Source organism: Congregibacter sp. (assembly GCF_965662665.1).
In the GTDB taxonomy this organism is placed as follows: domain Bacteria; phylum Pseudomonadota; class Gammaproteobacteria; order Pseudomonadales; family Halieaceae; genus Congregibacter.
Genome location: NZ_CBFIIF010000008.1, coordinates 1 through 55887 on the forward strand (window position 1 = coordinate 1; position 55887 = coordinate 55887).

General features: G+C 56.5%; 60 protein-coding genes (1 of these 60 only partly in view). 33 read left to right on the forward strand and 27 right to left on the reverse strand.

What is annotated here, in order from left to right; all coding sequences use genetic code 11:
* Positions 1-132: 132 nt before the first annotated feature.
* From ACTG39_RS05025 to tkt, 3 genes are read right to left on the reverse strand one after another with little or no spacing between them, the layout of a single operon-like run.
* Positions 133-1305, reverse strand: coding sequence for a phosphoglycerate kinase (locus ACTG39_RS05025; RefSeq protein ID WP_439106445.1), 1173 nt, complete (start codon positions 1303-1305; stop codon positions 133-135).
* A complete protein-coding gene (gene gap / locus ACTG39_RS05030; RefSeq protein ID WP_439106446.1) occupies positions 1302-2333 on the reverse strand; it encodes a type I glyceraldehyde-3-phosphate dehydrogenase in 1032 nt (343 codons plus the stop codon). Before gap ends, ACTG39_RS05025 begins: the two co-directional genes overlap by 4 nt.
* A gap of 4 nt (positions 2334-2337) precedes the next feature.
* Entirely contained in the window at positions 2338-4335 is a 1998-nt protein-coding gene (gene tkt / locus ACTG39_RS05035; protein WP_439106447.1) for a transketolase, read from the reverse strand.
* Positions 4336-4486: 151 nt separating this feature from the next.
* Here tkt and ACTG39_RS05040 point away from each other — a divergent pair, with 151 nt between their 5' ends.
* Together ACTG39_RS05040 and metK are read left to right on the forward strand one after the other, a co-directional pair.
* Positions 4487-5488, forward strand: a complete 1002-nt coding sequence (locus ACTG39_RS05040; RefSeq protein WP_439106448.1) for an ArsR/SmtB family transcription factor — start codon at positions 4487-4489, stop codon at positions 5486-5488.
* 19 nt (positions 5489-5507) lie between these two features.
* Positions 5508-6662, forward strand: coding sequence for a methionine adenosyltransferase (gene metK, locus ACTG39_RS05045; RefSeq protein ID WP_439106449.1), 1155 nt, complete (start codon positions 5508-5510; stop codon positions 6660-6662).
* Positions 6663-6665: 3 nt separating this feature from the next.
* Here the strand turns inward: metK and ACTG39_RS05050 are convergent, their stop codons facing one another.
* Positions 6666-6920, reverse strand: coding sequence for a hypothetical protein (locus ACTG39_RS05050; RefSeq protein ID WP_439106450.1), 255 nt, complete (start codon positions 6918-6920; stop codon positions 6666-6668).
* 3 nt (positions 6921-6923) lie between these two features.
* On the opposite strand from ACTG39_RS05050, the gene ahcY reads away from it, so the two are divergent.
* The 5 genes from ahcY to ACTG39_RS05075 all read left to right on the forward strand — a co-directional run bounded on the left by ahcY (position 6924) and on the right by ACTG39_RS05075 (position 11785).
* Positions 6924-8315: an adenosylhomocysteinase gene (gene ahcY, locus ACTG39_RS05055; protein WP_439106451.1), complete on the forward strand. Its 1392-nt coding sequence runs from the start codon at positions 6924-6926 to the stop codon at positions 8313-8315.
* Positions 8316-8322: 7 nt separating this feature from the next.
* Positions 8323-9159, forward strand: a complete 837-nt coding sequence (gene metF, locus ACTG39_RS05060; protein ID WP_439106452.1) for a methylenetetrahydrofolate reductase [NAD(P)H] — start codon at positions 8323-8325, stop codon at positions 9157-9159.
* 9 nt (positions 9160-9168) lie between these two features.
* Positions 9169-9906 (forward strand): 16S rRNA (uracil(1498)-N(3))-methyltransferase, encoded by a 738-nt coding sequence (locus tag ACTG39_RS05065; protein WP_439106453.1) that lies wholly within the window; start codon positions 9169-9171, stop codon positions 9904-9906.
* 73 nt (positions 9907-9979) lie between these two features.
* Positions 9980-10936, forward strand: coding sequence for a glutathione synthase (gene gshB, locus ACTG39_RS05070; RefSeq protein WP_439106454.1), 957 nt, complete (start codon positions 9980-9982; stop codon positions 10934-10936).
* Positions 10937-10939: 3 nt separating this feature from the next.
* Positions 10940-11785, forward strand: coding sequence for a TonB family protein (locus tag ACTG39_RS05075; protein WP_439106455.1), 846 nt, complete (start codon positions 10940-10942; stop codon positions 11783-11785).
* 25 nt (positions 11786-11810) lie between these two features.
* Here ACTG39_RS05075 and ACTG39_RS05080 read toward each other — a convergent pair whose 3' ends face one another.
* Both ACTG39_RS05080 and ACTG39_RS05085 read right to left on the reverse strand, forming a co-directional pair.
* Positions 11811-13430 (reverse strand): DUF7507 domain-containing protein, encoded by a 1620-nt coding sequence (locus ACTG39_RS05080; protein ID WP_439106456.1) that lies wholly within the window; start codon positions 13428-13430, stop codon positions 11811-11813.
* An 83-nt stretch (positions 13431-13513) separates the two neighbouring features.
* Positions 13514-14308 carry a hypothetical protein gene (locus ACTG39_RS05085; RefSeq protein WP_439106457.1) on the reverse strand — a complete coding sequence of 265 codons (795 nt, stop codon included), beginning with the start codon at positions 14306-14308 and terminating at the stop codon, positions 13514-13516.
* Between the two features lie 325 nt (positions 14309-14633).
* On the opposite strand from ACTG39_RS05085, the gene ACTG39_RS05090 reads away from it, so the two are divergent.
* Positions 14634-15203, forward strand: a complete 570-nt coding sequence (locus tag ACTG39_RS05090; protein ID WP_439106458.1) for a YqgE/AlgH family protein — start codon at positions 14634-14636, stop codon at positions 15201-15203.
* A gap of 1 nt (position 15204) precedes the next feature.
* Entirely contained in the window at positions 15205-15633 is a 429-nt protein-coding gene (gene ruvX / locus ACTG39_RS05095) for a Holliday junction resolvase RuvX (RefSeq protein ID WP_439106459.1), read from the forward strand.
* A gap of 1 nt (position 15634) precedes the next feature.
* On the opposite strand, the gene ACTG39_RS05100 is transcribed toward ruvX, so the two are convergent.
* Both ACTG39_RS05100 and ACTG39_RS05105 read right to left on the reverse strand, forming a co-directional pair.
* Positions 15635-16744: a PilT/PilU family type 4a pilus ATPase gene (locus ACTG39_RS05100; RefSeq protein WP_439106460.1), complete on the reverse strand. Its 1110-nt coding sequence runs from the start codon at positions 16742-16744 to the stop codon at positions 15635-15637.
* 55 nt (positions 16745-16799) lie between these two features.
* A complete protein-coding gene (locus tag ACTG39_RS05105) occupies positions 16800-17834 on the reverse strand; it encodes a type IV pilus twitching motility protein PilT (protein ID WP_439106461.1) in 1035 nt (344 codons plus the stop codon).
* Positions 17835-17970: 136 nt separating this feature from the next.
* Between ACTG39_RS05105 and ACTG39_RS05110 the strand changes: the two genes are divergently transcribed.
* From ACTG39_RS05110 to hemW, 8 genes are all read left to right on the forward strand, one after another.
* Entirely contained in the window at positions 17971-18663 is a 693-nt protein-coding gene (locus ACTG39_RS05110; RefSeq protein WP_439106462.1) for a YggS family pyridoxal phosphate-dependent enzyme, read from the forward strand.
* A complete protein-coding gene (gene proC, locus ACTG39_RS05115) occupies positions 18647-19543 on the forward strand; it encodes a pyrroline-5-carboxylate reductase (protein WP_439106463.1) in 897 nt (298 codons plus the stop codon). Before ACTG39_RS05110 ends, proC begins: the two co-directional genes overlap by 17 nt.
* 65 nt (positions 19544-19608) lie before the next feature.
* Positions 19609-20196, forward strand: a complete 588-nt coding sequence (locus ACTG39_RS05120) for a YggT family protein (protein WP_439106464.1) — start codon at positions 19609-19611, stop codon at positions 20194-20196.
* A 15-nt stretch (positions 20197-20211) separates the two neighbouring features.
* Entirely contained in the window at positions 20212-21342 is a 1131-nt protein-coding gene (gene metX / locus ACTG39_RS05125) for a homoserine O-succinyltransferase MetX (protein ID WP_439106465.1), read from the forward strand.
* A complete protein-coding gene (metW, locus tag ACTG39_RS05130; protein WP_439106466.1) occupies positions 21342-21932 on the forward strand; it encodes a methionine biosynthesis protein MetW in 591 nt (196 codons plus the stop codon). Before metX ends, metW begins: the two co-directional genes overlap by 1 nt.
* A gap of 5 nt (positions 21933-21937) precedes the next feature.
* Positions 21938-22417 carry a DUF4426 domain-containing protein gene (locus ACTG39_RS05135; protein WP_439106467.1) on the forward strand — a complete coding sequence of 160 codons (480 nt, stop codon included), beginning with the start codon at positions 21938-21940 and terminating at the stop codon, positions 22415-22417.
* Complete coding sequence (gene rdgB, locus ACTG39_RS05140) at positions 22410-23039, forward strand: RdgB/HAM1 family non-canonical purine NTP pyrophosphatase (RefSeq protein ID WP_439106468.1); 630 nt, start codon at positions 22410-22412, stop codon at positions 23037-23039. Before ACTG39_RS05135 ends, rdgB begins: the two co-directional genes overlap by 8 nt.
* Positions 23040-23053: 14 nt before the next feature.
* Entirely contained in the window at positions 23054-24193 is a 1140-nt protein-coding gene (gene hemW / locus ACTG39_RS05145; protein ID WP_439106469.1) for a radical SAM family heme chaperone HemW, read from the forward strand.
* A gap of 3 nt (positions 24194-24196) precedes the next feature.
* Here the strand turns inward: hemW and trmB are convergent, their stop codons facing one another.
* From trmB to ftsY, 6 genes are all read right to left on the reverse strand, one after another.
* Positions 24197-24835: a tRNA (guanosine(46)-N7)-methyltransferase TrmB gene (trmB, locus tag ACTG39_RS05150; protein WP_439106538.1), complete on the reverse strand. Its 639-nt coding sequence runs from the start codon at positions 24833-24835 to the stop codon at positions 24197-24199.
* Between the two features lie 67 nt (positions 24836-24902).
* Complete coding sequence (locus ACTG39_RS05155; RefSeq protein ID WP_439106470.1) at positions 24903-25283, reverse strand: DUF423 domain-containing protein; 381 nt, start codon at positions 25281-25283, stop codon at positions 24903-24905.
* A gap of 43 nt (positions 25284-25326) precedes the next feature.
* Positions 25327-26193 (reverse strand): RNA polymerase sigma factor RpoH, encoded by an 867-nt coding sequence (gene rpoH, locus ACTG39_RS05160; RefSeq protein ID WP_439106539.1) that lies wholly within the window; start codon positions 26191-26193, stop codon positions 25327-25329.
* A gap of 177 nt (positions 26194-26370) precedes the next feature.
* On the reverse strand, positions 26371-27348 hold the full coding sequence (gene ftsX, locus ACTG39_RS05165; RefSeq protein ID WP_439106471.1) for a permease-like cell division protein FtsX: 978 nt from the start codon (positions 27346-27348) through the stop codon (positions 26371-26373).
* On the reverse strand, positions 27338-28015 hold the full coding sequence (ftsE, locus tag ACTG39_RS05170; protein ID WP_439106472.1) for a cell division ATP-binding protein FtsE: 678 nt from the start codon (positions 28013-28015) through the stop codon (positions 27338-27340). The genes ftsX and ftsE overlap by 11 nt, the downstream gene beginning before the upstream one ends.
* Before the next feature lie 7 nt (positions 28016-28022).
* On the reverse strand, positions 28023-29057 hold the full coding sequence (gene ftsY / locus ACTG39_RS05175) for a signal recognition particle-docking protein FtsY (protein WP_439106473.1): 1035 nt from the start codon (positions 29055-29057) through the stop codon (positions 28023-28025).
* An 86-nt stretch (positions 29058-29143) separates the two neighbouring features.
* Here ftsY and rsmD point away from each other — a divergent pair, with 86 nt between their 5' ends.
* Positions 29144-29719, forward strand: a complete 576-nt coding sequence (rsmD, locus tag ACTG39_RS05180; RefSeq protein ID WP_439106474.1) for a 16S rRNA (guanine(966)-N(2))-methyltransferase RsmD — start codon at positions 29144-29146, stop codon at positions 29717-29719.
* Positions 29720-29777: 58 nt separating this feature from the next.
* A complete protein-coding gene (gene coaD, locus ACTG39_RS05185; protein ID WP_439106475.1) occupies positions 29778-30269 on the forward strand; it encodes a pantetheine-phosphate adenylyltransferase in 492 nt (163 codons plus the stop codon).
* Between the two features lie 48 nt (positions 30270-30317).
* Here the strand turns inward: coaD and ACTG39_RS05190 are convergent, their stop codons facing one another.
* The 5 genes from ACTG39_RS05190 to radC form a co-directional block, all read right to left on the reverse strand.
* The gene (locus ACTG39_RS05190; RefSeq protein WP_439106476.1) at positions 30318-30698 is read right to left on the reverse strand and encodes a hypothetical protein; all 381 of its coding nucleotides are present in this window, start codon (positions 30696-30698) and stop codon (positions 30318-30320) included.
* Positions 30699-30750: 52 nt separating this feature from the next.
* On the reverse strand, positions 30751-31563 hold the full coding sequence (mutM, locus tag ACTG39_RS05195) for a bifunctional DNA-formamidopyrimidine glycosylase/DNA-(apurinic or apyrimidinic site) lyase (RefSeq protein ID WP_439106477.1): 813 nt from the start codon (positions 31561-31563) through the stop codon (positions 30751-30753).
* Between the two features lie 147 nt (positions 31564-31710).
* Complete coding sequence (rpmG, locus tag ACTG39_RS05200) at positions 31711-31866, reverse strand: 50S ribosomal protein L33 (RefSeq protein ID WP_439106478.1); 156 nt, start codon at positions 31864-31866, stop codon at positions 31711-31713.
* Positions 31867-31910: 44 nt separating this feature from the next.
* The gene (gene rpmB / locus ACTG39_RS05205; protein WP_405273720.1) at positions 31911-32147 is read right to left on the reverse strand and encodes a 50S ribosomal protein L28; all 237 of its coding nucleotides are present in this window, start codon (positions 32145-32147) and stop codon (positions 31911-31913) included.
* A 185-nt stretch (positions 32148-32332) separates the two neighbouring features.
* Positions 32333-33007, reverse strand: coding sequence for a RadC family protein (gene radC, locus ACTG39_RS05210; RefSeq protein WP_439106479.1), 675 nt, complete (start codon positions 33005-33007; stop codon positions 32333-32335).
* Between the two features lie 104 nt (positions 33008-33111).
* Between radC and coaBC the strand changes: the two genes are divergently transcribed.
* The 4 genes from coaBC (at position 33112) to slmA (ending at position 38703) form a co-directional block, all read left to right on the forward strand.
* The gene (coaBC, locus tag ACTG39_RS05215; RefSeq protein WP_439106480.1) at positions 33112-34338 is read left to right on the forward strand and encodes a bifunctional phosphopantothenoylcysteine decarboxylase/phosphopantothenate--cysteine ligase CoaBC; all 1227 of its coding nucleotides are present in this window, start codon (positions 33112-33114) and stop codon (positions 34336-34338) included.
* Positions 34339-34439: 101 nt separating this feature from the next.
* A complete protein-coding gene (locus ACTG39_RS05220; protein ID WP_439106481.1) occupies positions 34440-36953 on the forward strand; it encodes a phosphomannomutase/phosphoglucomutase in 2514 nt (837 codons plus the stop codon).
* Positions 36954-36987: 34 nt separating this feature from the next.
* Positions 36988-37893: an acetylglutamate kinase gene (gene argB, locus ACTG39_RS05225; protein WP_439106482.1), complete on the forward strand. Its 906-nt coding sequence runs from the start codon at positions 36988-36990 to the stop codon at positions 37891-37893.
* Between the two features lie 90 nt (positions 37894-37983).
* Positions 37984-38703 carry a nucleoid occlusion factor SlmA gene (gene slmA, locus ACTG39_RS05230; protein ID WP_439106483.1) on the forward strand — a complete coding sequence of 240 codons (720 nt, stop codon included), beginning with the start codon at positions 37984-37986 and terminating at the stop codon, positions 38701-38703.
* Here slmA and ACTG39_RS05235 read toward each other — a convergent pair.
* Both ACTG39_RS05235 and pyrE read right to left on the reverse strand, forming a co-directional pair.
* Entirely contained in the window at positions 38700-39311 is a 612-nt protein-coding gene (locus tag ACTG39_RS05235) for a hypothetical protein (protein WP_439106484.1), read from the reverse strand. The genes slmA and ACTG39_RS05235 overlap by 4 nt on opposite strands.
* 96 nt (positions 39312-39407) lie before the next feature.
* Entirely contained in the window at positions 39408-40064 is a 657-nt protein-coding gene (gene pyrE, locus ACTG39_RS05240) for an orotate phosphoribosyltransferase (protein ID WP_439106485.1), read from the reverse strand.
* A 96-nt stretch (positions 40065-40160) separates the two neighbouring features.
* On the opposite strand from pyrE, the gene ACTG39_RS05245 reads away from it, so the two are divergent.
* Positions 40161-40922 (forward strand): exodeoxyribonuclease III, encoded by a 762-nt coding sequence (locus ACTG39_RS05245; RefSeq protein WP_439106486.1) that lies wholly within the window; start codon positions 40161-40163, stop codon positions 40920-40922.
* Between the two features lie 21 nt (positions 40923-40943).
* Here the strand turns inward: ACTG39_RS05245 and rph are convergent, their stop codons facing one another.
* Positions 40944-41666, reverse strand: coding sequence for a ribonuclease PH (gene rph, locus ACTG39_RS05250; RefSeq protein ID WP_439106487.1), 723 nt, complete (start codon positions 41664-41666; stop codon positions 40944-40946).
* 78 nt (positions 41667-41744) lie between these two features.
* Between rph and ACTG39_RS05255 the strand changes: the two genes are divergently transcribed.
* The 5 genes from ACTG39_RS05255 (at position 41745) to ACTG39_RS05275 (ending at position 46593) form a co-directional block, all read left to right on the forward strand.
* Complete coding sequence (locus tag ACTG39_RS05255) at positions 41745-42608, forward strand: YicC/YloC family endoribonuclease (RefSeq protein ID WP_439106488.1); 864 nt, start codon at positions 41745-41747, stop codon at positions 42606-42608.
* A 101-nt stretch (positions 42609-42709) separates the two neighbouring features.
* The gene (gmk, locus tag ACTG39_RS05260) at positions 42710-43330 is read left to right on the forward strand and encodes a guanylate kinase (RefSeq protein ID WP_439106489.1); all 621 of its coding nucleotides are present in this window, start codon (positions 42710-42712) and stop codon (positions 43328-43330) included.
* 268 nt (positions 43331-43598) lie between these two features.
* Complete coding sequence (gene rpoZ / locus ACTG39_RS05265; protein WP_439106490.1) at positions 43599-43859, forward strand: DNA-directed RNA polymerase subunit omega; 261 nt, start codon at positions 43599-43601, stop codon at positions 43857-43859.
* A 191-nt stretch (positions 43860-44050) separates the two neighbouring features.
* Entirely contained in the window at positions 44051-46168 is a 2118-nt protein-coding gene (locus ACTG39_RS05270; RefSeq protein WP_439106491.1) for a RelA/SpoT family protein, read from the forward strand.
* A 41-nt stretch (positions 46169-46209) separates the two neighbouring features.
* Positions 46210-46593, forward strand: a complete 384-nt coding sequence (locus ACTG39_RS05275; protein WP_439106492.1) for a RidA family protein — start codon at positions 46210-46212, stop codon at positions 46591-46593.
* Here ACTG39_RS05275 and ACTG39_RS05280 read toward each other — a convergent pair.
* Positions 46561-47448 carry an epimerase gene (locus tag ACTG39_RS05280; protein ID WP_439106493.1) on the reverse strand — a complete coding sequence of 296 codons (888 nt, stop codon included), beginning with the start codon at positions 47446-47448 and terminating at the stop codon, positions 46561-46563. The two genes, ACTG39_RS05275 and ACTG39_RS05280, sit on opposite strands and share 33 nt — an antisense overlap.
* Before the next feature lie 59 nt (positions 47449-47507).
* On the opposite strand from ACTG39_RS05280, the gene recG reads away from it, so the two are divergent.
* Positions 47508-49568 carry an ATP-dependent DNA helicase RecG gene (recG, locus tag ACTG39_RS05285; protein WP_439106494.1) on the forward strand — a complete coding sequence of 687 codons (2061 nt, stop codon included), beginning with the start codon at positions 47508-47510 and terminating at the stop codon, positions 49566-49568.
* 30 nt (positions 49569-49598) lie between these two features.
* Here the strand turns inward: recG and ACTG39_RS05290 are convergent, their stop codons facing one another.
* Complete coding sequence (locus ACTG39_RS05290; protein ID WP_439106495.1) at positions 49599-50975, reverse strand: FAD-dependent oxidoreductase; 1377 nt, start codon at positions 50973-50975, stop codon at positions 49599-49601.
* Between the two features lie 146 nt (positions 50976-51121).
* Between ACTG39_RS05290 and ACTG39_RS05295 the strand changes: the two genes are divergently transcribed.
* Genes ACTG39_RS05295 through ACTG39_RS05305 form a run of 3 tightly spaced genes read left to right on the forward strand, consistent with a single transcriptional unit; the run spans position 51122 to position 53837 of the window.
* Positions 51122-51739 carry a chorismate--pyruvate lyase family protein gene (locus ACTG39_RS05295; RefSeq protein WP_439106496.1) on the forward strand — a complete coding sequence of 206 codons (618 nt, stop codon included), beginning with the start codon at positions 51122-51124 and terminating at the stop codon, positions 51737-51739.
* Positions 51740-51772: 33 nt separating this feature from the next.
* Entirely contained in the window at positions 51773-52663 is an 891-nt protein-coding gene (gene ubiA, locus ACTG39_RS05300) for a 4-hydroxybenzoate octaprenyltransferase (protein ID WP_439106497.1), read from the forward strand.
* A gap of 16 nt (positions 52664-52679) precedes the next feature.
* Positions 52680-53837 carry a GNAT family N-acetyltransferase gene (locus ACTG39_RS05305; protein WP_439106498.1) on the forward strand — a complete coding sequence of 386 codons (1158 nt, stop codon included), beginning with the start codon at positions 52680-52682 and terminating at the stop codon, positions 53835-53837.
* Between the two features lie 66 nt (positions 53838-53903).
* On the opposite strand, the gene ACTG39_RS05310 is transcribed toward ACTG39_RS05305, so the two are convergent.
* The 3 genes in view from ACTG39_RS05310 to ACTG39_RS05320 are tightly spaced (at most 60 nt apart) and all read right to left on the reverse strand, a layout consistent with a single transcriptional unit that may run on beyond the window.
* Positions 53904-54899, reverse strand: a complete 996-nt coding sequence (locus ACTG39_RS05310) for an HAD family hydrolase (RefSeq protein ID WP_439106499.1) — start codon at positions 54897-54899, stop codon at positions 53904-53906.
* Positions 54900-54959: 60 nt separating this feature from the next.
* Positions 54960-55562: a DUF938 domain-containing protein gene (locus ACTG39_RS05315; RefSeq protein WP_439106500.1), complete on the reverse strand. Its 603-nt coding sequence runs from the start codon at positions 55560-55562 to the stop codon at positions 54960-54962.
* Between the two features lie 2 nt (positions 55563-55564).
* Positions 55565-55887: the 3' portion of a flavin-containing monooxygenase gene (locus ACTG39_RS05320; protein WP_439106501.1), read on the reverse strand. Its footprint extends 1150 nt past the window's final position; only the last 323 of its 1473 coding nucleotides appear in the window; its start codon lies off the right edge, out of view; the stop codon is at positions 55565-55567.

The following is a 55887-nucleotide window of genomic DNA, read 5'->3' on the forward strand; positions in this document are numbered from 1 at the left end:
GGAACTCCGTAATCATGTTCTGCTGCATGGTCCAGCAGTTGGCGCAGGCTGATCAAAGCCATGTGTGCTCTCCCTGAATAATCAAAACGATGGGGTTGGGCGATGGGCGCTGCCCTTGGGGGCCGAAGAGGCTCATTGCTCGAGCGCTCGCTCCTCAAGGACCGCCACCGCCGGCAGCACTTTGCCCTCGACATACTCGAGAAAGGCGCCGCCACCCGTGGATATGTAAGAGACCTTATCGGCAATGGCAAACTTGTCAATCGCTGCGAGGGTATCGCCGCCGCCAGCCAGGGAAAATGCGACGCTGTCCGCAATTGCTTTGGCCAAAATCTCCGTGCCCCTGGCGAAACTGTCAAACTCAAAAACCCCGACAGGACCATTCCAGAGAATCGTTCCTGCGTCTTGCAACAAAGTCGCCATCGCCGCAGCCGACTCTGGCCCGATATCCAGAATCATCTCGCCGTCGCCCACGGCATCTACCGAGCACGTCCTTGCCGGCGCATCTTCCACAAACTCACTGCCAGTCACCACATCGGTGGGCAGCGGTATATGTGTTTTGGCCCCGATCCGTCGGGCTTCATCCAATAGCTCGTGCTCGCAAAGGGACTTACCCACAGGGTGTCCCGCTGCAGCAAGAAAGGTATTCGCAATGCCGCCACCCACAATCAGCTGGTCCACTTTCTCGGACAAAGCGTCGAGCACCTCAAGCTTGGTCGACACTTTTGACCCTCCAACAATGGCGACCATAGGTCTAGCCGGGTTCGCGAGGGCCTTATCCAGCGCCTCCAGCTCGCCAGCCAACAGCGGACCGGCACAAGCCTGCGGGGCAAAGCGCGCAACCCCGTGAGTCGATGCCTGGGCGCGATGCGCGGTGCCAAAGGCGTCCATCACAAAGACATCACAGAGCGCGGCATAAGCTTTGGCTAAATCATCGTTGTTTTTCTTTTCACCCGGGTTAAAACGCACGTTTTCGAGAAGGACGACTTCACCGTCCGAAACGTCGACACCGTCCTGCCAATCCTTCACGAGTCGCACCGGCAAATTGAGTAAGGCACTCAAATGCGTGGCTACAGGCTCCAGGGAGAACTGCACATCAAACTCTCCTTCTACAGGCCGGCCAAGGTGCGACATCAGCATTACCTGGGCACCGGCATCCAACGCCTGTCGAATCGTCGGTAGCGCCGCGCGAATTCGCGCATCAGAAGTCACCGCGCCGTCCTTTATGGGGACATTGAGATCTTCACGAATGAGCACCCGTCGCCCCGCGAGTGAAAGCTCGTCCATACGCTGCACTTTTAAGCTCATGCGCTTGCCTCCTTGGCAGTAAGATCGGACCAGTAACGCGCTACATCCAGCATTCTATTGGCGTAGCCCCATTCGTTGTCGAACCAGGTCAGGACTTTAACCAGACGTGTTCCACTGACCCGCGTTTGGCAGGCATCGATAATACTGGAACGACTATCGCGGTTAAAATCACAGGAGGCGAGGGGCTCTTCAGTGTAACCAAGGACGCCCTTAAAACCCGTCGCGGCGGCCGCCGACAGTGCGCGATTGACGTCCTCGACACTGACGTCACGTTCCGTGACCAGCGTGAGGTCCATAGCTGACACATTCAGTGTGGGCACGCGCAGCGCCTGGGCGGTAAATCGTCCCGCCAGTGCGGGAAGGATCCGCTCCACGCCAAGTGCCAGACCCGTGTCCACAGGAATAATGGACTGTCCTGCGGCGCGGGTCTTGCGAAGATCCGTGTTGTGATAAGCATCCAATACCGGCTGGTCATTCATCGCCGAGTGAATCGTGGTGATAGTGCCGTACTCAATACCGAACGCCGCATCCAGAGCAGCGATGACAGGCACGATGCCGTTCGTGGTGCACGAGGCCGCGGAGACAACACGGTGCGCTGCACTCAGGCTCTCGTGATTGACGCCATACACTACCGTGGCATCAACATCGGGCTCCGCCGGTTGCGAAAACAACACGCGTTCTACACCGGCGCGCAGATGCTGCTCTGCGGTTATCCGGTCCGAGAACGCTCCCGAACACTCCAACAACATATCAACGCCGATAGAGGACCAATCCAACTTGCCGACGTCTTCCTCGCGAAGGAGTATCTTTTCCTGGCCATTGATCCGCAGGCGGTCTTCCAGCAACTCCACCGTTCCGGGAAAGCGTCCATGGGTAGAGTCATAGCGAGTTAGGTGCGCAACGGTGGGCGCATCCGCCAGTTCGTTGATCGCCACCACCTGTACCGCATCTCGATGAGGACTCTCCTGCAACGCTCTTAACAAGGTGCGGCCAATCCTCCCGTAGCCATTGATGGCGACTCTCAGCATGGCTTTAGATGGACTCCAGAACCTCGGTAACCACCGCCGTAACGTTGTCGACGGTAAACCCGAACTGCTCAAAAAGCTCCTTAGCCGGCGCAGATTCGCCAAAGGTGCTCATGCCCACAATGCGTCCATCCAGGCCCACATACTTATGCCAGTAATCCACATGGGCTGCCTCCACGGCCACGCGTGCCAAACAATCACTGGGTAGTACGGACTCGCGGTAGCCCGCGTCCTGCTGCTCAAAAACCTCGGGGCAGGGCATAGAAACCACTCGAATAGCCCGATCAGCGAGAGACTCCGCAGCCTCCATAGCCAGGCTTACCTCGGAACCTGTGGCGATGATGATTGCATCGGGAGCGCCGTCGCAGTCGCGAAGCACGTAGCCGCCTTTTGCCACATTCGCCAGCTGCTCAGCGTCCCGGTCCTGATGCGGCAAGCCCTGACGCGAGAAAACCAAGGCGCTGGGACCGTCATCACGCTCCACGGCTGTCTTCCAGCTCACGGCCGATTCCACTGCGTCACAGGGACGCCAGGTTTGCAGGCCGGGAGTCGCGCGCAGTGCCGTCAGTTGCTCTACAGGTTGGTGGGTCGGGCCGTCTTCGCCAAGACCGATAGAGTCATGGGTGTAAACAAAAATACAGCGCTGGCGCATAAGTGCCGCCATACGCACTGCGTTGCGTGCGTATTCCATAAAGATCAGGAAAGTCGCGCCGTAGGGGATAAAGCCACCGTGCAGCGCGATACCATTCATGATCGCTGACATACCAAATTCGCGCACACCGTAATAAATGTAGTTACCTGCCGCATCGTCAGCACTCACGGCCTGCGAGCCAGACCAAAGAGTCAAATTGGAACCCGCCAAGTCTGCGGACCCGCCCATGAACTCAGGGAGCATAGGGCCGAGGGCATTAATGGCATTTTGAGAGGCCTTTCTGGAGGCGATGGTCTCGCCGGCCGCCTGGCATTGCTCCACATACGCCTGAGCCTGCGCTGAAAAGTCTGCGGGCAGCTCCCCGGACAGGCGCCGAACAAGTTCTGCCGCTAATTCGGGGTGCGCCTCACGATAACTATCCATCGCAGCATTCCACTCCGCCTCAAGCTGAGCGCCGGCATCCTTGCCGTCCCAGGCTGCGTAGATATCTTCCGGGATGGTGAATGCCTCGTGCTCCCAGCCAATAGCCGCGCGGGTTGCAGCGATTTCGTCTGCACCCAGGGGCGCTCCGTGGGTGGAGGCCGTGCCCTGCTTATTGGGAGAACCCTTGCCGATTACCGTCCGGCAACATATAAGTGTCGGTCTGGAACTATCTGCTTGCGCGGCCTCAGTCGCAGCCTTGATTGCCGCAGGATCATGGCCATCGACACCGGCAATAACTTGCCAACCGTAAGCCTCAAATCGCTTTGGCGTGTCATCGCTGAACCAGGCATCAACCTCACCATCAATGGAGATGCCGTTGTCGTCGTAGTACGCGATCAGTTTTCCAAGTCCCAGCGTGCCGGCGAGAGAGCACACTTCGTGAGAAATGCCCTCCATCAAGCAGCCATCTCCCACGAACGCGTAGGTAAAATGATCGATAATCTCATGATCGCCACGATTAAACTGCGCGGCCAGGGCTTTCTCGGCGATAGCCATGCCCACGGCATTACTGATGCCCTGTCCCAGTGGACCCGTTGTGGTCTCAATGCCCGGTGCGTAACCGTATTCGGGGTGACCTGGGGTCTTGCTATGTAACTGACGGAAGTTTTTCAGCTCTTCCATGGGCAGATCGTAGCCGGTCAAGTGCAGCAGGGAGTAAATGAGCATGGAGCCGTGCCCGTTAGAGAGCACAAAGCGATCGCGGTTAGGCCAGTCAGGGTTCTGCGGGTTGTGACGCAAAAATCCATTCCAGAGTACCTCAGCGATATCCGCCATGCCCATGGGCGCACCGGGGTGGCCGCTATTGGCCTGCTGGACGGCATCCATGGAAAGGGCGCGGATGGCGTTCGCTAAATCTGTTTGGCTGGTCATGCTGCTTCCTGAGGACTAAACGCGGGGCGCGCATTATCGGGCAAGCGGGGCTGGGGGTAAACATACACCGTTAGGCACTTCTCACGGTCTTCGAAAATCTATATCAAAATTCCTTGATATAGATTGATTTGCTGCTAAACTCCGCGCCCTAATGAACTCCGTCGCCTCCCATCACCTGGCTTTGGCCGAAACGCCCAAAGCTGACAATGCACTCGCCAGCCTGTGTAAAGCGGCCGCTGATGCTCTGCGTTTGCGCATTTTGCGGGTGCTTAAGCATGACGCAATGGATGTTTCAGAGCTTTGCGCGGTGCTGGATGTCCGTCAGCCCGCGTTGAGTCACCACCTCAAATTGATGAGTGCGGCGGGGCTTCTTTGCAGCCAGCGCGATGGCAACCATATTTTCTATCGACGCCGCGAGTTCGCTGGCGATGAACCCTTTGCAGCGCTGCAGCAGGCTCTGCTCAACGCTGCAGACACCGTGGCGCTGGACGATGAGGAGGAGTCCCGTCGCGAGGAGCTGCAGCGAAATCGCGAAAAGAACTCTTTGGACTTTTTTACCGTTAATGCTTCGCGCTTTCGCGAACAACAGGATCTCATTGCCGCGCCCGAGCGTTACGCAGGCGCCGTCGACAACCTGTTGGATGCGCTTCCCATCTCGGAATTCAACACCGCGTTGGAAGTCGGACCGGGAGAAGGTTGGCTGCTACCCAGGCTGAGTCAGCAATTTGCCCGCGTCATCGCGCTGGACAACGCGCCAGCCATGCTGGAGAGCGCACGCAAAGCGGCGGCCAGGCTTGGCAATGTTGAGTTTCTCCTTGGTGACACCCGTCATGTAGGTCTGAAGTCCCTCCAAGCGAATTTAGTGGTCATCAATATGGTGCTTCATCACACGCCGGATCCGGCCGCGACCCTGCAGGAGGCCGCCGCTGCACTGGCACCAGGAGGCGCACTGCTAGTTACCGAGCTCTGCGAACACCGGCAGGGATGGACGCGGGAAAACTGCGGTGACCTCTGGCTGGGTTTTGCGCCAGAGTTGATTCAGGACTGGGCCGCAGCAGCAGGTCTGACAGAACTGACCAGCAGCTATCTCGGCCAAAGAAACGGATTCAAGCTTCAGCTACACCTCTTCGGTGCAGCAAAAATTACATCTTAGATTGATATAAGGAACAAACATGAGCGAATACGGCATCTTCACCTCGGAGTCAGTCTCCGAAGGCCATCCGGACAAAATGGCCGACCAGATCTCGGATGCAGTTCTGGACCACATTCTGAGTGATGATCGTGATGCACGGGTCGCTGTAGAAACGATGGTCAAGACTGGCATGGTTGTCGTCGCCGGGGAAGTCACCACCAGCACGTACGTAGACCTTGAAGAGATCGTTCGCGACGTAGTTTTGGACATTGGCTACAACAGCTCTGAAGTCGGCTTTGATGGCGCATCCTGTGCGGTACTCAATGCCATCGGCAAGCAGTCCCATGACATTGCCATGGGCGTTGACGAAGGTGAGAGCAAAGAGCAGGGCGCTGGCGATCAGGGCCTGATGTTTGGCTACGCAAGTAATGAAACTGACGTACTCATGCCCGCGCCGATTTACTACTCACACCGTTTGGTGGAGCGTCAGGCACAACTGCGGAAAGACGGCAGCCTGTCCTGGCTGCGCCCCGACGCCAAGAGCCAGGTCACGCTGCGCTACGACAACGGCAAGCCTGTTGCCGTAGACGCTGTGGTGCTCTCCACGCAACACGATGCCGAAGTATCCCAGGCAGACATTCGCGAAGCGGTTATGGAAATGATCGTTAAAGACGTGTTGCCCGCTGAGTGGCTTCACGCTGATACGCAGTACCACATCAACCCTACGGGCCAATTCATCATTGGCGGTCCCGTTGGCGATTGTGGGCTTACCGGGCGCAAGATCATCGTCGACACCTATGGCGGCATGGCCCGCCATGGCGGCGGTGCCTTCTCCGGAAAAGACCCGTCAAAAGTAGACCGCTCAGCTGCTTACGCTGGACGCTACGTTGCCAAGAACATCGTTGCTGCGGGACTCGCAGACCGCTGCGAGATCCAGGTCTCTTACGCCATCGGCGTCGCTGAGCCTACCTCTATCGCCGTAAACAGCTTTGGCACCGGCAAGATCGATGACATGCGCATCGTGGAGCTGGTTCGCGAGCACTTCGACCTGCGGCCCAAGGGCTTGATTGAAATGCTGGACCTCAAGCGACCGATCTACCGTGCAACCGCGGCTTACGGACACTTTGGTCGCGATGAGCCGAACTTTACCTGGGAGCGTACAGACAAGGCAGACGCTTTGAAGGCCGCGATTTAACACTTAGGTAAAAAATTCTGCCGATACGAGATTTTGATCATTTGCTGCGCCAATGGGTGGCATGGCGATCTCGGCTAGCGCGGCAGAGTGTTTTTGGGAGACGCTAAAAGACGTCATGCCCAAAAAGAGGGGCAGACCCTCCATGACGGGCTCGGCAATCGCCTTCCATGGCGATTGACGCTCCCAAAAACACTCTGCCGCGCCAGCCCAGATTAACAATACAACCGAATACACTTTTAAAGAAGTAATCAGGAGCACAACATGAGCACCGTAACCAAGCTAGACAACACGCCCGACTACCGCGTCGCTGACATCAGTCTTGCCGACTGGGGTCGCCGGGAACTTGAGATTGCCGAAGGCGAAATGCCGGCATTGATGGCCCTGCGCGAGCAGTACGGCGATTCCAAGCCGCTGGCTGGCGCTAAGATTCTGGGTTGCATTCACATGACTATCCAGACGGGCGTATTGATCGAAACCCTGAACCACCTGGGTGCAGAAGTGCGCTGGTCTTCCTGCAACATCTTTTCTACGCAGGATCACGCGGCAGCGGCAATCGCAGCGGCGGGCGTACCGGTCTTTGCCTGGAAGGGTGAGACAGAAGAGGAGTACGAGTGGTGCATCGAGCAAACCATCCTCAAGGATGGGCAGCCCTGGGACGCTAATATGGTTCTGGATGATGGCGGTGACCTTACCGCAATCCTCCACGACAAGTATCCACAAATGCTGGAAACTATCCACGGCATTACCGAAGAAACCACTACCGGTGTTCATCGTCTCTACGAAATGCTCGAAGCCGGTACGCTCAAAGTACCTTGCGTAAATGTAAACGATTCAGTCACCAAATCTAAGAACGACAACAAGTACGGCTGTCGCCACAGTCTGAACGATGCGATCAAACGTGCGACGGATCACCTGCTGGCAGGCAAGCGCGCCTTGGTTATTGGCTACGGTGACGTGGGTAAAGGCTCTGCGCAGTCTCTGCGTCAGGAAGGCATGATCGTCCGTGTCACGGAAGTTGACCCCATCTGTGCAATGCAAGCCTGTATGGATGGCTACGAAGTCGTATCACCGTACATCAACGGCGTAGATGACGGCACCGACGCCTGCATCGATCGCGACCTGCTTCAGAAGACAGACCTTCTGGTCACCACCACGGGCAACTACAACGTTTGCAACGCGCGCATGCTGAGTGCCCTCAAGAGTGCCGCCCTTGTGTGCAACATCGGTCACTTCGACAACGAAATCGACACAGCCTTTATGCGTCGCGAGTGGCAATGGGAAGAGATCAAGCCACAGGTACACAAGGTGTATCGCGATCAGGCTGCCAACGATCACCTGATCCTCCTCGCCGAAGGTCGTCTGGTGAACCTGGGTAATGCTACGGGTCACCCCTCACGCATCATGGACGGCTCCTTTGCCAACCAGGTGCTGGCGCAGATCTACCTGTTCGAGCGTCGCTTTGCAGATCTGGAAGCGAACATGAAGGAATCCGCAGTGAAGGTAGAAGTACTGCCCAAAAAGCTCGACGAAGAAGTAGCCGCGCACATGGTGGCAGGCTTCGGCGGTGTGGTGACCAAGCTCACCAAAGAGCAGGCTGACTACATCCACGTGTCTGTAGACGGCCCATTCAAAGGTCAGGACTACAAGTACTGAGGAAACCATGAACAAGTCTGCGGCAATTAGCTTTGAGTACTTCCCGGCTAAAACCGATGCGGGACGGGAAAAGCTGCTCAACGTTACAACCCCGGAATTACAGGCCATAAGTCCCGAGTTTTACTCGGTGACCTATGGTGCCGGGGGCTCAACCCGAGACAACACCCGGGGTATCGTTGAGGGCCTCAATGCACAGGGTCTCTCGGTAGCACCGCACTTGAGCTTTGGTCTCGATGACGAAGCCACCATCGCGGCGCTTCTGGAAGACTACAAAGCCGCCGGCATCAATCGACTGGTGGCTTTGCGCGGTGACTTACCATCGGGGGCCGGAGGCGGCGCCCGTTTGGTCTACGCCAACGAACTCGTGGAGTTTATTCGTCAGCGTACTGGCGATCACTTTCACATTGAGGTCGCAGCGTATCCGGAGATTCACCCTCAAGCAGAGAGCTACGAGACTGACCTTCGCTATCTCAAGGGCAAGTTTGACGCCGGCGCGGACAGTGCGATAACCCAGTACTTCTACAACGTCGAGGCGTACTTCTACTTCCTGGATCGCTGTGCAGCTATTGGTATCGATAAACCGATTTACGCAGGCATCATGCCCATTACCAACTACGCCAACCTGGCGCGATTTTCACAAAACTGCGGAGCAGAAATCCCCCGCTGGATCAGCAAGCGCCTCGAAGGATTCGCGGATGATCAGGACAGCATTCGAGCTTTCGGCATCGACGTCGTCACGCAGCTCTGCCAGACGTTGTTGGAAAGCGGCGCACCCGGTATTCACTTTTACACCATGAATCAGGCTCAGCCCACTCTGCAGATCTGCAGAAATCTTGGCCTTTAAACTCTGAGTATGCGCCGCCCACGTTTCTTCACCGCCCAGGCGCTGAGCGTGGGCTGCGGTCTCTCACTGGAAAAAGAACCGTCTCGGCACATCGCAAAAGCCCTGCGAATGCGGGTAGATGATTCTCTGTGCCTCTTTGATGGGGGCGGCAGCGAAGCGTATGCGCGGATTACCGCCGTCGACAAAGACTCTGTGTCGGTCTATGTAGAGGATGTTTCCCAGCCGCTGCGAGAGTCACCGCTGGAGACGATTCTAATTATCGCCCTGTCCCGAGGCGATCGCATGGATACCATTGTGCAAAAAGCTACGGAACTTGGCGTGAATGAAATCTGGCCAATAATTAGCGAACGAACAGGAGTGCGCCTTGATGCGCAACGTCTGGCGAAAAAGCGCGATCACTGGGAGCGCATTGCGATCAGTGCCTGCGAGCAGTGTGGGCGTAATCGCTTGCCCGTCATCGCCACGAGCAATTCCTATGCGGCGAGCCTCGCAAAAGCCGCAGAACGAGAAGGTGGCCTGCGCCTAATCATGCACCCCGCCAAGGACAGCACTCCACTACCCGAAGAGAGCGCATCCGTAACAATGCTCGTGGGACCTGAGGGCGGCTTCAGCGACGACGAAGTCAGCGCTGCGGCGAATGCGGGGTTTATCCCCTTTGTGCTGGGACCACGGATTCTTCGCACGGAAACAGCACCCATTGCGGGACTGGCCTTAGCGCAGGCGCGCTGGGGTGATCTGGCATTGTGATACTTGCGGCGGTCCTGCTTGCGAGCATGGACGGCTTTTCGTAGGGTGAGCCTTTAATCTTCGAGACAGCGACATGAGCATCAAACTAGGCGTAGTGATGGATCCCATCTCCGCCATCAGCTACAAGAAAGACAGCACTATGGCCATGCTCTGGGCGGCCGCCGACCGCGGTTGGTCGTTATTTTATATGGAGCCCGGTGACCTCTCCCTGGATCAGGGCGCCCCTCTGGGAAACATGGCAGAGCTGCAAGTATTTCGGGACCCGGAGCAGTGGTACACCCTGGGCGAGGCGAGTCATCGTTCCCTTGCAGACCTCGACGTGATTCTCATGCGCAAAGACCCGCCCTTTGACAACGAGTATGTCTATGCCACCTACATTTTAGAGGCCGCCGAAAGACTGGGCACGCTCATCGTCAATCGCTGTCACTCGCTGCGTGACTGCAACGAGAAAATCTTTGCCACGCAGTTCCCCCAGTGCTGCCCGCCGGTTTTAGTGAGCGGCGATACAGCTCAGCTAAAGGCCTTCCATCAAACCCACGGCGACGTCATTTTTAAGCCTCTGGATGGCATGGGAGGTACGTCAATCTTTCGGGTGAAGGAAGACGACCCCAACCTGAACGTGATTCTCGAAACGCTGACCGAACTCAACACGCAGACGATTATGGCGCAGCGCTTTTTGCCCGAGATCAAGGAAGGGGACAAGCGGATTTTGATGATCGAGGGCAAACCCATACCCTACGGCCTTGCCAGGCTACCCACCAAGGGTGAAACCCGCGGTAACCTCGCCGCGGGGGGGACGGGTCGCGCCCAGCCTTTATCAGAGCGCGACCTTTGGATCGCAGCGCAGGTAGGCCCCTCACTGGTAGAAAAAGGCCTTATTTTTGTGGGTCTGGATGTCATCGGCGATTACCTGACGGAAATCAATGTCACTAGTCCTACCTGTATCAGAGAGATTGATGCGGCCTATGACACGGACATCGCCGGTCAACTGATGACCGCGATCGAAAACCGTCTGTCGAGTCGCGCCTAGGGAATGACCGCTGCCGTAGCTAATGGCAATGACCGATTGATGCTCGCCGTCCTGATTGCCAGTGCGCTGCATGTGCTGGTGATTTTCGGAATCAGCTTTGACGTTTGGCGAGGACAAAACACGCGTCATCAGGTCGAGGTTACGCTGGTACAAACTCCAGGCTTGCGCCCGGTTACCGCAGATCACATCGCCCAGGCGGATCAGCGCGGCAGTGGCAGTGAGGCACTGAGGGATCGGGCATCCGGCGCACAAAGCGCATTACCTCAGGCCATCACCGAAAGTGCCCAGCGCCAGACCACAACAAGTTCCGGAAGAGAGCGCTTAGCCGCACCCGCGCTTACCTCCACAAACTCAAGCCGCAAAATCGTCGATCGCAGTGGTGAACAGCAAAACCTCGAAGACTTACCCGAAGCAGAGAGAGAGCTGGCCCGCCTCGCACAGAAGCTCGCCCAATTGCAGGCAGACCTGAACACCCAACGCCAGCAGTACTCCAATCAGCCCCGGGTTAGACGCCTCACAGCCGTATCAGCGCGCGCTGCGGTTGACGCAGCCTATCTGGCAGATTGGCGAGCCCGGGTGGAAAACGTGGGCAACCAATATTATCCCGAAGCTTCCTTGCGATACGGCATCTACGGGAGCCTGGAAATGCTCGTCACTGTTCGCAGCGACGGCAGTCTGGAAGACATTCAGATTCTTCAATCTTCGGGTTATGCGGTCTTGGATGAAGCCGCAATGCGCATAGTACGTCTGGCAGCTCCCTATTCTCCCTTCCCCGAGGAACTACGAGCCACTACGGACAAGCTGGAGATTGTCCGAACCTGGCAGTTTGAACAAAATACGTCGAACTAAGGAGGCTGACGTCGTTAAGCCAGCCTTAGCGAGGTGTCTTGCGCAGCTGCCTAACGACCAGCAAAAGCAGAATAAAGGCTGTCAGAAGTATTGATGACAGAGGGATGGGCACGGCTTGCTGCGCAGTGCTCACGATTCGACGTATAAACACAATAGCGGGATCCGAGTCCTCCAGCGTTGGACCCCCGGATGCACTGGCCTCGGCGCTCACCGTATTTATGTGTAGTCCCGGACCCGACCCATTTACATTTGCGGTAAACCTACAGCTGTAACTCGTCTGTGCGTCAAAGCTACTGCCCACTGCGCAGTCGCCCTGACCATCCAGATCGCCAAAAACACTATCAACCAGCGACGTCAGCTCAAGGGTTTCCACAGAGTTATTCTGCACCTGAATGGTGAACTCCACCGGAGCACCCGGTGCGTTTACGATATTAGGACTCGCAGATTTGACCACAACAATATTTTCCCCGTTCGGCGGTCTCTGGTTCAGCAGGGTTACCTCTGCGGTATCAGAAGCTTGCACGGGGGTGCCTGCGCCATTCTGACCAGACGCTGTCACTACATCGACAAGCTGGTCGCCCTCATTACCGCTTACCGTTGTCGTAAAGCTGCAGCTGTACTCCGCCCCGGGTGCAAGCACTGCGCCCGTAGCGCAGGTTCCCTGACCATCCAAGTCACCATAGGGGTCGTCAACCAGGCTATTCAAGGTGATTGTAGAAGCGTTCGATGCGTTGGTAACCACGATCGAAAATATCACCGGTCCCCCGGGCGCGGGGAGGTGGGTGGGTGACGCGGTTTTTTGTACCTCTAAAGCAGGAACCGGAGGTGAAGAAATCGTTACCTGCGCTCGTGGGAAAGCGCTGACAGGGTCGCCGTCGTCGTCGGTTCCCAGAACCGCAATAGTATCCACCTGGGTATCATCGGTCGCACCGTTAAACACCCCGGTAAAACTGCAGGTGTAAATAGCACTGGGTACAAGGATTTGCGGAACGGCACAGCTGCCCTGGCCATCCAGATCGCCGTAAACATCGTCTACCAGACTGTCCAGAGTCACTGTGTCTACGGGAGACGTGTTTTGCACAGCCAAACCAAAGGTAAAGACGCCGCCGGGAGCGGACCGCTCGCTGGGATAGGCTATTTTTCTGGCTTGAATAGAGGACGGTACGTCAATGATGATCACGGTCGCACTATCTGAATCGGTGACCGGATCACCACTGGTAACCCCGACCCCGGTAGCCGTTATGGTATCGGTGACGATGTCCCCAGGTTCACCGGGGGCCAAGCCTGCCGGCGGAACCGATGCAATAAACGCGCACAAAATAAATTCACCCGGCGCGAGGACAACGGGGGCAGTGGCTGAACAACTGCCCAGGGAAAAGACATCTCCGTATAGGTCATCAACCAAGGTATCAACTTGCACTGACTCGCTGGCGGAGGTGTTGGTGACGCGCAGTCCATAGAGGGCACTCCCTCCCGGCTCCTTCACTTGCCGCGGAAAAACTGCCTTGCTTACACTTAGGGATGGCGGCGGTGGCAATGCTGGCGCAGTTATCACCACCGTAGCCTGCGCAAAGTTATTCAAACTCTGACCGTTATCGTCAACGGCGCTGACGGTGACCGTGTCCGTCTCGCTGTCTCCATTCACCCCGCTTACCGTTGCAGTAAAACTACAATCGTAGGCCGCGCCTGGCGCAAGCACCTGCCCAACGTTGCACGTTCCACGGCCATTCAATCACCATGAATGTCATCCACTATTGACGTGAGTGTGAGTGGATCGGTCTCTGCGGAGGAATTGTCGACCCGTACAGCGAATTCCACAGAACCACCGGGCTCCGCAAGGGCTGCCGGCACCGCTGTCTTGAAGACCTGCATACTGGGAGACGGCTCTACAATAATTGGCAAGTTCAGGTTCGGATCGTAATCACACTTAGAACTCTGGCTGGGAAAAAAACTGGACGGATTCGTAGGATCGGTGCAGACGTCGGCATTAGCATTCGACGACCAGGTAATCATCCCGCTAATGTCAACGTCACCGTCACCGTCACGGTCCTCACATAGCACCGAGTCAAGGGTGACCAAGCGGTAGTTGGTGCCGTCACTGCTGCTGATATCTCCGCAGGCATCTCCATCCAGATCGCGAAACGGCCCTAGACCCGCAGTATCCGTTCCATTAAACAGCACGTCTGAGCTGGTTTGCGGTACGAACGCCGTCAGGTCGCAACTGGCTCCATCGAAGACCTCACCGCCATCGTTACCCACAAAAATGGCAAGGTCATAACGAGACCTTGCCGTGGAAGACACTCCCACAAGCGCGGTCAAAGAAATCGTCTCTCCCACGGTGCACTCACTGGGACCACCGATCAGCGTGCCCGTAACCACCAGGTCATTTGCCGAACAGAGTTGCCCATTATCCGGGTTTGGTCTCGGGGGACAGGCATCGCTTTGGGCGTGGGATACACCGGGACTGAGCAAAACAAGCGTGAAAAATACAAATGAGGCGCGGTGCCTTAAAATAAAAAACAAAAAAATAACACCTCTAGATACTCTGAATACTCTGAATACTCTGAATACTCTGAATAAAAAGTCACTGCGTATTAATTAGGGCTGAATTCGCAGACCCAGAGTCGGCCCGAGGCCAGGGATCAGCTACCGGCGCTTATTGACCGCGTTCAAAACGCAGTTGCTCGCAGTATATCTCCTCTCAATGCCCTTAAACTAGACAGAATGGAGACGCCCATCTACGCTAATAAGGTCAGCGTAAGTCTTCAACAGTAGACTGACAACAGAGCCCCGCATACAGCAGTGGACGCCACCGCAATCGAGATACTACTGCGGTGGGGGAGGTAATATGAAGGTATCAAGCAGTGACAGCCTTCGGGATCACTTCCTCCTGGCGATGCCGGGATTGGACACAGGGCTTTTCAGTGGCAGCATCACCTATATCTGTGAACACGGCGAGGCCGGTGCCATGGGCATCGTGATCAACCAGCCGCTGGACCTGTCCCTCGGGGAGATCTTCGATCATCTGGATATCACCTGCGAGGCTAGATTCCACGATCAGCCAATTCTTGCCGGCGGGCCGGTACAGATTGATCACGGTTTTGTGCTTCACCCAAAAGGTGAAAAAACCTGGGACTCTTCTCTGCGAGTTACGCCAGAGGTGCAGCTAACGACCTCCCGGGATGTGCTTAAAGCTATCGCCAAGGGAGAAGGCCCCAGCGATTTTGTCGTCGCGCTGGGTTATGCGGGCTGGTCCGCGGGTCAACTCGAAGAAGAGATAGCCAACAACAGCTGGCTGACCTTGCCCGCAGAGAAGAGCATTATTTTTGATACTGCTATCGAAGACCGGGTGGCGGCAGCGGCCGCTGCATTGGGCATCGACATGAATCTAATGAGTGCAGAGGCGGGCCACGCTTAACGTGACAAGGTCATCATCACCTCAACGAGTGCTCGCTTTTGACTACGGACTGCGCCAAATCGGCGTGGCCGTGGGGAACTCCCCTCTGGGGACAACGCAACCTCTTGCCATTCTCAAGGCCCGTGATGGTCAGCCCAATTGGGATGAGGTAGCGGCGCTGTGTAGAGAGTGGCAACCCGACCTACTGCTCATCGGAGATCCCCTCAATATGGACGGAACCGTGAGTGAGTTTGCCCAGCGCGCACGAAAGTTTGCCCGCCGCCTTGAGGGTCGCCTGGGAGTGGCAGTGGAGATGGTAGATGAGCGGCTAAGCAGTTTTGAAGTCAAACAGCAGCAAAGAGAGGCGGGGCACTCCGGAGATTACACAGAACACCCCGTGGATGATCTCGCGGCAGAGCTGATCCTTAAGGACTGGCTAGGTCAGCAGTGATCTAACGATCGACCTGAAGGTTCACAGCATTCGCATGGCTGCTGCGACGCTTATCAAACATCTTAATACCCAGACGCACTTCGTTTGCAGAGTCCGCGCAGCGTATGGCTTCCTCAGCAGTGATTTCACCGTCACAGTATTTGGCAAGCAAGGATTGATCGAGCGTTTGCATACCCTGCTCGGTGGACTTGGCCATCACCTCCTTAACCAGATGAATCTGCCCATTGCGAATATGATCCGCTATCAGAGGCGAGTTGAGCAGCACCTCCATAACGGGCACACGGCCCTCGCCGCTCGCTCGCGGTAACAACTGCTGCGCCACCATGGCGTTCAAATTCAAAGACAGGTCCATAAGTACCTGGTTGTGTCGCTCCACGGGAAAGAAACTCAATATGCGATCAATCGCCTGATTGGCGTTATTGGCGTGCAGGGTACACAGACACAAGTGCCCGGTTTCAGCAAAGGTTAAGGCGTGCGCCATAGTTTCCGCCGATCGTACCTCACCAATGAGAATCACATCTGGCGCCTGGCGCAAAGCGTTTTGCAGGCCCATCTCAAAAGTCTCGGTATCAATACCGATCTCGCGCTGAGTAATCAGACAGCCCGCATGATCATGTACAAATTCGATGGGGTCTTCGACGGAGAGTATATGGCCGCGGCTATAACGGTTTCGGTGTCCCACCATCGCGGCAAGCGACGTAGACTTACCGGTACCGGTGCCTCCCACAAAAATGACCAAACCACGCTTTGCCATGGCAAGCTCGGTCACGATGGGCGGTAAGCCCAAGTCACCGATGCGCGGAATTTCGTCTTTTATGCGACGAAGGACCAGACCATCCTGCCCCCGTTGAACAAAAGCGCTGGCCCGGAACCGTCCGTGCTCCTCGGAGTGCACTGCATAATTACACTCTTTGTGGCGCTCAAACTCCTCCTCCTGTGCAGGTGACATGGTCTCCCGCACCAGGGCTCGCACCTGTTCGTCGCTAAGCCCCTCTTTGGAAATTGCGTGGATTTCACCATCGACCTTTATGGAGGGGGCCGCTCTGGCAGTGATAAAACCGTCCGACGCATCGGCCTCTACCATCTTGGCTAACAGTTCATCAATGTGCATGAGCGAGGCTCCTTCGGCTATTTTGGTGATCAGCGTCTTGGGGAATCTGCGTGATCTAGAAATTCTCCGGCATACGGGCTTTCTCCCGCGCGACATCGCGGGAAACAATCCGCTTGTCGACCAGCTCCTTGAGACACTGATCCATCGTCTGCATACCCACGGCCTGGCCGGTCTGAATCGCGGAGTACATCTGCGCGACTTTGTCTTCACGGATAAGGTTGCGTATCGCCGAGGTCGCACGCATGATTTCGTGCGCTGCGACACGCCCACCGGCAGTGCGCTTCATGAGGGTTTGGGACACCACGGCCTGCAGTGACTCAGACAGCATTGAACGCACCATGGACTTTTCAGCAGCGGGGAAAACGTCAATTACGCGGTCAATAGTTTTGGCGGCTGACGTGGTATGCAGGGTACCAAACACGAGGTGTCCGGTTTCCGCTGCTGTGAGCGCAAGCCTAATAGTCTCCAGGTCACGCATCTCGCCCACCAGAATGATATCGGGGTCTTCTCGTAAAGCGCTGCGCAGGGCCTCGGCAAAGCCTAGGGTGTCACGATGCACTTCCCGTTGGTTCACCAGACACTTGCGGCTCTCGTGAACAAATTCGATCGGATCCTCAATGGTGAGAATGTGCTCATACTTGTTGTCGTTTATGAAATCGACCATCGCCGCGAGGGTAGTGGACTTTCCTGAACCGGTGGGCCCCGTTACCAGCACCAAACCCCGGGGCATCATGCTGATGTCCCGAAACACCTGACCCATCCCCAGATCTTCCATAGTAAGAACCTTGGAAGGAATGGTTCTAAACACACCACCCGCACCGCGATTCTGATTGAAAGCATTAACCCGGAAGCGCGCTACACCGGGAACTTCGAAAGAAAAGTCTGTCTCCAGAAACTCTTCAAAGTCCTTCCGCTGCTTATCGTTCATGATGTCGTAGATGAGATCATGAACCTGCTTGTGCTCAAGGGGTGGCAGATTAATTCGTCGTACATCGCCATCGACACGAATCATTGGCGGCAGGCCAGCGGATAGGTGCAAATCCGAGGCTCCCTGTTTGGCGCTGAACGCCAGCAGTTCCGTAATATCCATAAGCCGCCCGTACACTCCCTTGTTGTTCTTTAAGTGTTGGTCTTTAGGTTCCATCCTTCGATTTGCAGCTTCGCAAATATGGCAGATGGCCCTCAACGATTATGTCGCTGCACGCTAGCTCAGCTAACATAGCGTCATGAACAACGAACCTATCCCCGGCAATATAGCAAAGGTGCTCCAGCAGGTAAGTAGTGCGGTGGAAAAATACCAGCGCACCCCCGGGAGCGTTCGCGTCATGGCGGTGAGTAAAACCCAGCCCGCAGAAGCGGTTCGCAGCGCCGCGAGCGCGGGCCTCACAGACTTTGGTGAGAACTACCTTCAGGAAGCGCTCGAGAAAATCGACGCCTGCGGGGACTTAGAGCTTACCTGGCACTTCATAGGGCCCATCCAATCCAACAAGACACGAGCCATTGCGGCTAACTTTGACTGGGTTCACAGCGTTGACCGGGAAAAGCTGCTGCGAAGACTCAGCGAGCAGCGGGATCCGTCACGGTTACCCCTAAACATCTGCATACAGGTAAACGTTTCCGGAGAAGACAGCAAATCCGGTGTTGCTCCCCAGGAGCTACCCTCTCTCCTCTCCCTTGGCGCGCGACTACCCAATCTACGCTTGCGGGGTCTGATGGCAATTCCTGCACCCGCAGAGGATTTTGCAGCCCAAAAACAGGCTTGCGATGTTCTCGCCTCGTTGTTTTTAGAAGCGCAGCAAGAACACCCCTCGCTGGATACCCTGTCCATGGGTATGTCGGCGGATCTTGAAGCCGCAATCGCATCGGGCAGCACACTGGTACGCATTGGCACAGCAATCTTTGGTGCCCGGCAAAGATGAAGCGCCGGGTGATCAGGATGTATACTGCTTCGCCTTAATTCATAGCTTCCAGGGCAAATCCGTGAGCGGTTTTACCACGGCATTTATCGGTGCCGGCAACATGTCCCGCAGCATTATCGGCGGATTGATCGCAGCCGGCGTTGATGCCGACTCCATCAGTGCCAGCAATCCCGGCGAGGGACCCTTCGAGGAGCTCCGAAGACTGGGTCTCACTCGTTTGGCCCACAGCAATCTCAGCGTCGCCGAGGCCGCGGATGTCGTGGTTCTGGCAGTTAAACCGCAACTGATGCGCGAGGTCTGCGAAGAACTCGCCGCCGTGATTCGCGAAGATCAACTGGTGGTATCCGTCGCCGCGGGAGTCGCAGCAGACAGCCTGCATCAGTGGCTTGGCGGGAAAGCAGAGCTTGTTCGCTGCATGCCCAACACGCCGTCACAGCTGGGCGAGGGTGCCAGCGGCTTGTTTGCCCGGGCATCGGTGAGCGCAGTCAACAGACAACGAGCAGAGGACATTATGCGGGCGGTGGGCCTCATCCGATGGGTTGAGGAGGAGTCGCTCTTACATGCGGTTACTGCAGTTGCCGGGTCAGCACCCGCCTATTTCTTTCAGTTTATGGAAGCGATGATTGCAGAAGCCCAGCGCATGGGTCTGGATGAGGAGAGCGCGCGTACATTGTGTGCTCAAACCTGCATCGGTGCGGGTCGCATGCTCGCGGTAGGAGATGTGAGCGCTGCGGAGCTCCGACGCCGCGTTTGCAGCCCTAACGGCACGACGGAACGCGCGGTAGCGGCGTTCAGTGCTGCGGGCATCGACAAGATAGTGAGCAAAGCCATGCAGGATTGTTATGCACGGTCCGAAGAGATAAGCCGGGAGCTGTCCTGAAGCGCCAGGGCCTCAAGCGAGAGCAATAAGACTTGCCTCAGTAGAATCACAATCAGCGGAAGACTATGAACGCATTTAACGAAATCGCCATCTACCTGATCCAAACGGTTCTGGGTATCTATCTGCTGATCATGCTCATGCGCTTTGTCCTGCAGCTGTCTCTGGCTGATTTTTACAATCCCATCTGCCAGTTCCTGGTGCGCGCAACCAACCCTCTCGTGGTTCCGCTAAGGCGCCTTATACCCGCGCGAGGCCGGCTTGATTTTGCATCCTTTGTCCTGGCGATCGTGATACAGCTAGTGGGCATTCTGGCCATGCTACTGCTCAACGGCATCGGATTACCCCCCGTAAGCCTGCTGCTGGCGTGGTCTGCAGTAAGCGTGATCGGGCTGCTGGTTAAGATTTACTTCTTTGCGCTGCTGGGCATGATTATTCTGAGCTGGATTGCGCCGGGCACCTCCAATCCCGCCGCGTATCTCATGTTTCAAATCACAGAACCAGTGATGGCGCCCTTTAGGCGTATGCTTCCGTCTATGGGCGGCATGGATTTTTCACCGATACTGGTTTTTATCATTATCAATATTGTGCAAATTGCCTTGCGAAACTTCGCAGCGGGTCTGGGTCTGCACCCGGCGCTGGTCATGGGTATCTAAGGTCGGAAATGCCCCGTGCAGGAAAACTCCCTCGGCATTGTTAGTCCCCGCGTTGAGCACTTCCAGGAGCCGCTCACATTTTCCTGTGGGCGCAAGCTGGCAAGCTATGAGCTGATTTTTGAGACCTACGGCGAGCTTAACTCTGACGCCAGTAACGCCATTCTCATTTGTCATGCGCTCTCGGGACATCACCACGCTGCGGGCTTTCACGATGAACATGAGCGCAAGCCCGGATGGTGGGATGCCTGTATCGGCCCGGGGAAACCCATTGATACGCGACGCTTTTTTGTCGTGTCCCTGAACAACCTCGGTGGTTGTCATGGCTCCACGGGTCCCACAAGCGAGAACCCCGAGACCGGAGAAGCATTTGGACCGGACTTCCCTCAACCGCAGGTCGACGACTGGGTAGATGCTCAGGCACGCTTGGCAGATCGTTTGGGAATCAATTGCTGGGCGGCTGTGGTAGGTGGCAGCCTAGGTGGCATGCAGGCCATGGCCTGGTCTCTGCGCTATCCCGAGCGTCTGCGCCACTGCATCGTTATTGCCGCAGCAATGAAACTCAGCGCCCAGAACATCGCCTTCAATGAAATCGCCCGCCGGGCGATCATGTCTGACCCGGGTTTTGCAGAGGGATACTATCTCCGCGATGGAACCCAACCTACTCAAGGCCTCGCACTGGCGAGAATGGTCGGCCATATTACCTATCTTTCGGATGACGCCATGGCCGCTCGATTCGGCCGGGAGCTTCAGCCCAGCAATCCAGAGGACTCAAACCCTGATGCCCCCCAGTTTCAGATAGAGAGTTATCTGCGTTACCAAGGGCAACAGTTTTCATCGGTATTTGATGCCAACACTTATGTGCTCATGACCCGGGCGCTGGATCAGTTCGATCTGGCTGCGGCCTATGGGGGTGACGCGGTGGCGGCATTCGCTCAGGCGCGTTGTGACTATCTGGTGCTGTCCTTCTCCACAGACTGGCGATTTTCGCCGGCGCGCTCGCGGGAGATTGTCGATGCGCTGCTGGCAGCAGAACGACCGGTGAGCTATGCCGAGATCGAAGCGGATGAGGGACACGATGCGTTTCTGCTGCCCATTCCGCGCTATCTCGCCGTGCTCGATGCTTACCTGCAGCGGGTGCAGGCCTGATGCGTCAGGATCTCACGCATATCCTACGCTGGATAAAATCCGGCGCCAGCGTGCTCGACCTCGGCTGCGGGGACGGCGAGTTTCTGGCTTTAATTCAAGAACAACGCCGCGCTCGAGTAATGGGCATCGAAATTGATCCCGACGCGATTACCGCGGCGATGGGTCGAGGTCTTAACATCATTGAGCAAAACCTCGATGGTGGTTTGGCAAATTTCCCCGACCATAGTTTTGACATGGTAGTAATGGCGCATGCGCTACAAGCGGTGCAGTTCCCGGATCAGGTGTTGGAAGAAATGCTGCGTGTGGGTCGGGAATGCGTAGTCACCTTTCCTAACTTCGGTCAGTGGCGAAGCCGTTTACACCTGGCAACCCGGGGGCGCATGCCCGTGTCACGATTTATGCCCTACAGCTGGTATGACACGCCCAATATCCATTTTTGTACGGTCAGGGATTTCGAAACGCTATGTAAGCAGCGCGGCATTCGTATTCTGGGTCGAGACATGATTGGCGGCGACGACCGCGGCACAGCGCTGGCGCGCCGCTGGCCTAATCTTTTTGCAACCACCGCGATTTACCACATAAGCCGATGACCACGATGAATACCTTGAACATCACCAACCGTCTCTTTGCACTCCGCAGGTGGCTAACGCCACTGGGGGTCTTTTGCCTGCTTATTAGCGGATCAGCGCAGGCGCAACTCTCCGAACGATTCGGCCCCTATGAGTTGCACTACAGCGTTGTAAACACAACGTTCATTGAACCCGCTGTGGCTGATCAGTATGGCCTTGCGCGAGGAAGCCGAAGGGCCATTATCAATCTATCGCTGAGAGAGCACCTGGAAGACGGCAGTACCGTCGCGCGGGAAATGGACCTCCAGGGACGTAGCTGGGACCTTACCCAGGCGCAGGTCAATTTTGATTTTATTGAAGTGCGTGAAGGGCCCGCGCTGTACTACATCGGTGAATTTAAGTTTATCAATCGGGAATGGCGTTTCTTTGAACTTAACTTCACTCCCGAGGGATCAGAAGAAGCCTTCAGTTTTGAGCTCAAGAAGCAGATGTATATCAATGACTGAAGCTGTTCAAGAAGCATCCAGCCTTGCTGGCGACATCGTGGTTGCCAGCGGTAATCAAGGAAAGGTCTCGGAACTGGCAAGACTCTTTGGACAGCTGCCCGTTACGCTGCGTCCCCAGTCTCAGTTCAGCGTCACCCCTGCCGAGGAGACGGGACTGACCTTTGTGGAGAATGCGATTCTCAAAGCGCGGGCCGTTGCAGCGCAGACGGGACTACCAGCGCTGGCGGACGATTCCGGCCTGGAAGTGGATGCGCTGCTGGGTGCTCCGGGAGTGCGTTCCGCCCGCTACGCCGAGGGTAGTGACGGCGATGATGAAGCCAACAAGAGCAAACTGCTCAAGACCATGAAAGATGTTCCCGATGGCGCTCGTCAGGCGCGCTTTCATTGCGTGCTAGTGCTTTTAAAGCACCCCGAAGACCCGGTCCCTCTGATTGCTCAAGGGCGCTGGGAAGGCATTATTCTCCGGGAGCCCCGGGGCGAAGGTGGCTTCGGATACGACCCTCTCTTCTTTGTCCCCAGCCACAACGTAAGTGCAGCAGAGCTGGAGCCCGCAGTGAAAAACGCAATCAGCCATCGCGGGCTCGCCGCCGCGGACATGCTAGCGCTCCTTGGCCAGGGCTGATTCGGCGTATTGGGATGAAAGCCCCCCAGCTTGGTCTCTACATTCACATTCCCTGGTGTGAGCGAAAGTGCCCCTACTGTGATTTTAACTCCCACGAAGCTCTGAAAATCCCCGAGGCCGCCTACACCGACACACTGATTGCGGACCTGCTTGAAGAAACAAGAGACCAGCGACGGGAGATACAGACCGTATTTATAGGCGGCGGAACCCCCAGCCTGTTCAGTGTAGAGGCCATCGGCCGGATCATGGAGGCCGTGCGAAGCGCCGGACTGGCGGCAGAGGCCGAGGTCACCATGGAGGCTAATCCCGGCAGTGTCGAAACAAGCCGTCTCCAGGGTTACGCTCAGGCAGGGGTCACGCGGTTTTCTCTGGGAATCCAAAGCTTTAATGATCGATGCCTGCAGGCGCTTGGCCGAGTTCACAACAACGACATGGCGCGACAGGCCGTTGCGGCCGCCAAGACCTCCGGCGCAGCAAGCTACAACATTGACCTCATGCACGGACTTCCGGAACAGAATCTCGAGCGAGGCCTCGACGATATTGGCAACGCTCTTTCTCTGGCACCACCCCATCTCTCCTGGTACCAGCTCACCATCGAAGCGAATACGCGCTTTTACTCACATCCACCACAACTACCCTCAGAGTCTATTCTCGGCAGTCTCGAAGAGGAGGGCGCGCGCGTACTCAGCGCGGCGGGATATCAGCGCTACGAAGTGTCCGCCTGGGCGCAGCCGGGACAGGAGTGTCAGCACAATCTCAACTACTGGCGCTTTGGAGACTACATGGCAATTGGTGCCGGCGCCCACGGAAAACTGAGCACCGAGGAGGGTCAGGTTTTTCGCTATGCCAAAACCCGACAACCCGACGACTATCTTGCCACGGGAGGTATCCAGCGCCGGGGGATACGGATACTCGATAAAACTGATCGTCAGGGTGAGTTTATGCTCAATGCTCTGCGACTCACCGAGGGTTTTAGCCTAGCATTGTTCGAGGCACGCACAGACCTGAACCCCCAACAAATTGACGCCAAGGTCAGCGAGCTTGTGGATCGCGGATTGCTAAGAAAAAATCAGGAACAGATACAAACAACGGCGCTTGGACGACGATTTTTGGACGATGTCGTTGCCGCATTCTTCGCCGAACCCGGTGAATGAGTTCTAGCTTCCCGACGGACGGCGATACAGCAGGTCCCACACACCGTGACCCAGGCGCTGACCGCGGAGCTCAAACTTGGTGAGCGGGCGCTCCTCGGGCCGAGGCACATAGCCGCCATCGCTGGCGCAGTTTTCTAAAGACGAACAGTCGTTGAGCACCTCGAGCATATGCTCGGCGTAGGGCTCCCAGTCGGTGGCAAGATGGAGCACCCCGCCAGGACCCAAACGGCTAACCAGAAGCTCTGTGAACGCGGGTTGAATCAAACGACGTTTGTTGTGGCGCTTTTTGTGCCAGGGGTCAGGAAAAAATATCTGTATGCGCTGCAAGGAATTAGGGGCAATACAGTGCTCTAGTACCTCCACCGCATCATGGCACATTGCGCGAACATTACTGAGTTCATGTTCCTGCACACCGTGGAGGAGGCGGCCCACACCCGGCCGATGAACCTCGACACCGAGATACTGCGCAGCAGGATTCGCAGCGGCCATATCCAGGAGGGATTGCCCCATGCCAAAGCCAATCTCCAGCACCCGCTCGCCGGCACCACCAAAGATTTCATCAAAATCCAGAAGCTCGGGGCGATAATCTATACCCCAGAGAGACCAGCCCTCGTCAAAGCCTCGCTGCTGCGCTTCGGTCATTCGTCCGGCGCGCAGTACAAAGCTCTTGATGCGCCGCTCAGGATTCGGCGAGCTATCCGTCACAGAGTCACTGGCCCAGCAACTGCCAACCCGCGGCGGCCAGACAGGACCAGCCGGCAATAAAGGCAAGGCCGCCCAGCGGCGTTATCGCTCCCAACCAGCGCAGCCCCGTAAAGCTCAAAATATAAAGGCTTCCGGAGAACAGCAAAATACCAAGAACGAACAGGAAAACGCTGGACTTAAGGAGTATAGAAGCCGGGAATTGCGCGAGCATCAATCCTGCGATGAGCAGAGCTAAGCTGTGATAGAACTGGTATTGAACGGCGGTTTCAAAAACACCGAGAGAATAGGCATCGAAACGGTCGCGAAGGGCATGAGCACCAAACGCGCCAAAGGCAACGCTTAACAAGCCTCCAAGGGCCCCTAAGAAGAATCCAAGCTGTGCCATTTCAAACCCGGGCGCCAAAGCGCCTCTGCGTCTTAAGGGGCTATCAGGCGACCAGGACCTGACGAATTTTCTTCATCGCGGCCTGTTCGAGCTGCCGAATACGCTCAGCCGACACATCGTACTCTGCTGCGAGTTCATGCAGCGTCGCCTTGTCGTCAGTGAGCCAACGCTGGGCGAGGATATTCCGACTGCGTTCATCGAGCTCGGCAATCGCTGCATGAAGCTGCGCCTGACTGCCGGCCTGCCACTCACTGTTTTCGACATCGATAGCCGGATCTGCGGACTGATCTTCGAGATAGTACTGCGGTGCCTGCCAGCCCTCTTCGTCGTCAGCGCCTACGGGAGCGTCAAAGGCCACATCATGACTGCTCAGTCGTCCCTCCATACGGTGGACCTCCTGAACATCGACACCTAAATCGTTCGCTACGGCTTCAGCCTCGTCAGCACTTAGCCAAGACAAGGTCTTCTTCTGACCGCGAAGATTAAAGAATAGCTTGCGCTGCGCCTTGGTTGTTGCAATTTTCACGATGCGCCAGTTGCGCAAAATGTACTCGTGTATCTCGGCCTTAATCCAGTGCACCGCAAAGGACACCAAACGAACGCCTTTGGTCGGATCAAAGCGCTTCACCGCTTTCATCAAACCGACGTTGCCCTCTTGAATCAGATCCGCTTCTGCGAGCCCGTAACCCCGGTAACTGCGCGCAATGTGCGCCACAAAACGCAGGTGCGACATCACCAGCTCGCGGGCGGCCTGTACGTCACCGTCGTAAAATAGCTTCTCTGCCAGCTCATGCTCACGCTCGGCACTGAGAACCGGAACCCGGGCCACTGCCTGCACGTAGGCGGCCAGGTTTGCACCGGGCACCATCTGGTCAACAGCCAACATTTGCGTGCCGGGTACCGACGCCATGGCAACGTCGTCATCGCTTGTCATTGCTGTCGTTGAAGATATCGTCATTAGTTCTGTCACGGTCTGCTCCATAACGGGGAACGGATTCTAGCACTCTCAGTATTAGAGTGCTAAATCCAGGAAAGTTCCCTTAAATCCGTTATCTATACGATTTTGTTATAACGCTGGATCAGCTAATCACCGTGGTTCTATGGCCTTAAGGTGCCGCGCCACCGCCAGCCAGGCACCGGCGAGCCCCAATATCGCGCCCAACAGTACCAGTTGCAGGCTATTCACGAGTCCCAGGCCCTGCAGCACGAAGCTGCTTTGATAGGCCGCGGACAGGGCATTCACCGGCGATGCGAGCAGGAATGTCCCCAAGGCGACCAAAATGGCTGCCACGGCGCCGCCTCCCAGACCAAACCACAGCCCGGCGTACAGCAGAGGCCGGCGTACGAAGGCGTCACTACCACCCACCAACTTTACGATGACGATCTCATCCCTGCGGCTCTCAATGGCCAGTCGGATGGTATTACCCAAGACCAAAACCACTGCAACAAGAAGAAGCGCTGCCAACAGCTGCACCGCCCTGCGCCCCAGGGTCATCAGCGATTGAAGCCGTTGTAGCCACAAGGTATCCAGTAGTGCTTCCTGAACCGCCGGGAGAGATTCCAACTCCTCACGCAGAAGACCCAGCGCCTCGGGCGATGCCGCTACCGGCACCACCAACAGGAGATGGGGTAAAGGGTTATCCGCAAGCCCCTGGGCGAGTTCTCCCATACCCGACCGCTCGACAAACTCTGCGAGCGCCCGGTCTCGGTCGAGGAACTCTGTACTTTGAACATCATCGCGCTGCGCGAGGCTTAGGGCCAGGCTGCGTGCATCATCGGCCTGCGCATCAGCCTGCAGAAACAGCGAGAGCTGCGCGGGACGATCCAGCTGGTCACCCAGTTGAGACACATTGTCCAACACCACCCAAAGGCCACTGGGCAGCGCAATCGCAATGCCGATAACCAACCAGGTCATGCAACTGGATACCGGCTGTTGGAGTACTTTTGCCAGGCTGTCGGCGGCAGACTGACTGTGATGCCGACGCCAACCACGCCAACGCTCCGTCCAGCGGATTTTGCGAGGCCGCGCGTTACCCGCTGCAGACCTTGCCGCGTTACGGGACATCAATAGACACCCCGGGAGACGTCAGTCGCCCGTCCTTTAAGGTAAGAATGCGATGTCGCAAACGCGAGATGAGCGCCAGATCATGGCTCGCAATCAATACCGTGACGCCCACTCTACTGAAGTCCACAAACAACTGCATAATCTCCGCAGACAGCTCTGGGTCCAGGTTTCCCGTCGGTTCATCCGCTAAAAGTATAGAGGGACGACCGACCACGGCGCGCGCAATTCCTACACGCTGCTGTTCCCCCCCGGAAAGACTCAGAGGCATAGATTGCACGCGATCGAGTAAACCCACCTTATCCAGAGCTGCGTTGACCCGACGATCGATGTCGCGGTACTCAAAACCGGCGATCTGCAGTGGCAGTGCCACATTGTCGAACACCGGCCGATCCATGAGCAGCTTGTGGTTTTGAAAAACGACGCCGATGGACTGTCGGTGCCGGGGAATGCTGCGGCGACTGAATTTACTCAGGTCTGCACCACCAACGACCACGCGACCCCGACTTGGCCTCTCCATGAGCATAATCAGTCGTAAGAGCGTGCTTTTGCCCGCGCCGGAATGCCCGGTGAGGAATACCAGCTCTTCCGGGTCTATGGAAAAGCTGACTTCGCGCAGCGCATCATGGCTGTTGTCGTAGCGTTTACTAACGCGCTCGAAACTGATCATGGCTCACTCAATCGCGGTCAAACAACGCCTGAATAAACTCTTCGGCAACAAAAGGCCGAAGGTCCAGAGCAGACTCCCCAACACCAATGAATCGAATCGGCAGACCCAGCCGCCGTGCAATGGCAAAGATAACCCCACCCTTTGCCGTGCCATCAAGCTTGGTCAGTGTCAGCCCTGTCACGCCCACCGCCTCTCGAAACTGTGCAGCTTGCGTCAGCGCATTCTGTCCCGTCCCCGCGTCCAGAACGAGCATGACCTCGTGAGGTGCCTGCGGATTGAGCTTGCCCATCACCCGCACCACTTTACTGAGCTCATCCATAAGGTGGCTCTTATTGGATAAGCGGCCCGCCGTATCCGCGATAAGCACATCGACACCCCGCGCGGTGGCTGCCTGCAGCGCGTCGTAAATCACCGAGGCGCTATCCGCACCGGTATGCTGGGCAATCACCGGCACATCGTGGCGTTCACCCCAGTGCTGCAACTGCTCTACTGCCGCAGCGCGAAAAGTGTCTCCAGCGGCGAGCATCACCGAGCGGCCCTCTTCCTGAAAACGTCGCGCCAACTTGCCGATGGTGGTGGTTTTCCCCACGCCGTTAACACCTACCATCAGGATGACAAAAGGCGTCCCGACGCTGACATCCAGACTCTTTTCGCAAGGCTGCAAGATGCTTTGTAATTCATCGCGAAGACCCTGCATGAGCGCCTCAGGATCAGAAAGCTCCTTTCGCGATACCCGTTCCGTAAGATGAGTAATGATCTCGGTGGTTGCCTCGATGCCCACATCCGCCATGAGAAGCTGCGACTCCAGCTCCTCCAGCAAGTCCGCATCAATAGTCTTGCGGCCCAAAAAGAGGTTGCCAAAGCCAGCGGCTAGGCTATCGCTGGTGCGCCCCAGGCCGCGCTTCAGGCGCCCAAAAAAGCCTGGCGCCGTCGCGCTTTCATCGTCCTGAGCAGGCGCTTCCGCATCAACCGTAGGCTCCGGGGGTATCGGCGACGAGGCCTCGACTTCGGCCACTTCGGGCTTGGATTTAAAAAACTTCATGACTAAAACGTTCGACTCAGGCGTGTGTTGTCTTCAGGTGTCTATCGTATCATCGCGGGGATTGGCGCTGCGATGGGAGTCGCTTCTTGGGAGCAACAAAAGGCACAGGTAAGCTTCGGATTATCGCTGGCGAATGGCGCGGCAGAAAACTGCCGGTGGCGGACATTCCCGGCCTTCGTCCCTCCACGGACCGAATTCGGGAGACGGTGTTTAACTGGCTTGCTCCGGAGATAGCGGGAGCTCGTTGTCTGGATCTGTTTGCCGGCACCGGTGCTCTGGGTCTCGAAGCGCTGTCGCGGGGCGCCATGGATTGCCAGTTCGTTGAGTGTCACCCACAGGCGGCCACCTTGCTTAAACAGGCGCTACTCACCTTGAATGCGACGCCCCGGGGTAAAGTGCATCATCAGGACGCCACGCAGTATCTAGGTAACAGCGAGGCATCGGGCTTTGATCTTCTGTTCCTGGATCCACCTTTTGCCAGCGACCTGCTGGACCAGGTGTTAGCGCAACTGTGTGACTACCCCTATCTAAACCCAAAGGCGCTTGTTTATGTGGAGTACGCGCCATCGCAGAGTCCGCAGTTTCCGCGTAACTGGGAGCAGTACCGAAGTAAAAGCAGCGGTGGCGTAGTCTACGAGCTTTATCGGCTCCCGGGGCGGTGATTGAGAGCTCGAGAGCGATTGTTTAGTATCCCCTATCTTCTGGACCCGGGAACACGCTGTGGACAACCGAACTGTTATTTATCCCGGGACCTTCGATCCCATCACCAATGGTCACATTGATTTAGTCGAACGCGCTTCGAAGTTGTTTGACCGGGTCGTGGTCGCCATCGCTTTTAGCGAGAAAAAAACGCCGCTCTTTAGTCTGGAAGAACGCGTCGCACTCTGCTCGGAAAGCCTGTCGGCGTTCAAAAACGTCGAGGTGAAGGGGTTTAGCAATCTACTCACGGACTTTGCGATCAGCGAAAATGCCCGCTGTGTGTTGCGTGGACTTCGCGCAGTGGCGGATTTTGAATACGAGTTTCAGCTCGCGAATATGAACCGTGCGCTGTATCCGGAGTTTGAAAGTATTTTTCTTACACCCAGCGAGCACTTGTCGTATATATCGTCGTCACTGGTTCGGGAAATCGCCAGCTTACAGGGCGATATCACACCGTTTGTGCCCACCAACGTCAGCGCCGCCTTAGCGCTAAAGTTTCCGCAAAACACCTAGGCATCCAGCATTCGGGCGACCCCTGGGGCCGCACGGCGTGCTCGAACGCTACTGCTCTTGAGCGGCGGCTTCCTCGGCGTTCTCTTCTTTGCGCTGTCGGCGACGCTCGACGTCCTTATAGCTATATCCAGATACCCGGCAGCCAAGACAGCGCACAAAGGTTTCTTTCGCCGGACCTAACACCAGACTCTCTGCCGACTCGGATACGGAGCCCGCAAGCGCGGTAAACGGCAGCGAGACAATAAAAGCCGCACCACCCACCGCTGTCATAACCAGACCGATTGGCCGCGCGACCACAAGATCGCCGGCCATGGCGAAACCATTGGGTTTTTCATCGATAGAGCTTTGCGCAAATCCTGAGGGCGCCAACATTAAGGCGACGAGGAGCAAAGCGATTTGACGTTTTACTTGCGATACCTGAGCTAACACGTTGTTTCCTCCGCAATAGGGGCTCACTAAGCCCGGGTCAAGTGTACCCAGATCAACGCTGGCAGGCTATGCAATAAACACTGGCTCGTTGCCCGATGACTTTGTCCCGTAGCTGCGTCCCACAGCCCTTGCAGGGCTCGCCCGAGCGGCCATAAACGTACAGCTGCTGCGCGAAGTAACCCGGCTTGCCATCACCCCCTACAAAGTCTCTTAGGGTAGTTCCACCCTGCGCTATGGCGTTAGTAAGTACTTGCTTTATATGCGCTGACAAGAGCTCATAGCGAGCCTCTGAGACGCGCTTTGCGGCTCGGTCCGGGCGTATTCCTGCGAGGTATAGAGCTTCACTGGCGTAAATATTACCGACACCAACAACCGTAGCTCCGTCCATGATGAACGGTTTTATGGCGACTTTTCGTCCACGGGAAAGCTCGAAGAGACGTTTGCCATCGAAGTCCTCGGATAAAGGCTCAGGACCCAGTTTGTCCAGAGGTGTGAGCTCAGCACCGGCTTCAAACCACTGAAAACTGCCAAAGCGTCTGGGATCGTTGTAGCGCAGCACTGCGCCGTTATTGAGCTCAATATCAATATGATCGTGTTTTGCGGGCGTCTGAGGAGAGAGGAGGACCCGCAGCGACCCTGACATACCTAAATGCACTAGCAAGGTTCCGCGATCCATGCGAAACAGCAGGTACTTTGCCCGACGCTCCAGTGTCCGGATGCGTTGTCCCTGCAGAATCTCCGGCAGTGCCGTAGGTACCGGCCAGCGCAAGCGCGTATCCCGAAGCACCACGGAGTGCACCCGCTGTCCTTCGCTGTAAGCACATAAACCGCGGCGAGTCGTTTCGACCTCAGGTAGTTCAGGCATTAATTCAGGGCTCCCTAATCAGACCCTTGGGCATTCATTCGACGGCTTCCATTGTGGCCATAAGAGGAGCAGACACAAAAAACCCCGGCAGTTGCCAGGGTTCTTAAAAGCCGTGCCCGGATAACGGCACAGAGCGCAGGCAAAGCCTTACTTGATTTTGGCTTCTTTATACATCACGTGCTTGCGTGCAACGGGATCGTATTTTTTCATTTCCAGCTTATCGGGGGTGGTGCGCTTGTTCTTGTCCGTGGTATAGAAATGCCCGGTACCCGCGCTGGAGTTCATGCGAACTTTTTCTCTCATGATGCTGCCTCTCTAGATCTTTTACAGTGAGTCGCGTTACGTACTCAGACTTTTTCGCCACGTGCGCGGATTTCACCCAGCACAGTGTCGATACCTTTTTTGTCAATAATGCGCATGCCTTTGCTTGAGACGCGCAGACGCACGAAGCGCTTCTCCGACTCAACCCAGAAGCGGTGCTGGTGCAGATTAGGCAGGAACCGGCGACGGGTACGGTTCTTTGCGTGAGATACGTTATTACCGGTGACCGGACGCTTACCGGTGACCTGACAGACTCTGGCCATGATTTCCTCGCTGGACCCGAGCTGCAAAGCGCCATCTATGGCTACTCACTCAGGCAAAAGCACTAAATTTCAATAAGTTACGCGGTTTGGAGGTGGCTCCCCACTTCGCGGAGCGCGACTTTATACCAGAAGCACCTCCATCGGGCAAGCAACGACGACGCAAAAAACACCCGTCCCGGCTGAGATTAAAGCAAGCCGGATTCCGCAAAAGAGTAGCAATCACCTCTTCCAACGATCACATGATCAAGGACCCGCACGTCCACCAGTGCCAGAGCGTCACGCAGACGCTGGGTAATACGACGGTCAGCGCTTGATGGCTGGGAAAGGCCCGACGGATGGTTGTGGGCAAGAATAACGGCCGCTGCACGATACTGGAGTGCGCGAACGACGACTTCTCGTGGATACACCGCAGCGCCATCCAGCGTACCCAAAAACACATCCTCACAACAAAGGAGCCGATGCTGGGAATCGAGAAACAAACAGCAGAAAACCTCCCTTGCGCGCGTGCCCAGATGATATTGCAGAAACTTGCGCGTCCTTTCGGGACTGGTCATTACGTCCCGCTGTGTAAGGGGCTGTAAAGCGCAACGGCGAGCCACTTCCAGTGCTGCCAGCAAGCGTGACACGGTGGCGGGGCCGAGCCCCGGTTCTGCCAGCAGGACCTGTCGTTCTGCGCTTAGCAGCCCGGCAAGCCCATCTGAGCGGCTAAGCAAGGTGGCCGCATACCCTGTCATGCAGCCAAGCGTGCTATTGCGGCGCAGTAGCACCGTGAGTAGCTCCGCATCCGACAGCGAAGCGGGGCCCCGATCCAACAGTTTGCTACGCGCCGAATCCCCGCGCGATGATCCACAACATGACATGACCCACCCCTCCCTGGGTGTACAGTTTCTGCCTCGGCTCGTGTCTTCCGGGGGCGCAAATGGTATCGTCTGGCTCGCCTTATTTTCCCAAGGTACCCAAGCTAATGGGACATCTAAACAATCGTCGGGTGCTTTTGGCGGTTTGCGGCGGAATCGCCGCTTACAAGTCAGCAGAACTCGTGCGCAAGCTTCAGGATTGTGGCGCCGAAGTCCGCGTCATCATGACCCGTGGTGCGCAGGAGTTCATCACACCGCTAACACTGCAGGCTCTCTCGGGCCACACCGTGCACCACAGCCTTCTCGATGAAGAGGCTGAACGGGGCATGGGGCACATCGAGCTCGCACGCTGGGCGGACCTGATGCTCATCGCACCCGCCACCGCGGACTGCATTGCACGGCTGACGGCAGGTCGAGCAGACGATCTGTTGACTACCGTCGCACTGGCGACCGCAGCACCGATGCTATTGGCGCCGGCGATGAACCAGCAGATGTGGAAAGACCCTGCGACACAAAACAATCTGGCGGTCCTCGCGGAACGAGGAATGCACTTTGCGGGCCCGGACAGTGGTGAGCAGGCCTGTGGTGATATCGGACCAGGACGCATGCTGGACCCGATATTGATCACTGAGCATGCAGCCTCGCTGCTTGAAAGCGGCGTTTTAGCGGGGCAAGTGGTAGTCATAACCGCGGGGCCCACCCAGGAAGCTCTGGACCCCGTGCGATACATCTCCAATCACTCCTCGGGCAAGATGGGCTATGCCCTGGCTCGCGCTGCGATAGACGCAGGCGCGACCGTTCATCTAGTGTCGGGTCCCGTCGCCCTGTCGGTGCCGGATCACGTCACTCGACACTCGGTGACAAGCGCACAGGAGATGCTCGAAAGTTGCATGGGATTGCTCAACAACTGCGATATTTTTATCGGCTGTGCCGCAGTCGCGGACTATCGGCCGGTATCCATGGCCGAACAAAAAATCAAGAAGTCTGAAGAAGAAATGAGTCTGCAGCTTGTCAGGAACCCCGATATTCTCGCCGAGATTTCAAAACAATCTCCCGCACCTTTTTGCGTAGGCTTTGCCGCCGAGACAGAAGCGCTGCGCAAACACGCTCTGGGCAAACTAGAAGCTAAAGACCTGAACATGATCGTGGCGAACGATGTTAGCGATAAAAGCATCGGTTTCAACAGCGAAAATAATGCGGCTTTGATCCTTTGGCGGGATGCCAGGAGCATAGAGGGTGGAATAGGGGAGCTCGATGTGGAGCAATGCTCCAAGGATGCTCTTGCACGTATCGTGGTCGACCTGATCGCTACGCAATCGCAGAGCGGGGTCTGAACCCTTTGCCTTAGTCTGATTCCAGTTCAGCGCTGGAGAGTCTATGATGGCCTCAAACGATAAACGCACCCTGCTTGGCAGACATTAGAGACTGCTAAATTATGCTTAAACTCCCGGAGAAGAAAAAAACCCACTCCGGCAAAGCCTCGACCGACGAGCAGCGAAACGCTCACGGCGTTTCTGCCCGTGGAGATGCGCTGCGTACGGCCCTGATCCTGGGTTTTGCTGTGGTGTTAGCGCCACTCCTCCTCGTCACGGCCTACCTGGCGCTTCTCCAAGCTCCCGCTCAAAAAGCCTCTCTGGTTAGACAGGTCTCCGACAGTTATGCCGCGCAACAGGCCCGTTACTTTAGCGATACCATCGCCGCAATGCGCACCAGGGTCCAATCCGCCGTGGGCTCACCCTTGGCTTTGCAGGCAATTGCCGAGCAAAACTCCGCGGACATTCGCCTGGTTGAGCAGGCAATGCTGGATTTCTTCCCTGAGGCGGTAAGTCTCCGTTTACTACCGCTCAGTGACATGGGAACCGCGGATCTGTCCGGCGGTTTTGAGGGATTGCGCAACCATATCGAAGTTGATCTGGTGAGACGCGTCAGCAACGGCGAGCCTGCAGAGCCCGAAGCCTATCAATTTGAGGGTCAATGGCTTGCCTCCCTTGCAGAAGTCACCACTCATCCTCGCATGCCTTCCCGACGTGCGGTGATATTGCTCACCATCGATGCAAGCACGCTGGAATCCATGCTTAGCTACCCCACAGGCATGGTGGGCGAATTTGTCCTCGAACAGCATGTTTATAGTGAAGGCGTTGATCGGAATGTTCGCGTCGCCAATTTAGGCGCCGGTGCGCCCATAGAAGCTAGCGGAGCCGACATTGACGCAAGTCCCTGGCGCATTCTGTTTATCCCGTCCGTCGCGCTCGTCGATGAAGTCAGCGGTCACGTCAGCCCCCCTTACGCCGTCCTTGGATTGCTTTTTTTAAGTTGTCTTACAGGATTTTTCTTCGCCGCTCAGCGGAGCAGTAATGCATTAGGGCAGGAGCTGGAACGCATCGTAGATGGTGCCGAACATCGCACCCCCTTAACAGTACGCATTCCTCAGCTGGTACCTCTGGCCAAGAACCTCCGAAAACTGACCCTTCGCCGCGCTCGCCCGGGCAGCACCGGGACTATTGTGCCGACGCCCGAAACCAACACCGCGAGCTCCAGCAATACCGCCATGACGTCGGTAGACGGTCCCGCGACGCAGGGCCTGCCGGCGAATATATTTCGCGCCTACGACATTCGTGGCATTGCGGATAGCGAACTCGACGACGAAACCGTGTATCGCATTGGCAGCGCCATTGCCACGATCGCCGGCGAATTGGGTGAGCAAATTCTGTGCATCGGCTACGACGGGAGAGCCAGTAGTGGCCGTATAAAAAGTGTGCTCAAAAGAGCTATTCTGCAGGCGGGTCGAGATATCATCGACATCGGTCTGGTCCCCACGCCCTTGCTGTACTTTGCGACATCACTGCTGGAGGCAAAGTCCGGGGTCATGATTACCGGCAGTCACAACCCCGCCGAATACAATGGCATGAAGATCGTACTGAAAGGGCAAACCATCGCCGAAGGTACCATCGAGAAAGTCCGAAACATCGCGCAGACCGGCCGCTTCAGCAAAGGTACGGGCCACGTGATTCAGCGCGACGTAGTCAGTGACTACCTGGATGAAGTCGTCAGTGACATCGCTATCGCCGTGCCTCTCAAAATTGTCGTTGACGCAGGCAATGGTGCCACTGGGAATATTGCACCAATGCTCCTGGAAGAACTTGGCTGCGAGGTCATTCCACTCTTTTGTGAGGTGGATGGCCGTTTCCCCAATCGCTCGCCGGACACCAGCAACGAAGATAATCTTGCCGCCCTGGTGCGGGAGGTCATCTCCAACGAAGCCGACTTTGGCGTTGCCTACGATGGCGATGGGGATCGCCTGGTCGTCGTCACCGGAAAGGGCCACATCGTCCGCAGCGATACGCTCATGATGATATTTGCTCGAGACGTCGTGAGTCGTAATCCGGGCGCAGATGTCGTCTATGACGTTAAGTGCAGCCGTAATCTTGCGCAGCTCATCACCGGGCTTGGGGGCCGTCCGGTGCTTTGGAAGACCGGGCATGCGTTGATGAAAGAGAAAATGCTGGAAACCGGCGCCTTACTCGGCGGAGAATTTTCCGGACATATTTTCTTCGGAGAACGCTGGTACGGTTTTGACGATGGCATGTATGCAACCGGCCGCCTCGCGGAGATACTCTCTTCTCAGGATCAGAATATCGACGACTTTATTGCCGACTTACCCATCGCAGTAAGCACTCCGGAACTTCTTATCCCAATACCCGATGATGAAAAATTTGCCTTGATGCAAAAGTTTGTGGATTCCGCCCGCTTCGCCGATGGAAAACCCAATGACCTGGATGGTCTTCGCGTAGACTTTCAGGATGGCTGGGGCCTTCTTCGCGCTTCCAATACGGGCCCCGCACTCACCGCCCGCTTTGAAGCAAGAGACGAAGCGGGCCTGGAAAAAATTCAGGCGCTTTTCAGAGAACAAATTGCCGCGGTGGCACCGGATCTGACACTGCCTTTTTAGGGCTTTGGCTCAATACCCAGCTTAAGGAACACACATGTCGCTTACACCGGACTCCGCAATGAACGCGGCGCGCGTTCTCACCGAAGCTCTGCCCTACATCCAGCGCTTTACGGGCCGTACTATCGTTGTGAAGTTTGGTGGTAATGCCATGGTGGATCCCAAGCTTCACGAGAGCTTCGCCCGCGACATCGTACTCATGAAGCTGGTGGGTATGAACCCGGTGGTTGTCCACGGCGGGGGACCTCAGATTGGCGAGTTGCTCAAAAAGCTCAGTATTGAAAGCGAGTTTGTCGAAGGCATGCGGGTGACCGATTCGCAAACCATGGATGTTGTCGAGATGGTTCTGGGGGGCAGTGTTAACAAAGAGATCGTCTCCTCCATCAGCAGAAATGGCGGTAAGGCTATTGGCGTCTCGGGAAAAGACGGCCGCCTTATTCGAGCACGGCGCATGACAGTCTCGCGCCACTCACCGGCGCTTGATGCCCCGGAGATCATTGATATCGGACAAGTTGGCGAAGTACGACAAATTGATCGCGAAATCCTCGATGTGATTCTTGAGAGTAACTTCATTCCAGTTATCGCGCCGGTGGGCGCAGATGACGAAGGCAACACCTACAACATTAACGCCGACCTCGTCGCCGGAAAAATCGCCCAGGTCATGCAGGCGGAAAAGCTTATGTTGCTAACTAACGTGGAGGGCCTGCTTGATGCATCCGGTTCCGTACTCACCGGTTTATCAACCACCAAAGTGGATGAGCTGATCGCTGACGGCACGGTGCATGGTGGCATGTTGCCAAAAATTGGCTGTGCGCTAGACGCGGTAAAGTCCGGCGTTGCCTCTGCGCACATCGTGGATGGTCGCGTTCCCCACGCGGTGCTGCTGGAAATCTTCACGGACGAGGGTATGGGGACAAAAATCACTCGCCACGGCGAAGATTGAGCGTTTAGTAGCGACCGTTTTCGCCTAGCGTATTGCCCCGATGGAGGGCAGTCGCTAGGATGTTTATTCCAGAACCTTTACGAGCTTCCCATGCCCAGAAATGTCCAGCGCCGTCAGCAGATACTCGAGGCCCTGGCACAAATGTTGGAAGACAACCCCGGCGATCGAATTACCACTGCTCGCCTGGCAGCAAAAGTTGGCGTATCTGAAGCAGCCCTGTACCGCCACTTCCCCAGCAAAGCCAAAATGTTCGAGGAGCTCATCGAGTTTATCGAGGACACGCTGTTTCAGCGCATAAGCTTGATTTTGCAGGAGGAAGACAAGGCAACAATCCGCTGCAACCATATCCTGTACTTGCTTATTACCTTTGCGGAACGGAATCCTGGTATCAGTCGCCTCTTAACCGGCGAAGCACTTACCGGCGAAACCGAACGTCTTCGGCATCGTATCAATCAGGTGCTTGACCGTGTGGAGACCCAAGTACGCCAGGTCCTGCGCGAAGCGGAGTTGCGAGAGAGTTTGCGTCCTGTCCTGGCGTTGCCCGAGGCGGCAAACCTTTTGTTTGCCTGTGCCGAGGGCAGGATTTCACAGTTTGTGCGCAGCGAGTTCAAGCGCAGTCCCAGCGAGGGCTGGGAACAGCAGTACAGCTATCTGATGGATGGTTTTTTTAAACAGGTGCCGGCTGCGGCAACGGCAGGTGAGGCAGAGCCTTCCTCAGCAGCAACACAAGCCGAAGACACAACAGAATCCGAAGAAACAACAGCAGATTCGTCATCCAGTATCGAAAGAACCTTTAGCAGCGGGCTCTAGCTCTCAGCCGACATCATTCTGCGCATCTCGACGATGTCCAAAAGCGTCGTAAAACGCTCCACATCTTTCTGATAATCCGATCCTACAGACGCAATTTCAGCCTGACGATCAACGACCGCACGCTCTGTCGCCGCGATCTCTGATTGCAGGTCGTCGATAGCTGCCAGATGCTCCACATTTACAGCATCTCCCAGACGCTCCTGATCGGCCGCCAGTGCCTGGTAATTCTCAACCTGTTGCTTCAGGGAGCGCAACTTGCCCTTGAGAATGCTGACGCGAATGCGCAGGTCGCGTAGCTCACGATCCCGCGCCGCCTCAATGTCTTCTATGCTGCTATACCGCAGTAACAGTGACTCGTCCCACTTACGCAGGCGCTCTTTCTCTTCGGCGGCCTCCCGCTGGCGACGGGCCTCGCTATCCAGGCCCTCGCGCTCCCCTTCACCCAATGTTCGTGGCACGGAAGCGATCAAGGCACCACTTGGGCTGAGAATATCGTAGCCGTTGGCCACAAACTCCGGGGGCACCTGATACCCCACAACGCGGTGTCCTTCGGCATTGATATAGCGGTACATCTGGCGCGCTTGAGCCATTGCCAACGGTGCTGTCATCGCGATGCCAAGCGACAGCGAAACAATGAAGCATGCGCTATAGCTTTTAAAGAACCTCATCGGAGCAATATATGCCCGCTCGACAGCTACCACAAGTCAGACCCCGTATTGTTCCCGATAAGCTCTGAGAGCAAGCAAGGCATCTTCAGGAACATCTTCGCCATCAATCTCGCCCTCTTCGAGATACACAATAAGGTCTTCCATGGCGATGATGTTGTATACGGGAACAGCCCAGCGCTGCTCAATTTCCTGAATCGCAGAGAGTTCGCCCTTACCTCGCTCCTGTCGATTGAGTCCAATTACTACCCCGGCAAGCTCCGCTCCCGCGGCACTGATCATATCGATGACTTCAGCGACCGCAGTGCCGGCGGTTATCACATCATCGATGACCAAAACCCGGCCCTGCAGCGGCGCGCCGACTAAAACACCGCCCTCTCCATGATTTTTGGCTTCCTTGCGGTTGTAGGCAAAGGGCACGTCGCGTCCGTGGTGATCCGCCAGGGCGACGGCGGTGGTAGTAGCCAGGGGAATCCCTTTGTATGCCGGGCCCAACAGCACGTCGAACTCAATCCCGGAGTCGGCGATGCACTGCGCGTAATGTCTGCCCAGAGCCGCTAGAGCCGCACCGCTATCGAAAGCGCCGGCATTAAAAAAGTACGGGCTCTGGCGACCGGACTTCAATGTGAAGTCACCAAATCGAAGGACGTTACAGCGTCGTGCCAGATCAATAAACTCGCGTTGGTAGGCTTGCATTAGGGGTCCAAACTAAAAGAGGAAAGAAGTTCTGACAGTGTATTCTGTCTTCTGGCGTTTCTGTATCATAGCGCCTCGAATTATCAGAGGTTTACGATGAGAATCATCAGCTTCAGCGCCGATGGGTTGCGTGAAGCCGCAAAACGGGGTTTCTACGACTGGCTGTCTCGCCAGGACGCCGATTTCATCTGTATTCAGGATATCCGCTGTTCTGAATACGACTTACAAGATGACGTCTTTTTCCCAAGCGACTACAACGCCTATTTTTTTGACGACGTTAACGGCAAGGATAACGGCGTAGCAATTTATTGCCGCGCGCTTCCCAAGGCCATAATGACGGGGCTGGGCTTTGCGGACTTCGATATGCAGGGTCGATATATTCAGGCTGATTACGGTGAGCTATCTATCGGCTGCTTGCTGGCGCCCGTGGCAAACGACGGCGTCGCCGAGGAACAAGCAAACAAGAACGAATTTTTTTCGCTCCTGGGCGCCCATCTCGAGAAGGTTCGCAACAAGCGGCGCAAATTTGTTATCTGCGGGAACTGGCGCATCGCCCACACGGCCGCGGATATGCAAGACAGTGCAGAGAACAGCAATCGCTCAGGCTTTCTCCCCGGAGAGCGGCAGTGGATCGATGAGCTCCTCGATAATGGATATCGCGACGCATTTCGACAGGTCAGCACCGACAGTGATGCGTTTAGCTATTGGCCAAAGGAGCGTGGCGAGGACGGCTGGCGTATCGACCTGCAAATCATTTCAGAAGATCTGCAATACAGTGTGGAACACGCGGCAATCTACACAGGCGACAGCTTTTCCCGCCACGCGCCCGTGATCATAGATTACGATATCGATCTTTAAGGTTTAGTCCTGCCCGCGCTTTCAGCCCGCTGCAAGCGCCTGACGCTGATGCTCCATAAGCGTAGAAATACCGCCGCTCGCTAAATCCAGCATCTGATCGAGCTCTCCCCGCGAAAAGGGTGCTGCTTCGGCGGTCCCCTGAACCTCAATGAATTCTCCGCCCTCGGCCATGACGACGTTAAGGTCCGTATCCGCTTGGGAGTCTTCTATATAGTCAAGGTCGAGTACAGCCTCCCCCTGATACACCCCCACAGACACCGAGGCTACGAAGTGACGTAGCGGGTCCGTGCTGATTTTCTTGTCGCGCTGAAGTCCATTGATCGCATCAACCAGAGCTACAAAAGCTCCGGTAATGGACGCTGTCCGCGTACCGCCATCGGCCTGAATGACGTCGCAATCCAGGGTAATGGTGTGCTCTCCCAGCTTTGATAAATCTACAGCGGCACGCAGTGAGCGGCCAATGAGCCGCTGAATCTCCTGGGTACGGCCACTCTGCTTACCTCGCGCAGCCTCCCGCCCCATTCGCGAACCGGTGGAGCGGGGTAGCATGCCGTACTCGGCGGTAATCCAACCGGAGTTTTTACCACGCAAGAACCTTGGAACACTCTCTTCAACACTCGCGGTGCAAATTACCCGCGTATTCCCAAAACTCACCAAGACAGAGCCCTCAGCGTGGCAGGTAAATTGGCGCTCAATGGAGATATCGCGCAGTTGGTCGGGAGCGCGGCCACTGGGTCTTGGCATCGAGAAGGTTCCTTGTCTTTAAGAAAGCGCGCAGTATACGCTGACCAGACCAAGGCTGAGGTAAAAAGGAACCCCTCAATGACGTTGCATAGCATGACCGCTTTCGCCCGAGAGGCAACTTCAGCACCCACGACGCTGATCGTTGAACTACGCAGCGTCAATCACCGCTATCTCGATTGCCACTTTAAACTCCCGGACAGCCTCAGAGCGCTGGAACCAAAGCTCCGCGATGGGCTCGCCAAAACATTGAAACGCGGCAAGGTCGATTGCCAGATACGGCTTATCGACAGCGAAAGTCACCATACTTTAGAGATCAACGAGGAGCGTCTCGCAGCTGTTGTAGCTGCGATAGAGAGTGTCAGCGCGATGTCCAGCAAGGTGTCGCCCACTGATGCCCTGACACTGCTGCAGTTTCCCGGCGTGTGTCATACCGAGCGCATTGAAGAATCAACGGTACAAAGCGCAGCGTGGCAAATCTTTGAAACCGCATTGCAAACGCTTCAGAAAAGCCGAGCCCGAGAAGGACAGCAACTGGAGGAGTTTCTTCGCCAAAGACTAGCGGGAATAGCTCAGGAGGTGGCAAGGCTTCGGGAAGCACTGCCGGCACTGCGGGCACGGCAGGAGGAGCGTCTTCGCAGGCGGTTAGGGGAACTCGCGCAGCCCCTCGACGAGGGACGTCTGGAACAGGAGCTGGTGATGCTTCTGCAAAAAGCCGACGTAGATGAGGAACTTGATCGTCTGAAAGCCCATATCGAGGAGACCACCCGAATTCTTAACAAGGGTGGGCCCTGTGGGCGTCGGCTGGACTTTCTCATGCAAGAGCTCAATAGAGAAGCCAACACGCTGTCATCCAAGTCTACAGCGGGCAGCACGACTCAAAGCGCCGTCGAGCTCAAAGTACTCATCGAGCAAATGCGCGAGCAGGTTCAAAACATCGAATAATCAAGCAAGTCACTGTCGCAATCGACCTCGCTCTACCGTAATCTTCGCTCTGCAAACCACCCTCTGCCAGGACCAGACCCATTTCGGTGACCGACATCAGCATGCATCTACAATCAGGCACTCTATTTACCATTTCTGCGCCCTCTGGCGCGGGCAAAACCAGCCTCGTGAGGGCGTTGGTGGACGCCGAGCCAAGTCTGCAGGTTTCGGTTTCTCACACCACAAGGCCCATTCGGCCGGGCGAAACTGATGGAGTGAACTACCACTTTTGCAATCGCGAAGCCTTTGGCGGTATGCTAGAAAAAGGCGCTTTTCTAGAATATGCGGAGGTTTTTGGCAATTTTTATGGGACTTCGCAGCATTTTGTAGAAGACCAGCTTTCTGCTGATGCAGACGTTATCCTGGAAATAGACTGGCAGGGTGCTCGTCAGGTGAAGCGTTTGTTACCCGCAAGCTGCTCAATATTTGTACTGCCGCCCTCCGAAGCAGCGCTTCGGGACCGGCTCAGCCAGCGCGGTCAGGACGATGTGGAAACTATCGATAAGCGTATGGCTGCCGCCACATCCGAAATGTCCCACTACGTCGAAGCCGACTACCTTGTTATCAACGACGTTTTCGACGAAGCGCTACTGGAGCTTCAGGCAATTGTTCGCTCCCAACGCTTACAGACAGAGAAGCAGGCCCACCGTCACAGCGAACAGCTCAAGGCCCTTCTCAATTAAAGCGACTTGCTAAAGCCCTCGAGCAAACAGCGGTTGTGCGCTCTTTGCATTTAAGTGAACGCTGGAAGATTACCCAATTAGAGTGCGCAAGTATTTGCGGCTTTGCGTTATAATATCCGGCTCTTCGGTGCCCACGATTGTGTGTTCCGACCCAAAAGCAGTGTTTTTTGCCACAACAGCAAGCACGACTCTTCTCCGGTCACCTGTTAGCTAGTTGCGAGAACGCCTGTTTTAGGGATTTATTGTAATGACATGATTGGGAAGAAATATGGCACGTGTAACTGTAGAGGACTGCCTAGAGTCCGTAGACAACCGCTTTGAACTTGTGATGGTCGCGAGCAAGCGCGCTCGTCAACTGGCCACTGGCGGCAAGGACCCTCTGGTCGAAGAAGAGTCCGACAAGCCAACCGTTGTCGCTCTGCGTGAAATTGCCGAAGGCCTGGTAACACCGGACATGCTTAATCGTGAAGACGAACTGGACGCCGAGGAAGAACTCGCCGAAGTGATGGGTGCAAGCGAAAGCTTCTAAGCCCCTTCCTGATCGCAGCGCCTATAACCTCTATAGCGCGCTGCCATCAGACTCGCGTAAGACCCGGTCGGGTTGCGCTGACACCTCCAATACCTTCAAACAGCAGCAGGCTCTTAATATGCCTGTGTGTTCATCGTTTTATCAATCTCTGCAATACACCGTGGAGTTGACTGCCGTAATGGTCGCCTAGTATGCAGACCATTGACTCTCTTGATGCCAGTCTGCGCTCTTATCTGGATGACCACCAGAGCGTATTGGTGCGACGCGCCTACTACTTTGCAGAGCAAGCGCATTTCGGACAGCAGCGACGCAGCGGTGAGCCCTACGTAACCCATCCATTGGCGGTCGCTGGTATTCTCGCCGACATGCACATGGACCATCAGAGCTTGATGGCCGCCATGCTCCACGATGTGATTGAAGACACCGGGATCGACAAAAGCGCTATCGAGGCGCAATTTGGTGATGCTGTAGCCGAACTGGTGGACGGGGTCAGCAAGCTGACCCAGATCGAGTTCGATACCCTCGAAGAAAAACAGGCCGAAAACTTTCAGAAGATGGCCCTTGCCATGGCTCGGGACATTCGCGTCATCCTCGTGAAACTGGCAGACCGACTCCATAACATGCGCACCCTCGGCGTTCTTCCTACCGCCAAAGCACGACGCATCGCCAAAGAAACCCTCGATATCTATGCCCCTATCGCCATGCGCCTGGGTATGAATTCAGTACGCATGGAATTCGAGGACCTGGGTTTCACGGCGCTGTATCCCATGCGCGCGCGGCGCATCGAAGCGGCGCGGCGCTCGGCTCGCGGCAACCGCATGGAGCTGGTCGATAAGATGCGCAGCCAAATCGAAAACGCACTGGCGCAGGATGGCTATGAGGCCACCGTCATAGGTCGAGAAAAGCACCTCTACAGCATCTATCGCAAAATGCGCGCAAAGAAGAAGTCCTTCTCCGAGATCATGGACATCTATGCGTTTCGGGTCGTGGTGGACTCCGTAGACAGCTGTTACCGCGTCCTGGGCTGTATCCACTCCCTCTACAAACCGGTCCCGGGAGAGTTCAAAGACTATATCGCCATCCCCAAGGCGAACGGCTACCAATCGCTGCATACGGTGACGATGGGTATGCATGGCGTACCCATAGAGATTCAGATCCGCACCCGGGAAATGGAGGATATGGCCAACAACGGCATTGCCGCGCATTGGTTGTATAAGACGGACTCCGATACGGTGAACGGCTCTCATGCCCGGGCTCGACAATGGGTTCAGGGCTTGCTCGAGATGCAACAGCGCGCGGGCAACAGTCTCGAGTTCATCGAAAACGTCAAAATCGATCTATTCCCCGACGAGATTTATATCTTTACTCCCAAGGGCAGCATCATGGAGCTGCCCCGAGGCGCTACCGCCGTAGATTTTGCCTATGCCGTGCACACAGAACTGGGCAATACCTGCGTGGCCTGCAGAATCAATCGGCGGCTCGCGCCTTTGTCCGAGCCACTGGAAAGCGGCCAAACCGTAGAGGTCATAACCGCCACCGGCGCACGGCCCAACCCTTCATGGTTTAACTACGCGATTACCGCCAAAGCGCGCAGCAACATACGTCATTACCTCAAACACCAGACACAAGAGGACGCAGCAGCCCTCGGTCGCAGGCTCCTGGATAAGTCCCTCGGAGGATTCGAGCTGAGCATCGCTGAGCTATCGGAGGCTCGCCTGGGCAGCTACCTGAGCAGCGCGGGCCTGACCACGCTGGATGACCTGCTTGCAGAGCTCGCCCAGGGCAAACGGCTTCCGGGTGTCGTCGCCAGCCAGCTTGCAGGAGAAACAAATACCGAAGGGCCCACCCCACAACCGGGAAGCGACTCACCGCTGGCTATACGTGGCACCGAAGGCTTTATGGTGAGCTACGCTCGATGCTGCCGTCCGCTCCCCGGAGACGCGATCGCGGGCTACATCAGCTCGGAGCGCGGCGTAATTGTGCACCGGGAGAATTGCCGCAACCTTGCAGATATGCGCGAAAAGCCCGAGCAGTGGATTCCTCTGCGCTGGGATGATGAGGTAGAGGGGGAGTTCCTTGCCGAGCTCCGTATTGAGACAGAAAACCGCCGCGGCGCTATCGCTACCATCGCAACGCGCATTAACAGCATGAACGTCAACATCGATAAGATCAGCTCAACAGACAAGGACTACCAGTTCACCTATGTCGATCTGGACCTCCATGTAGAGAGCAGGGTGCATCTTGCCCGCATTATGCGTCGTCTTCGCAGCATCGACAGCGTGCGACGAGTTAGCCGGGTGCGTAATTAAGCTATGCAGCTCACAGTGGCTGTTAAAAACAGGAGCAGAACGTGAGTAACCGCGCCATCATCGCAACACCCAAAGCCCCCGCAGCACTGGGTCCTTATTCCCAGGCCGTCAAAGTCGGCAATACCGTCTGGCTGTCAGGACAAATCCCCTTGAATCCCGAGACAATGGAAGTTGTCGAGGGCGATGCCACGGTTCAGGCAACTCAGGCATTTGGCAACCTTGCGGCCGTCGCAGAGGCTGCAGGCGGAAGCCTGGACGATGCCGTGAAGATCAATATCTCTCTCACCGATATGCAGGACTTTGCATCCGTCAATGCGGTTATGGAAACCTTCTGCAACGAACCTTATCCAGCCCGGGCCTGCGTGCAGGTCGCGGCTTTACCAAAAGGTGTGTCAGTGGAGATCGAGGCCATCCTCGCGCTCTGAGTGTGCCATCCAGCGATGGAGCACGGCAGCATAGCCTCTTCGATAATCCGGATACTGCAGCGCATAAGCGCTGGCACGGAGCCTGCCATTACGAATGCGTTTGTGCGCCGACACTTCCTTTGTCGCAACGCTGCTTGGCGGGTCGTAGGGCATGCCAAGCTGCGCGCACAGCCAGGACTCCATTTCCTGGAGGGCAACCGGGGCGTCGTCAACCAGATTGATAAGCCGGTCGTCAGTGGTCGCTGTTCCCGCAAGTACCGCGGCCATAAATCCCGCAACATCATCGCGATGAACACGATTGCCGTAGCGCGGCGGCTCAGCCGGTGTGAGTCTTCCCGCCGCAACGCGTTTCAGCAAGGGTCCGGGCCCCTGCCCATAAAGCCCACCGGCCCGCAACACAATGCCGCCGGCTATGGCATCAAGAAAAGTCAGCTCTGCAGCGAGAATAGCCGCTACATGAGGGTCTTGGTCAGCGGTTGCGCTTTCTTCATCAACCCAGCCGCCACTCGTCTCGCTGTAAACGCGGGTACTGGACACGAAGAAAGCGCGATCTGGTCTGCGGTCTCCGAGGCCTGCGACAATCGCGCTCATGGCATCAGCAAACCCCGCCTCATAACCCCGGGCACTGCGATCCGACGGGCTCAAGGTGATCACCAGGGCATCCGGCTGCAGTTTCTCGAGGACGCACAAGCTGTGAGCATCCCGAAGGTCGATAGCAATACTCTCCACACCCTCAGGAACCGCATTGGCGTTACGTCGCAGGCCGACGCAGCGCCAATTAACAGGCGGCAAAAGGCCGCTGAGGCGCTCACCGAGATCTCCAAAGCCCACTATGGCTATCGTTTTACGCTGCAAGATACTCTCCCTCCCGGGATTGAAAAATTAGCCCCCCGTGTCCAGGAGCGGACACAAGCATGAGTGGAATTGTCACACATAGTCTGGAGTCCCTGCGCGGTGTTGGCCCAAAAATGGCGGAGCGCCTGCACCGCTATGGGATTAGCAGCGTTGAGGACCTGTTGTTTCATCTCCCCCTGCGCTATCAGGACAGAACCCAGATTACGCCCATCGGTGCACTACAGGACGGCGCCGAAGTGGTCATCGAGGGCGACATCGCATTAGTGAGTGTCGCCGGCGGTGGGCGAAGACGCTCCTTGCTCGTCAAACTGCAGGACGGAACGGGCACTGCAACCCTGCGCTTTTTCCACTTTTCCCAGGCGCAAAAAAATGCCCTGCACAAGGGTGATCGTTTGCGCTGCTTTGGCTCCGTACGCCGAGGGACGCAACAGGCTGAAATGATTCACCCGGAGTATCGCCGCAGCGTGGGATCAGAAGACAACGAAGAGTCTCTGACACCCATCTACCCCAGTACCGAGGGCATCAGCCAGGGCCAGTGGCGAAAGCTCTGTGATCAGGCTCTTCAGGTGTTGGCAAAGAATCCGCCGCAGGAACTGTTGCCTGAGCGTAAAAACGATTACGGACTGAGTTCCGCGCTGCGCTTTTTACACCGACCCCCACCGGAAGCCGATCAGCAGGCTTTGCGCGACGGCTACCACCCGGCCCAACTCCGGCTCGCTCTGGAAGAGCTCACCGCGCATCAGCTCTCCATGCGCGAACTTCGCGCCCGCAGCCGCGAGCGCGCAGCGCCGATTCTTCAGGACACCGCAGGCCTCAGAAAGCGGTTTATGCAAACACTGCCCTTTGATCCCACGCAAGCGCAACACCGTGTGATCGAAGAGATCACAGCTGATCTCGCCACCGCCAAACCTATGCTGCGCCTGGTACAAGGTGACGTTGGTTCAGGTAAAACGGTAGTCGCCGCAGCGGCAGCGCTCATCGCGATCGCCAGTGGTTACCAGGTGGCCGTAATGGCGCCCACAGAACTCCTCGCAGAACAACACCGCCGCAATTTCGCCGCCTGGTTCACAGAGTTAAACATCGCCCAGATGTGGCTCGCCGGAAGCGTTAAAGGACAAAAACGGGAACAGGCCCTGGCTGCGATTAAAAGTGGCGAGGCCTCTCTGGTTATCGGCACCCATGCGCTGTTTCAGGATGGTGTGGAGTTCGGCCGCCTGGGCCTGGTCATCGTGGACGAGCAACATCGCTTTGGCGTACACCAGCGCCTGGCACTCAGTGAAAAAACAGCGGGGGAGTGGCGGGCACATCAGTTGATCATGACCGCGACCCCCATCCCCAGAACGCTCTCCATGGTCGCTTACGCGGACCTCGACTGTTCCATTATTGACGAGCTTCCCCCGGGGCGACAGCCGGTGGGAACAGTACTCATCGACAATCAGCGTCGTCCCGAGGTAATCGAACGGGTTGCGCACGCCTGCAAGGACGGTCGCCAGGTGTACTGGGTATGCACCTTGATTGAAGACAGCGATGCGCTCCAGGCCCAGGCCGCTGAATCCAGCTTTGCCGAGCTTGCCGAGGCTCTGAGTGACACCTCTGTGGCTCTCGTCCATGGGCGCATGAAGGCCAAGGAAAAGGATGCAGTGATGTCGGCCTTCAAGGCCGGAGAGTACCAGCTACTGGTGGCGACCACCGTGATTGAGGTAGGCGTTGATGTACCCAATGCCACGCTCATGATTATTGAAAACCCCGAGCGTTTGGGACTTGCCCAGCTGCATCAGCTTCGCGGTCGCGTAGGTCGCGGCAGCGCGGCGAGCCACTGCGTATTGCTATACCAGTCGCCCCTGGGACAGCAAAGTCGGGCGCGACTGCAAGTCATGCGCGAGAGCAATGATGGCTTTTACATCGCTGAGGAAGACCTGCGCCAGCGGGGACCCGGCGAGGTGCTGGGAACACGTCAAACCGGACTCATGGAGTTTCGCGTAGCGAGACTCCCGGAACACGAGCACCTACTGGATGAAGTCCAGGAAATCGCGACGCAGCTACAAGATCAGCAACCGCAATGGGTACAGCCCTTGATCCGGCGCTGGGCCGGAGATCGTCAGGCCTTCGCAAACGTCTAGGCTCGCGTTCCGCGATTACCCCGTGAGGGCTCAGGCCATGATGGGCGGCAGCTGCTTTTGCAGGGCCATTTTTTCTCGCGTCGAATCTCCGGTGAGTGCAAAACCCAGCAGGTCTCCCGCCGCATTTCGATACTCTCCCCGAGTGCTCGTACCATCCAAGGTGAACTGCCACTCGCCATCACTATCTGCCGCAGGGGGGGCCACCACCGTGGGACAGGCAGGAACCTTGATGGTCACGGGCATGGCCGGGTAACTCACCTGTGTTGGCTCCCCAGCCAGGGTCTTACCCAGAGCCCGCGCTGCCGCCATTAGGGGCGCCACGTAGACCAGTACATGTCCCTCGACTTCTGCACAGTCGCCGAGGGCGTATACATCAGCGGCACTCGTTTTAAGCTGCCTGTCGGTAATGATGCCTCGGTTAACGGCAATTCCCGATGCCTTGGCGAGTTCAATATTCGGACGTACGCCTACCGCAGAGACTACGATGTCCGCGTCCAACATTTCGCCGTTGCTCAGCGAGACTTGAACACAGTCTTTCCCTCCCTCTGGATAATTAACTTCCGTGACCAGGGGGCCAAAGTGGAAGCGCGCGCCTTTTGCTTCAAGGCCGGTCTGCAGAGCGCGAGCGCAGGGCTCGGGGAGCAGGGTGGGCAAACAATGCTCGAGAGGATCGATAACGTCGGCCTCAAAGCCACCGTTAAGTAAATCATTGGCGAACTCACAGCCGATGAGGCCACCACCGATAATAGCGGCGCGCTTGACCTCGAGGCGCTCCATGGCCGTGCGAAAGTCGTCGTAGTCCATAAGATCGTTGACCGAATACACGCGCTCCTGTGCATCGCCGCCCAGGGGTGGACGGATCACACTTGCGCCGGTCGCAAACACCAGCGCTGCGTAGTGCACTTCGGTTTCGCGGTCTGCAAGACGCAGCACCTTGCGCTGGGTATCCACTGCCTGAACCCGGGTCATGGTCCAGACGCTCGCATTCAAGTTTGCCGCCATGGTGCCTGCGTCGCTTTGGGTGAGCGCCGCAGCATCCGTGTTCTTGGTGTATCCAGTAGACAGCATGGGCTTTGAGTAGGCCCGGCCATCGTCCTCGGTGATCAACAGCAGCGGCGTATCACTATCGTGCTTGCGAAACTCCCGGGCGATGCCATAGCCAGCCAGCCCCGTACCAATAATAACGATCGGCGCTGGCTGGGTCTCTGCGCCCGGGGTCTGATGATGCGGTGCTTCTTCTACCGCCTCTTCGATGAGCTCGAAGTCTTCTTTGCCAACCCCGCAATCAGGACACAGCCAATCTTCGGGGACATCCTCCCAACGCGTACCCGGGGCAATACCATCTTCGACCCACCCTTTGGCCTCATCATAGACGAGTCCACAGACGATACATTCCCATTTACGCATAGTGGGCGGTCTCCTTACTTCTGATACATTTTGCTCGGCGGGCGGCAAGATTAACACGTCAGACAATGGCTATGAAAACTCGATACCGTGGCTTGCAAGCACTGCAAACATAGCGCATTCTTGCTCTCTTCATCGGTTAGATCTTTATGACAGTGCAAGCACGAGCGAGCGCCGACGCCCCCCTTTGGCGCGGTGAAGAACAGATCCCCGGGCCAACTCTAGCTCCGGTTCGCAGCTGGTTGCTCGACGATGGGTCGCTCACTCAGCACTTGCTCAACACGGGAAAACAGTTCTCTCTGGAGCGCTGGCATCAGTGTTGGGAAACCCCGCGCCCTGACGAGCGCAGGCTACTCAATATGGCCCATCGAGAACTGGCCATGGTGCGGCAAATAGTGATGTTTCTGGATGCTAAAGCCGTGGTTTACGCGCGCTCGGTATTCCCGGTGAGCACACTGAATGGGCCCTTGCTGCGACTACGGAGACTGCACAACAAGAGCCTCGGTGCGTTCCTCTTTTCCAGACCGGATATGCGCCGCAGCCCCTTTCAAGTCGCATTGCTAGCCGGTAAAGACAGCTATTTACCCGCGGCGCTGCATCAGAACAATGATGCCTGGGCTCGCCGCTCCTGCTTTCAGGTTGCGGGTAAGCCCATGCTGGTGAGCGAAGTCTTTCTCGAAGATTTTCCCCACTGGTCGTCGGCAACACCACTGCACCGCTCCCGCCGGGGCCAAGTGAGCGCTACAATTGGCCGTCAGCGCAGCTGACCCTCACACAGATAATGAGACCACGTGCCAGTTATGGATAGCACCACCACTTCGCCAATGCAGCAGCCCAGTAAATTCTCAGCATTGTTGCGCCTGATTCGCTGGGACCGGCCTATAGGCACCCTGTTGCTGTTGTGGCCAACTTTGTGGGCTTTGTGGATTGCTGCAGAGGGTGTGCCGGACATTAAGCTCCTGGTGATTTTCAGCTTAGGGACGCTGCTTATGCGTTCCTCGGGATGCATCATCAACGATTTGGCCGATCGAAACTTTGACGGCGGGGTAGAGCGCACGCGCAGTCGACCCCTGGTAACCGGCGACGTCAGCGTCGTCGAAGCACTCGCATTCTTTGTCGTGCTCTGTCTCATCGCCTTTGGTCTGGTGCTCATGACTAATTTGATGACCATTCTGCTGTCGGTACCCGCCTTGCTGCTCGCCTGCTGCTACCCCTTGATGAAACGCTATACACACCTTCCGCAGGTCGTGCTTGGCCTGGCATACTCCTGGTCGATTCCCATGGCCTTTGCTGCTCAGCAAGAAACCTTGCCTCCCCAACTATGGCTGCTCTTCACCGGGAGTGCGCTGTGGACCGTGGTCTACGACACCAAATACGCCATGGTGGACCGCAGAGATGATCTGCAAGTGGGCATTAAGAGCTCGGCTATCCTCTTCGGGGAATCCGACCGCAGTGTTATTGCCGTACTACAAGTACTGTGCCTTACGGCGCTGGCCCTTGCGGGAAGAGAGTTTGGTCTGGGATGGCCTTACTTTGTCTCACTGCTGGTCGCCGCCGGCTTGTTTGGCTATCACCTGTACTTAATTCGCGAACGCGATGAGGCAGCATGTTTTCGCGCATTTTTGCACAACAACTGGGTGGGCTTGAGTATCTTCGTCGGTATTGTTGCCAACTACGCGCTTGTAATCTGAGTTTGCAGGGTCCGTCATGAGCCTCGAGCTAGAGGTCCTTGGGTCTGTCGCAGACGTTCCCGCGGCCGAGTGGAATGCCTTGCGACGGGACGACTATCCTTTTTGGCGTCACGATTTTCTCCTTGGGCTGGAACAGGCCGACTGCACGACTCGCGCAGCCGGGTGGGAGCCCGCGCACTTACGACTCAAAGATGCCGACCGAACCCTCGCAATACTTCCCTCCTGGCTCAAAAGTCATTCCTACGGAGAGTACGTCTTTGACTGGGCCTGGGCTGACGCATGGCGTCGCATGGGCCTGGAGTATTACCCCAAGCTGGTCACGGCGGTGCCATTCACTCCCGCTACCGGCCCGCGCTTACTGCACGCCGAAGATCTCGATCCAGCCTTTGTCTGGAACACACTCCGCGAGCAAATGCCCGAGCTGGCCGACCGACTAAGAGCATCATCCTGGCATGTGTTGTTTCCGCAGACTGAAGACGCGGAGCTTCTGGCAGCCGCCGGACTGCACACGCGACATCAGGTGCAGTTTCACTGGTACAACCGCAACTACAACGACTTTGACGACTTTCTCAGTACGTTTTCCAGTCGCAAGCGTAAATCCCTGCGCAAAGAGCGTCGCCGCGTAGACGAGCAGGGACTTAGCTTGAGCATGCGCAATGGCACCGAGCTCAGTGAAGAGGACTGGGCCATCTTTCATCGCTTCTACCAGATGACCTACGCAAAACGCAGCGGTCACGGCGGTTATCTCACCCGGGAATTCTTTTTGGACGTAGCCGCCAACATGGGTGAGCAGGTGCTCATGGCTCAAGCCGAGAAAGATGGCGTCCCCGTAGCCGGCGCTCTCTATTTCTGCGATGGAGAGACCCTCTACGGTCGTTACTGGGGCTGCAGTCGGGAATATGACTGTCTGCATTTTGAAACCTGCTACTACCAGGGTATTGAGTACTGCATTCGCCACGGTCTCAAACGCTTTGACCCCGGCGCTCAGGGGGAACATAAGATTCAAAGAGGCTTTGAGCCGACCACCACGCTCTCATGTCATTGGGTAGCGCAGCCCGAACTTGATGCCGCCGTGGGTAACTTTACGCGAGAAGAGCAGGCGCACATCGAGGCCTACCGCAAAGACGCCATGAGCTTATTGCCCTTCAAAGCTTTGGCCGAAGGCGAGGGCTAAGCCGAGACGCTTACCTGAGGCTGGCCGTGCTCACGTTCAGTCAAGCACAGATAGGGGCTGCGGCTCTTAGTCCGCAGCGGGAAAAACCCTGCGCCAGTCCCGAGCCATGTCGACGACCGTCCAAGCTCCTTCCTGAGCCACATCAAGACCCTTATCGAGCTTACCGATATGCGAGTCCCGATCGTAGGCCCACTCTCGCTTGGCATCCGTGTGATGGACGTAAAGCATCAATCGCGGGCCATCGCCTGCGGCGGTGTATTGCAGCATCTGCAAATCACCATCGGAGTTGCCGGCTGCAAAAATTGGACGGCGGCCGATGTGTGAATGAATACCCACCGGTTTGCCTTCCTTATCATCAATAAAATTAATCTCAGGCAATCGCCTTAAAACCGGTTTGCCATTCTCCATCTCGAACTGCGTTTTGATGCTGCTGCCGACCACCTGCTCCGGCGGTATGCCATAGACTTCCTCTGTCCAGGGGCGCATAAACTCAATGCCTCCGCCGGATACGATGTAGGTTTTAAATTCATTGGCACGGAGGTAGCGCAGCAGTTCGAGCATGGGCTGATACACCATGTCGGTATACGGTCGCTCGGTCACAGGGTGTGTTGCAGTGCTCAGCCACTGCGTGACAATTGCCTCGAACTCATCAGTGGTCATCCCAGCGTGGCTCGCCATGACGATTTCCAGAACAGACTCTAGGCCACCTGCAAGTACCGCTTCGATGTCCCCTGCCAGAAGCGAAGCAAAGGGCTCTTCTGTCTTCCACTCGGGATGCTCGGCCGCCAGGGCCGAAACGCGATCGATGGCGAAGAACAATTGAAAGTACATGGGCTGTTCTGCCCAAAGCGTACCGTCGTTATCGAAGGTCGCGACGCGCTCGGGCACGGGCACAAAGTCAGGCGACTCACTGCGAGTGACCCCCTCTACAAAGGCAACAATCGACGCCTTGGATGCCCCGTCCTGCCACGACGGTAAAGGATCATGGGTGTCCGCCAGAGCCACGGTACTAGAAACAACGCCCACGGCCAGCGACAGAAAAAGGGCCTTTAACTTACTCATCTCTGTTCCTCTCTAAAACAGCTTGTTCACCGAAAAATCAAACTTGGCTTAGTAAGATCGCTATCCGCGATCCATGCGCCACACTAACAGACGGTTGTTAGCAGGCATGGGAATATCCTCTTGCAAAACATATCCGCCGGCACAGGCCAGAGAGTCCACCCATTCGAAATCGCGAATAGCGCTTTCGGCGTTCATCTCTTTCAACCAAAGGTCAAAGTTCGCATTGGAATCTGAGGTGTACCGCCCGGCATAGTTAAACGGTCCATAAACAATGAGTAAGGACCCCTGACTGGCAGAACTGCCGCAGGTACTAAACAGGGTTTGCACCACATCCTTGGCAACAATATGCAAAGTATTAGCCGTATACACCGCATCAGGCCAGGGCGCGGGCCAGGCGTTCTCACAAATATCCAAAGTGACCGGCACCAGGAGATTGTCGAGTTTTGATAATTCGCAGCGCGGGCGCAGCATAGCCAGAGACTCCGGGTGCTCACTGGGTTGCCACTGCAGATGCGGCATTGCCGCAGCAAAAGCGCTGGCATGTTGTCCTGTACCCGCACCAAGCTCTAATACGGTACCTGCACCGGAGAATAGGCGCTTCAGCTCCTCAAGAATGGGGACGCAATTGTTCTCAGCGGCTTGCGAAAAAGGCAGGTCCGACATCGTCAAACGCGCATATCGAAGTCAGAAAAATCCGGGCTACGCATATGCCACCAATAATTCAGCGTTGATCGAGGCCAGTTGTTGGTAACTTTGCCCGCTGCATTCTTGTACCAGCTCTCACAACTCGCCACCCACACGGTTTGTGCCAGCTCACCCTGCATACGTTCGCTATACGCCATTTGTACGCTCTCATTGACGTCCAAAGCGCGTAGTTCATGTTTCAGGAGCTTATCAATGCAGTTAACAACGTAGTCCACCTGCCGCTCCACCATGAAGATAATCGAATTGCTGCCAAGGTTTGTGTTGGGGCCGTACAACATAAAGA

Bases quoted from the DNA above. Each gene is read 5' to 3' on its own strand.
- ACTG39_RS05025 (WP_439106445.1), bottom strand. From the start codon at position 1,305: ATGAGCTTAAAAGTGCAGCGTATGGACGAGCTTTCACTCGCGGGGCGA.
- gap (WP_439106446.1), bottom strand. From the start codon at position 2,333: ATGCTGAGAGTCGCCATCAATGGCTACGGGAGGATTGGCCGCACCTTG.
- tkt (WP_439106447.1), bottom strand. From the start codon at position 4,335: ATGACCAGCCAAACAGATTTAGCGAACGCCATCCGCGCCCTTTCCATG.
- ACTG39_RS05040 (WP_439106448.1), top strand. From the start codon at position 4,487: ATGAACTCCGTCGCCTCCCATCACCTGGCTTTGGCCGAAACGCCCAAA.
- metK (WP_439106449.1), top strand. From the start codon at position 5,508: ATGAGCGAATACGGCATCTTCACCTCGGAGTCAGTCTCCGAAGGCCAT.
- ahcY (WP_439106451.1), top strand. From the start codon at position 6,924: ATGAGCACCGTAACCAAGCTAGACAACACGCCCGACTACCGCGTCGCT.
- metF (WP_439106452.1), top strand. From the start codon at position 8,323: ATGAACAAGTCTGCGGCAATTAGCTTTGAGTACTTCCCGGCTAAAACC.
- ACTG39_RS05065 (WP_439106453.1), top strand. From the start codon at position 9,169: ATGCGCCGCCCACGTTTCTTCACCGCCCAGGCGCTGAGCGTGGGCTGC.
- gshB (WP_439106454.1), top strand. From the start codon at position 9,980: ATGAGCATCAAACTAGGCGTAGTGATGGATCCCATCTCCGCCATCAGC.
- ACTG39_RS05075 (WP_439106455.1), top strand. From the start codon at position 10,940: ATGACCGCTGCCGTAGCTAATGGCAATGACCGATTGATGCTCGCCGTC.
- ACTG39_RS05090 (WP_439106458.1), top strand. From the start codon at position 14,634: ATGAAGGTATCAAGCAGTGACAGCCTTCGGGATCACTTCCTCCTGGCG.
- ACTG39_RS05100 (WP_439106460.1), bottom strand. From the start codon at position 16,744: ATGCACATTGATGAACTGTTAGCCAAGATGGTAGAGGCCGATGCGTCG.
- ACTG39_RS05105 (WP_439106461.1), bottom strand. From the start codon at position 17,834: ATGGATATTACGGAACTGCTGGCGTTCAGCGCCAAACAGGGAGCCTCG.
- ACTG39_RS05110 (WP_439106462.1), top strand. From the start codon at position 17,971: ATGAACAACGAACCTATCCCCGGCAATATAGCAAAGGTGCTCCAGCAG.
- ACTG39_RS05120 (WP_439106464.1), top strand. From the start codon at position 19,609: ATGAACGCATTTAACGAAATCGCCATCTACCTGATCCAAACGGTTCTG.
- metW (WP_439106466.1), top strand. From the start codon at position 21,342: ATGCGTCAGGATCTCACGCATATCCTACGCTGGATAAAATCCGGCGCC.
- ACTG39_RS05135 (WP_439106467.1), top strand. From the start codon at position 21,938: ATGAATACCTTGAACATCACCAACCGTCTCTTTGCACTCCGCAGGTGG.
- rdgB (WP_439106468.1), top strand. From the start codon at position 22,410: ATGACTGAAGCTGTTCAAGAAGCATCCAGCCTTGCTGGCGACATCGTG.
- hemW (WP_439106469.1), top strand. From the start codon at position 23,054: ATGAAAGCCCCCCAGCTTGGTCTCTACATTCACATTCCCTGGTGTGAG.
- trmB (WP_439106538.1), bottom strand. From the start codon at position 24,835: ATGACCGAAGCGCAGCAGCGAGGCTTTGACGAGGGCTGGTCTCTCTGG.
- ACTG39_RS05155 (WP_439106470.1), bottom strand. From the start codon at position 25,283: ATGGCACAGCTTGGATTCTTCTTAGGGGCCCTTGGAGGCTTGTTAAGC.
- rpoH (WP_439106539.1), bottom strand. From the start codon at position 26,193: ATGGCGTCGGTACCCGGCACGCAAATGTTGGCTGTTGACCAGATGGTG.
- ftsX (WP_439106471.1), bottom strand. From the start codon at position 27,348: ATGTCCCGTAACGCGGCAAGGTCTGCAGCGGGTAACGCGCGGCCTCGC.
- ftsE (WP_439106472.1), bottom strand. From the start codon at position 28,015: ATGATCAGTTTCGAGCGCGTTAGTAAACGCTACGACAACAGCCATGAT.
- ftsY (WP_439106473.1), bottom strand. From the start codon at position 29,057: ATGAAGTTTTTTAAATCCAAGCCCGAAGTGGCCGAAGTCGAGGCCTCG.
- mutM (WP_439106477.1), bottom strand. From the start codon at position 31,563: ATGCCTGAACTACCTGAGGTCGAAACGACTCGCCGCGGTTTATGTGCT.
- rpmG (WP_439106478.1), bottom strand. From the start codon at position 31,866: ATGAGAGAAAAAGTTCGCATGAACTCCAGCGCGGGTACCGGGCATTTC.
- rpmB (WP_405273720.1), bottom strand. From the start codon at position 32,147: ATGGCCAGAGTCTGTCAGGTCACCGGTAAGCGTCCGGTCACCGGTAAT.
- radC (WP_439106479.1), bottom strand. From the start codon at position 33,007: ATGTCATGTTGTGGATCATCGCGCGGGGATTCGGCGCGTAGCAAACTG.
- coaBC (WP_439106480.1), top strand. From the start codon at position 33,112: ATGGGACATCTAAACAATCGTCGGGTGCTTTTGGCGGTTTGCGGCGGA.
- ACTG39_RS05220 (WP_439106481.1), top strand. From the start codon at position 34,440: ATGCTTAAACTCCCGGAGAAGAAAAAAACCCACTCCGGCAAAGCCTCG.
- argB (WP_439106482.1), top strand. From the start codon at position 36,988: ATGTCGCTTACACCGGACTCCGCAATGAACGCGGCGCGCGTTCTCACC.
- slmA (WP_439106483.1), top strand. From the start codon at position 37,984: ATGCCCAGAAATGTCCAGCGCCGTCAGCAGATACTCGAGGCCCTGGCA.
- ACTG39_RS05235 (WP_439106484.1), bottom strand. From the start codon at position 39,311: ATGACAGCACCGTTGGCAATGGCTCAAGCGCGCCAGATGTACCGCTAT.
- pyrE (WP_439106485.1), bottom strand. From the start codon at position 40,064: ATGCAAGCCTACCAACGCGAGTTTATTGATCTGGCACGACGCTGTAAC.
- ACTG39_RS05245 (WP_439106486.1), top strand. From the start codon at position 40,161: ATGAGAATCATCAGCTTCAGCGCCGATGGGTTGCGTGAAGCCGCAAAA.
- rph (WP_439106487.1), bottom strand. From the start codon at position 41,666: ATGCCAAGACCCAGTGGCCGCGCTCCCGACCAACTGCGCGATATCTCC.
- ACTG39_RS05255 (WP_439106488.1), top strand. From the start codon at position 41,745: ATGACGTTGCATAGCATGACCGCTTTCGCCCGAGAGGCAACTTCAGCA.
- gmk (WP_439106489.1), top strand. From the start codon at position 42,710: ATGCATCTACAATCAGGCACTCTATTTACCATTTCTGCGCCCTCTGGC.
- rpoZ (WP_439106490.1), top strand. From the start codon at position 43,599: ATGGCACGTGTAACTGTAGAGGACTGCCTAGAGTCCGTAGACAACCGC.
- ACTG39_RS05270 (WP_439106491.1), top strand. From the start codon at position 44,051: ATGCAGACCATTGACTCTCTTGATGCCAGTCTGCGCTCTTATCTGGAT.
- recG (WP_439106494.1), top strand. From the start codon at position 47,508: ATGAGTGGAATTGTCACACATAGTCTGGAGTCCCTGCGCGGTGTTGGC.
- ACTG39_RS05290 (WP_439106495.1), bottom strand. From the start codon at position 50,975: ATGCGTAAATGGGAATGTATCGTCTGTGGACTCGTCTATGATGAGGCC.
- ACTG39_RS05295 (WP_439106496.1), top strand. From the start codon at position 51,122: ATGACAGTGCAAGCACGAGCGAGCGCCGACGCCCCCCTTTGGCGCGGT.
- ubiA (WP_439106497.1), top strand. From the start codon at position 51,773: ATGGATAGCACCACCACTTCGCCAATGCAGCAGCCCAGTAAATTCTCA.
- ACTG39_RS05305 (WP_439106498.1), top strand. From the start codon at position 52,680: ATGAGCCTCGAGCTAGAGGTCCTTGGGTCTGTCGCAGACGTTCCCGCG.
- ACTG39_RS05310 (WP_439106499.1), bottom strand. From the start codon at position 54,899: ATGAGTAAGTTAAAGGCCCTTTTTCTGTCGCTGGCCGTGGGCGTTGTT.
- ACTG39_RS05315 (WP_439106500.1), bottom strand. From the start codon at position 55,562: ATGTCGGACCTGCCTTTTTCGCAAGCCGCTGAGAACAATTGCGTCCCC.